This window comes from Streptomyces sp. NPDC036764 (genome assembly GCF_055609385.1).
The window spans coordinates 677,003-733,535 of sequence record NZ_JBVJPT010000002.1 but is presented as its reverse complement, the minus strand read 5'-3'; the positions used below and the strand labels follow the sequence as shown (position 1 = coordinate 733,535).

Here is a 56,533-nt window from a genome sequence, read left to right as displayed (position 1 = left end):
CCATCTGGATCGGGCCGGGGGAGGCGACGGCCATCGCCTTCGCCCAGCAGGGCATGGCCCCCGCGCGACCGCTGACCCACGACCTGTTCAAGGACGTGCTGGAGGCCGTCGGCCAGGAGCTCACCGAAGTACGCATCACGGACCTGCGTGAGGGCGTCTTCTACGCCGAGCTGGTCTTCGCCAGCGGCGTCGAGGTGAGCGCCCGTCCGTCCGATGCCATAGCGCTGGCCCTGCGCACCGGAACGCCGATCTACGGCAGCGACGGGGTGCTCGACGACGCCGGCATCGCGATCCCGGACGAGCAGGAGGACGAGGTGGAGAAGTTCCGCGAGTTCCTCGACCAGATCTCGCCGGAGGACTTCGGCACCAGCAGTCAGTGAGGCCGTGTGGGCCGTGCCGGGCGGACTTGCGGTCCGTGACGGTTCGGCCCACAGTCGGTTACAGCTCAAATGCCGGCATTTGCCAGCGGCGAGTGAGAGCGTCCCGAGGCCCGCTCCGAACACATTCGGCTAGCCTTTCCCCGCGGTGGGGTGCGGGAAACCACTCCTAGGGTGATTATCACTCGGCGTGCCGAGTGTGGCGATCGTTGACGCACCCCTGGTGACTGCCTACCGTCGAGAAGGCAGGTCAAGGACGGAGGTCGGCGTGAGAAGCAGCGGCGACGGTACGGCTGGGGGTGCCCCCGGGCGCAGTCTCGGGGCGAGCGGTCCGTACCCGCTTCACAGCAGCGCTGTTCAGAACGGTGCTGCCGATCACGCTCCGCAGCGGCCGACGGCCTTGCCGAGCACCGGCGGAGGGGCGGCGTCCATGGGGTCGGAGCAGATCGGCTACCGCGGTCCGACGGCATGTGCGGCCGCCGGCATCACGTACCGCCAACTGGACTACTGGGCGCGCACGGGCCTCGTCGAGCCGAGCGTGCGGCCCGCGTACGGGTCCGGGACGCAGCGGTTGTACAGCTTCCGGGACGTCGTCGTCCTGAAGATCGTCAAGCGGTTCCTCGACACCGGTGTGTCGCTTCAGAACATCCGCACCGCCGTACAGCACCTGCGGGAGCAGGGCTTCAGCGATCTTGAGCGCATGACGCTGATGAGCGACGGCGCGACCGTGTACGAGTGCAGCTCGCCGGACGAGGTGCACGCGCTGCTGCAGGGTGGGCAGGGGATCTTCGGGATCGCCGTGGGTGTGGTGTGGCGGGACGTCGAGAGCGCGTTGTCGCAGCTTCACGGGGAGCGGATCGACACCGGGGAGACGCTCATCGGGCACAACGCGGCGGACGAGCTGGCCCGGCGGCGTAACCGGGCGGTCTGAGCCGGCGCGGACTTCTCCTGACCGCGGCCACCTGGTGATGGTCGGGCGGGGCCACTTTTCGGACGGCTGCCGGCCGCAAACGTGCGGTCCGGCGGGGCATTGTCAGTGGCGTGAGGCAGCATCGGAGATGTGAGAAACGCGCCCACGATTCTGCATCTCGACATGGATGCCTTCTACGCCTCGGTGGAGCAGGCATCCAAGCCGAGCCTGCGCGGGAAAGCCGTGATCGTGGGCGGGCTCGGTCCTCGCGGAGTCGTCGCCACCGCCTCCTATGAGGCCCGGGCGTTCGGGGTGCACTCGGCGATGCCCATGGCCCAGGCGCGGAGGCTGGCGCCGAACGCCGCGTATCTCGTGCCGCGGTTCGGGGTCTACCGCGACGTCAGCGAGCACGTCATGGGGCTGCTGCGGGAGCTGTCGCCGCTGGTGGAGCCGTTGAGCCTGGATGAGGCGTTCGTGGATCTGGAGGCCGCGGGGGCCGCCTGGGACGCCGCGTCGGCGCGGCTGGTGGGGACGAGGCTGCGCGGCGACATACGGGCCGCCACGGGGCTCTCTGGGTCCGTGGGGCTTGCCGCGTCCAAGATGCTCGCGAAGATCGCCTCGGAGCAGGCCAAGCCCGATGGGCTCGTACTGATCGAGCCGGGGACCGAGCGGGCGCTGCTCGAGCCGATGTCGGTGCGGACCCTGCCGGGGGTGGGGCCGGCGACGGGGGACCATCTGCGGCGGGCCGGGATCCATACGGTCGGGGAGATCGCCGAGGCCGGTGAGGACGAGCTCGTGCGGCTGCTGGGCAAGGCCCATGGGCATGGGCTGTACGCGATGGCACTGGCGCATGACGAGCGGCCTGTGGTGGCCGAGCGGGAGACCAAGTCCGTGTCGGTCGAGGACACGTATGACGTGGACATCCACGACCGGGTGCGGGTGGGGCTTGAGGTGCAGCGGCTGGCCGATCGCTGTGTTCGGCGGTTGCGGGGGGCCGGGTTGTCGGGGCGGACCATCGTGCTGAAGGTGCGGCGGTACGACTTTTCGACCTTGACTCGGTCCGAGACGTTGCGGGGGCCGACGGATGATCCGGGTGTGGTGCGGGAGGCTGCTGCTCGGCTGCTGGATTCCGTGGATACGACGGGTGGGGTGCGGCTGCTGGGGGTCGGGGTCAGCGGGCTGGCCGACTACACGCAGGAGGATCTGTTCGCTCAGGCGGCGGGGGAGCGTGGGGAGCAGGGGAAGCGTGGGGAGCAGCCTGTGGAGGGGGGTGAGGAGAGCGCGGAGACGGTGGCCGTGGCGCGGGGGGAGGAAGGGCCGGGGGAGCGGAGATGGCTCGCGGGCCACGATGTGCGGCATGCCGAGTACGGGCATGGGTGGGTGCAGGGGAGTGGGCTTGGGCGGGTGACTGTGCGGTTCGAGACGCCGGGGTCGGAGCCGGGGCGGGTGCGGACGTTTCGGGTGGACGATCTTGGGTTGGAGGCGGTGGAGCCGTTGCCGTTGGTGGATCGGCCCCGGGGGCGTGGGGGAAGCGGGGGCAATGGGGGGTCTGAGACGGCTGAGAGGGCTGGGGGGTTTGTGGTTGGTGGGGATGGTGCGGCTGCGGTGTCGGGGTAGTCCGGGCGCGGTGAGGGGGTGAGTGGCTGTGCGGTTCGTGTCTGCTTGCTCTGCGTCTGCGGTGCGGTAGGGGTGGGGGGACGCTTGCCCGCGCTGGCGGGGTGCCGCTGCGCCCACCCGTGCCGCCCCAGCGGCACGACTGCCCGCAGCTAGGTGGGGTGGGTGGTCGTGGTGCGGGGAGTCGGCGATCTGTCGCGAGTGCTCGCGGCTGGGTGGGGCGTGGCTGTGCGCAGTGGGTGGCCGTGGTCAGGGGGCGGTCGGCCGTTGGATGCGGGAGCGGGGCAGCGCAGGGTGTTGTTTCGCGAGCTCGGCGGGGTCGGCGGGGCGTGTTCGTGCGCTGGCGGCTGCGGGCTGTTGGGGGGAGTGGGTGGGGGCGGGGCTGGTTAGGGGTGGGGGGTTTGGGGGTCGTTGTTGTTGGGGGGTTCTGTGGAGGCCAGGTTGCCGAAGTCTCGGTCGGGGGGTGGGGGTGAGGCGGCTACGTCGAGGCCGTAGTGGTGGTAGAGCTGGAGTTCCTGTTCGGGGGAGAGGTGGCGGCCCACTCCGAAGTCGGGGGCGTCCTTGATCAGGGCGCGGTCGAAGGGGATGTGGAGGGTGCCCTCCACCAGCTCGCTGGGCTCCAGGGGGACGAAGGCGTCCCGGGAGAACAGGCCGGTGCGTATCGCCGCCCATTCCGGCACTCCGGTCGCGTCGTCGAGATAGACCTCGTCGATGGTGCCGATCTTGGTGCCGTTGCGGTCGAAGGCCTTGCGGCCGATCAGATTGCGCGGATCGATGTCGGTCTGCACGGGCCCTCCACTTGGTCGCAACTCATCCGTAAGCACTACGAAAAGGCAGATTGGTGAGAGCGGCCACTCGAAGGTCCGTGCGTCGACCTCGCTGGTAGGCTTCATAACGGCTGCTGACCCCGTGCGGGAGAGTCCTCCGGACAACATCGGAGGCGCCGAAGGAGCAAATCCTCCCCGGAATCTCTCAGGCTCACGTACCGCACGGACGAGGTCACTCTGGAAAGCAGGGCGGGTGTCTACGGCTTCCGCTCTCACCGACGGTGAAAGCCGACGGCCTTCGGGCGGTCCGGTGAAGCTCTCAGGTTGAGATGACAGAGGGGGAGGCCGTCCGGGTACCCGCGCCGTGGTGCCCCTCGAAGGTCGTGTCAGACCAGGAGGCCTCCGTAATGACCGCCCATCGCACTCCGCTCTCCGAGCTCGAGCAGGGAATCCCTTTCGAGCAGCGTCATATCGGCCCTGATCATGAGGCCCGGGCCAAGATGCTCGCCCAGGTCGGGTACGGCTCCCTCGACGAGCTCACGGCCGCCGCGGTGCCGGATGTGATCAAGAACGCCGACTCGCTGGACCTGCCGGGGGCCCGCACCGAGGCCGAGGTGCTGGCCGAGCTGCGGTCGCTCGCCGACCGCAACCAGGTGCTGGACTCGATGATCGGGCTCGGGTACTACGGGACCTTCACCCCGCCGGTCATCCTGCGGAACGTCATGGAGAACCCCGCCTGGTACACGGCCTACACGCCGTACCAGCCCGAGATCTCGCAGGGGCGTCTCGAGGCCCTGCTGAACTTCCAGACGATGGTCGCCGAGCTCACCGGGCTGCCGACGTCCGGTGCCTCCCTGCTCGACGAGGGGACCGCCGCCGCCGAGGCCATGGCCCTGTCCCGGCGCATGGGCAAGAACAAGAAGGGGCTGTTCCTGGTCGACGCGGATGTGCTTCCGCAGACCATCGCCGTGATCGAGACCCGTGCCGAGCCGACCGGCGTGGAGGTTGTCGTCGCCGACCTCAGCGACGGGATTCCGGCCGAGATCGCCTCGCGTGAGATCACCGGCGTGCTGCTGCAGTACCCCGGCGCCTCCGGCGTCGTACGGGACATCAAGCCGGTCATCGACCAGGCGCACGGGCTCGGTGCCCTCGTCACCGTCGCCGCCGACCTGCTCGCGCTCACGCTGCTGAAGTCGCCGGGTGAGCTCGGGGCGGACATCGCGATCGGCACGACGCAGCGGTTCGGTGTGCCGATGGGCTTCGGCGGGCCGCACGCCGGCTACATGGCCGTGCACGAGAAGTTCGCGCGCAGCCTGCCGGGGCGGCTCGTGGGTGTGTCCGTGGACGCCGACGGGAACAAGGCCTACCGGCTGGCGCTCCAGACGCGTGAGCAGCACATCCGCCGGGAGAAGGCGACCAGCAACATCTGTACGGCTCAGGTGCTGCTCGCCGTGATGGCCGGGATGTACGCCGTGTACCACGGGCCCGAGGGGCTCAGGAGCATCGCGCGGCGGACCCACCGGTACGCCTCGATCCTCGCCGCGGGGCTCGCGGCCGGCGGTATCGAGGTCGTGCACGGTTCCTACTTCGACACGCTGACCGTGCGGGTGCCCGCGAAGGCCGCCGAGGTCGTCGCCGCCGCCCGGCAGAACGGCGTCAACCTGCGTCTCGTCGACGCCGACCACGTCTCCGTCGCCTGCGACGAGACCACCCTGCGGGCCCAACTGGGCGCCGTATGGACGGCGTTCGGGGTCGAGGGCGACATCGAGGCCCTGGACACGAGCGCCGCGGACGCGCTCACGGACGGGCTGCTGCGCACCGACGACTTCCTCACGCACCCGGTCTTCCACCAGTACCGCTCCGAGACGGCGATGCTGCGCTACCTGCGCCGGCTGGCCGACCGGGACTACGCGCTCGACCGCGGCATGATTCCGCTGGGCTCCTGCACGATGAAGCTCAACGCGACCACCGAGATGGAGCCGGTCACCTGGCCGGAGTTCGGGCAACTGCACCCCTTCGCGCCCGCCGAGCAGGCGCAGGGCTATCTGACGCTCATCCGTGAGCTGGAGGAACGTCTCGCCGAGGTCACCGGCTACGACAAGGTGTCCCTCCAGCCCAACGCCGGCTCGCAGGGTGAGCTGGCCGGACTGCTCGCCGTGCGCGGGTACCACCGGGCCAACGGCGACGAGCAGCGGACCGTCTGCCTCATCCCGTCCTCGGCGCACGGCACGAACGCCGCCAGCGCCGTGATGGCCGGCATGAAGGTCGTCGTCGTGAAGACCGCCGAGGACGGCGAGATCGACGTCGAGGACCTGCGGGCCAAGATCGAGAAGCACCGGGACGAGCTGTCCGTGCTGATGATCACGTACCCGTCGACGCACGGTGTGTTCGAGGAGCACGTCGCCGACATCTGCGCGCAGGTGCACGAGGCCGGCGGGCAGGTGTACGTCGACGGCGCGAACCTCAACGCGCTGGTGGGGCTGGCCAAGCCGGGCCACTTCGGCGGCGACGTCTCGCACCTGAACCTGCACAAGACCTTCTGCATCCCGCACGGCGGCGGCGGTCCCGGCGTCGGGCCGGTCGGCGTGCGCTCGCACCTGGCGCCGTACCTGCCGAACCACCCGCTCCAGCCGGCCGCCGGTCCGGAGACGGGCGTCGGCCCGATCTCGGCCGCGCCGTGGGGTTCCGCGGGGATCCTGCCCATCTCCTGGGCGTACGTCCGCCTCATGGGCGGTGAGGGGCTGAAGCGGGCCACACAGGTGGCCGTACTGTCCGCGAACTACGTCGCCAAGCGGCTGGAGCCGCACTACCCGGTGCTGTACACCGGGCCGGGCGGGCTCGTCGCGCACGAGTGCATCATCGATCTGCGGCCGCTGACCAAGGCGACCGGAGTGAGCGTCGACGATGTCGCCAAGCGGCTCATCGACTACGGCTTCCACGCGCCGACGATGTCGTTCCCGGTGGCCGGGACGCTGATGATCGAGCCGACCGAGTCCGAGGACCTGGCCGAGCTCGACCGGTTCTGCGAGGCGATGATCGCCATCCGCGCGGAGATCGAGAAGGTCGGGTCGGAGCAGTGGCCCGCCGAGGACAACCCGCTGCGCAACGCCCCGCACACCGCCGGCGCGCTGGGCGGCACGTGGGAGCACGCGTACAGCCGTGAGGAGGCCGTGTTCCCGGCCGGGGTGTCGGCCGCCGACAAGTACTGGCCGCCGGTGCGCCGCATCGACCAGGCCTTCGGCGACCGGAACCTCGTCTGCTCCTGCCCGCCGCTGGACGCCTACGAGGACTGAGCCGCGCTCGGGCGGCGTCCACGCGGACGACGCACGGACGTATGAAGGGAAGGGCTCCCCTCCGGCTGCGCACGGCCGGAGGGGAGCCCTTTCGCGTGCCGCCGTCATGTGGTCGTCAGGGCGACCTCCGTGGCCTCGACCAGCGCGACGACGGGGACGCCGGGGGACAGGTCGAGGTCCCTGGCGGCATCCCTGGTGACGGCGGCGGTCACCGCGCCGCCCTCGACCGCGATCTTCACCGACGTCATCGCGCCGCCCGTGGCGATGCCGGTGATCGTGCCCGGGAGGCGGTTGTGCAGGTGCGGGTCGTCCTCGATGGGAGAGGTGGCCAGGGAGATGCGGTTCGCACCCTAAAGGGTGTTGCACAAGGGCCGGGAAGATCGGGCAGCAGCTCGCAAGCAAGATCAATGTGCGCTGCCAGTCGGCAGGAAACCGGACAAAGCGAAGAGTCTGGCAGGCCGGATCATGGCGGGAATCTAGCGGTCACGCCGTTGTGCAACACCCTTTAGCCGCCGCCCCGCTCCGTCTTCAGGAGATCCCGGACGCCCTGAGCACCGCGCGTGCCTCCGCGTCGTCGATCTGGTGCCGCAGCCGCTCCAGTACGTCGATGCCCTCCAGCAGGGTTCCGCTCGCGCGTGAGCGGCGTACCCCGGTGTCCAGCTCGTGCCACAGCAGCGGGTTGGCGAGGAGGACGCGTGGGTCCAGTTCGAGGCGTCGGCCGTCCGCGTCGCGCAGGGTGAGATGGGTGGAGACGTCGCCGTGCTGTCGTACGGTCACCAGCTCGTCCGTGCGCACCGCCTGACGTCGTACGAGGCCGTGCACCGCGAGCCATCCGGGGCCGGCGGTCACGCGCTCGGGGAGCAGGATCGTGAACAGCAGGGAGGTCATGACCAGCCACAGCAGGGTGCGCGGCGGAGTCAGGGTGTGGGCGTCCCAGTCGACCAGCAGGGTCATGCCGAAGAAGGCCGCGGCGCAGCCCGCGGCGAACCGGGCACTGTTCTGCCAGTGACGGTCACCGGTCGGGGCCGGGCGCGGTCTGCTTCCGTCCACAGTGTTGACGGTAGGGGCCGCCGGCGCAGGAGCGAACGGGGCTGACAGTGCTCTGACGCCTTACGGCTCATCGTTGACGCGATCCTGATGTGGCCGCGGCTGGATCGGCCCGGTGCGCGCGTCAGCCGGTGTGGACGCGCGGCCTGCGTTCCCGGTCCGGCTCGGCCTCGCGCAGCACCTCTCGGGTGACCGGGGCGACCTCGCCCTGGCCGAAGAGGAAGAAGCGCAGGAAGTTGGCGAAGGGGGTGCCCTCGGTCCACTCGAAGTAGATGTGCGGGATGCAGCCGGTGGTGTCGCGCACGTGCAGGAGCAGGGCGGCCAGGGCGTTGGGGATGGAGGAGGACTCCAGGGTCAGGACGCGGTAGCGGTTGTGCATGACCTGGCCGCGCACGATCAGGCCGGCCTCGAACTCGGACGGGTCGGTGACCGTGACCTCGACGAAGACGAAGTCCTCCTGCTCGGGCATGTCGTTGTCTTTGCGGATCTGCTCGATCTTGTCGCGGTACTCGGCCTTGTCCCGGCTGTCGGGCTCGTTGGCGATGAACCGGATCTTGCGGCTGGCGATGTCCCGGATGAATCGTTCGGCCATGTCGTCGAGCGTCACGCTGGTGACACGGAGCTCGAAGGCGCGCATCAGCCGGGACAGCAGGGAGATCAGGATGATGCCGGCGATGAAGCAGGCGCCGATCTTCACGCCGTCGGGGCGCTCGATGACGTTCACGACGGTCGTGTAGAGGAACACCGCCGAGATGACCGCGAAGCCGATGAACCACTTGCGCTGACCGGCCTTGCGGGCGGCGATGGTCACGGCGATGGCGGCGGAGCTGATGAGAACCAGCACGCCGGTGGCGTACGCGCCGCCCTGGGCGTCGACGTCGGCGTCGAAGATCCAGGTCACCAGGAAGGCGACCAGGGTGAAGACGATGACCATCGGGCGCACCGCGCGCGCCCAGTGCGGGGCCATGCCGTACCGGGGCAGATAGCGCGGCATCAGGTTGAGCAGGCCGGCCATGGCGGAGGCGCCGGCGAACCACAGGATGGCGATCGTCGAGACGTCGTAGACCGTGCCGAAGGCGTTGCCGAGGTATTCGTGCGCGAGGTAGGCGAGGGCGCGGCCGTTGGCGTCGCCGCCCGGCTCGAACTCCTTCTCCGGGATCAGCAGGGTGGTGATGAAGCTCGTCGTGATCAGGAAGCAGCTCATGATCACGGCGGCGGTGGTGAGCAGCTTCTTGGTGTCCCGGATCCGCCCCTTGGGGCTCTCCTCGGTCTCGCCCGGGTCGCCCTTGACGTGCGGCATCACCGCGACGCCGGTCTCGAAGCCGGACAGGCCGAGCGCGAGCTTGGGGAAGACGATCAGGGCCACGCCGATCATGACGAAGACGTTGCCGTGCTCGGCGGTGAGGGCGCTGGTCCAGTCGGTGACCACATGTCCCTCGGTGACGACGTGGTACAGGCCGGAGACCACGACGACGGCGTTGAGCGCGAGGTAGATACCCACCAGGACGACCGCGACGCCGATCGCCTCCAGGAAGCCCTTGAGGAACACCGCGCCCAGCAGCGCCACCAGGATCAGGGTGATCACCATCTGCTTGTCGTGCAGGGTGCTTTCCAGGTGCGGGTTCTCGATCAGGTGAGTCGAGGCGTCGGCCGCCGACAGGGTGATGGTGATCAGGAAGTCCGTGGCCGCGAAGCCCAGCAGCGTCAGGACGAACAGCTTGCCCTTCCAGAAGGTCAGCAGCCGCTCCAGCATCGCGATCGAGCCCTGGCCGTGCGGGCTCTCCTCGGCCACCCGACGGTAGACGGGGAGGGCACCCGCCAGCGTGACGATCACGAGCACGATGGTGGCGATGGGGGAGAGCAGACCGGCTGCGAGGGCCGCGATGCCCGGCTGATAGCCGAGGGTGGAGAAGTAGTCGACGCCGGTGAGGCACATGACCCGGTACCAGGGCTGGCCCTCGTCAACGGGTGCCTTCTGCGTCTGCGCACCCTTGGGGGCATGGCCCTTGCCCATGTCGGACAGGCCCTCCAGCATCCAGGCGCGCAGGCGACTGGGAGGAGGGTGTTCGGTCGTGGCCATCGGCCTGCTCCTGACGTGCGGGTCGGCATGCGATTCCGGCCATCACGCGGGACGGCGGCACCAGCGTAAGCAGAGAGTGACGTATGGGCCCACGGATCAAGGGGCTGCGGGCGTCAAGCTTCCGTTAAGACTGGCCTTGTCGGCATCGGCGGCACATCAAGATGTGAGCTCCGGCACCTGTTCGTCCGTTGTTGCGCTGTACGGGGGGCTGCGAACGGGACAAGCGAGGACGGACACTCAGCGTCATCATCGTCCCTCGGTCCTCCCCGGCACGCGGCGTTCACGCGCTGGGCCGCTCCCGGGAGGCGGGGCCGCCGGCCGCGTCATGGACGGCACACCGCCTTCAACCTGTCCGTCCGCCGCCTTGTCAAGACAGTGTCAACGTCCACGTCGGGGGCGCCAGGGATGCGTCAAGATTTCCGCCCAGGGGCTCCGGGCGCGGTTCTCTGAGACCTGATGAACGATGTACCGCGCGGACGGTTGAAGGTCTACCTCGGGGCGGCCCCAGGGGTGGGCAAGACGTACCGCATGCTCGATGAGGGGCGGCGCAGGGCAGGCCGCGGGGCCGATGTGGTGGTGGCGTTCGCCGAGTGCCACGGACGCCCCAGGACCGAGGCGATGCTCGACGGCCTGGAGGCCGTGCCGCGTGTCCAGTGCCACTACCGGGGCGGGCAGTTCGAGGAGATGAACCTCGCCGCGGTGCTCGACCGCCGGCCGCAGGTCGCGATCGTCGACGAGTTCGCCCACAGCAACGTCCCCGGCGGCGGGCGCAACGCCAAGCGCTGGCAGGACATCGAGGAACTGCTCGTGGCGGGCATCGACGTCATCACGGCCGTCAACGTCCAGCACCTGGAGTCCCTCAAGGACGTGGTCGAGAAGATCACCGGGGTGCCGCAGCACGAGACCGTGCCGGACGAGGTCGTACGCCGCGCCCAGCAGGTCGAGCTCGTCGACATCCCGCCCGAGGGGCTGCGCCGCCGCATGGCGCACGGCAACATCCACGCGCCGGAGAAGGTCGACGCGGCCCTCGCCAACTACTTCCGGCCCGGGAACCTGACCGCGCTGCGGCAGCTCGCGCTGCTGTGGACGGCCGACCGGGTCGACGAGGCGCTCAACACCTACCGCGCCGAGCACGCGATCGGCCGGGTCTGGGAGACCCGGGAACGGGTCGTCGTCGCGCTGACCGGGGGGCCGGAGGGCGACACGATCATCCGCCGCGCCGCCCGGATCGCCGCCCGGTCGGCCGGCGGGGACCTGCTCGCAGTGCACGTGACCCGCAGCGACGGCCTGGCCTCCGGCGCCTCGCACGCCTCGCTCGCCCGCCAGCGCCGGCTCGTGGAGGACCTCGGCGGCAGCTACCACCAGGTGGTCGGCGACGACGTCGCGAGCGCGCTCGTGGAGTTCGCCCGCGCCGAGAACGCCACCCAGCTCGTCCTCGGAGCCGGCAGGCGCGGACGCCTGGAAAGGTTCGTGACGGGGCTCGGGACGGGGGAGACGGTCGTCGCGCTCTCGGGCGACATCGACGTCCACCGGGTCACCCACGAACGGGCCGGCCGCGGCACCCTGCTGCCGTCCCGCCGCCGTACGCTCTCGACGTCCCGCATGATCGCGGGACCGGTTGCCGGGCTCGTGCTGCCGGTGCTGCTCACCCTCGTCCTCGCGCAACTCCGCGGCACCCTGAACCTGACCAGCGAGGCCCTGCTGTTCCTGCTCGCGGTGGTGGGCGTGGCCTGCATAGGCGGTGTCACGTCCGCGGTGATCGCCTCCGTCACCGCGTCACTGCTGCTCAACTACTGGTTCATCCCGCCCATCGGCGCCTTCACGCTCGACGATCCGAACGCCCTGCTGGCACTCGCGGTCTTCGCGCTGGTGGCCGCCACGGTGGCGGCCGTCGTCGACCGCTCCCTGCGCCTGTCCCGAAGAGCCGCCCGTGCCACTGCCGAGGCGGAGACCATGTCCTCCCTCGCGGGCAGCATCGTGCGCGGCGGCCAGACGATCCCGGCCCTGCTGGAACGCACCCGGGAGACCTTCGGCATGGAGTCCGCCGAACTGGTCGACGAGCCGCCCGACACCGCGGGCGTCACCGTCGTACCTGCGGGCCCCGGCGCCTGCCTGGCGCTGATCGGCCGCGACCTGTCCCCGTCCGAGCGGCGGGTGCTGGCCGCGTTCGCCGCGCATGTGGGGTCCGCGGTGGAGCGGGCCCGGCTCGCCGAGGCCGCCGCCGAGATCGAGCCGGTGAAGGCCGCCGACCGGATGCGTACGGCGCTGCTGCGGGCCGTCGGCCACGATCTGCGCACTCCGCTCGCCGCGGGCTGGGCCGCCGTAACGTCCCTGCGCAGCCGGGACGTCGACTTCTCCGCCGAGGACCGCGACGAACTCCTCGCCACCGCCGACGAGTCCATGGCCAAGCTGAACCGCCTGGTGGAGAACCTGCTCGACCTCAGCCGCCTGGAGGCGGGCGTGCTGAAGCTGAACCTGCGGCCCACCGCCCTGGAGGAGGTGCTGCCGGCGGCGCTGGCCGACATACCCGGCGTCGAGGTCGGGGACGTGGAGGAGTTGCCGTCGGTGCTTGTCGATCCGCCGCTGCTGGAAAGGGTGATCGCCAACCTGGCCGCCAACGCGGCGCGGCACAGTCCGCCGGGGACCAAGGTGTTGGTCACCGCCAGTGCGTTGGCGGGGCGGGCCGAACTCCGGGTCGTCGACCGGGGGCCGGGGCTTCCGGCGACGGGGCGGGAGCGGCTCTTCGAGCCGTTTCAGCGGCTGGGGGACACCGACAACACGACCGGGCTGGGGTTGGGGCTCGCCCTGGCTCGGGGGCTGACCGAGGCGATGAACGGCACGGTGCTTCCGGAGGACACGCCGGGGGGTGGGCTGACGATGGTGGTTTCGTTGCCGCTGGTGGGGGATGCGGTGGGCGCGGCGGCGTCGTGAGGGTGAGTGGCGGGTGGCCGGTGCCGGTTCAGTGCGGCTGGTCGCGCGTGTCACATACCCGTCAAGGTGGCGTCAAGGACGACCGGTTCAGCGCGAAGAAAGCGCAAGGAGCGGTCGGGAACGACGTGATGCGGACAGAACCTTGGTCGGTCACGAGCGCCCCTCGCGCGTGACGGCTCGTCCGTACGAAGGAGCACGTATCCCATGTCCGTCCTGACCACCGCGCCGGGCGCGACCCCCGCCGACGAGGAACCGCCGGATACCGGCGAGCGGCACCGGCTCACCGCCGTCACGGGCCTGGCCGCCCTGTCCCTCGACGCCATGGCGTCCGTGGCCTACGGGCCCGAGGCGATCGTGCTGGTGCTGACCGCGGCCGGCGCCCACGGCCTCGGCTTCACGCTCCCGGTCACCCTCGCCATCGCCGCGCTGCTGGCGGTGCTGGTCGCCTCGTACCGGCAGGTCATCGCGGCCTTCCCGGACGGCGGCGGATCCTATGCCGTGGCCAGGACGCACCTGGGCAGGCGGACGAGCCTGGTCGCGGCGGCCTCGCTGGTCCTGGACTATGTCCTGAACGTCGCGGTCGCCGTCACGGCCGGCGTGGCCGCCCTGACCTCCGCCTTCCCCGCCCTCTACGACGACCGGCTGTGGCTGTGCCTGGCCGTGCTCGCGCTGATCACGGCAGTGAATCTGCGCGGGATCGTGGAGTCGGCGAAGGCGTTCATCGTGCCGACGGTCGTGTTCGTCGGCTCGATCCTCGTGCTCATCGTCGTCGGGTTGTTCCGCTCCGAGCCGGTCAGTACGGCGACGGCCGCCGGGCATGCCTCGGTGCTCTCCGACAACGCCACCACCGTGGGCGCCCTGCTCCTGCTGAAAGCCTTCGCCTCCGGGTGCTCGGCCCTGACCGGCGTCGAGGCCATCGCCAACGCCGTCCCCTCCTTCCGCGTCCCGCGCGTGGGGCGCGCCCAGCGCGCGGAGATCGCCCTCGGCGCCGTGCTCGGCGTGATGCTGATCGGCCTGTCGGTGCTGATCTCCCGCTTCCATCTCCAGCCGGTCGAGGGCGTCACCGTCCTCGCCCAGCTCGCGGACGCCTCGCTCGGCCACAACTGGGCGTTCTACGTCATCCAGTTCGCCACGATGATCCTGCTGGCGCTGTCCGCGAACACCTCCTTCGGCGGCCTGCCGGTGCTGCTGAAGCTGCTCGCCCGCGACAACTACCTGCCGCACGTGTTCGCACTGAAGGCCGACCGGCAGGTGCACCGGCACGGCGTGCTGGCGCTGGCGGCCGTCTCCACCGCGCTGATCGTGTTCTCCGGCGGCGACACCAACACCCTCGTGCCGCTCTTCGCCATCGGCGTCTTCGTCGGCTTCACCATCGCGCAGATCGGCATGGTCCGGCACTGGCTCATCGAGCGCGGGCCGGGCCGGCGCGGCAAGGCGCTGCTGAACGGCTTCGGCGGACTGCTGACCGGGGTCTCTGCCGTCGTCGTCACCGCGAGCAAGTTCGAGGAGGGCGCCTGGCTGATCGTGATCGCCCTGCCCGTGCTGGTCATGGCCTTCGAGACCGTCCACCGCGCCTACAGCCGCATCGGCGAGCGCCTCGGCCTCGGCCGCATCCCCGAGCACCCGCACCGCGACCGCTCGGTCGTGATCGTGCCCGTCTCCTCGCTCTCCCGGCTCACCTGTGAGGCCCTCACCGCGGCCGCCTCGCTGGGCGACGAGGTCCGCGCGGTCACCGTCTGCCACCCCGACCCCGAGGACAGGGCCGCGCTGTACGCCCTGGAGCTCTCGTGGACCGAGTGGGACCCCGGTGTCCCCCTGGTCCGGCTCAACAGCGAGCGGCGCTCCCTGGGCCGCCCCATCGCCGCGTACGTCCGTGACGTCATGGCATCGGAGCCGGCCACCCGGGTGACCGTCCTGATCCCGGAGACGGAGCCGGAGCGGCTGTGGCAGCGGCTCCTTCAGAACCAGCGGGGCGCGGTCGTCGCGCACGCCGTGCGCAAGGAGACCGACGCGGTGATCTGCCGGTTGCGGTTCCGCTTGTTCTGACCTCGGCGCCCCTGCGACCTGCGGTGATCGTGTCGCCGTAAGAGAACCGTCAAAGGCGTGCAGCGGGCCGTATGGGAGCCGTCAACGGCGCTCGAATCCGGCCACGAAGGCTGTTTCCTCGAATCGTCCCTGTCCGATCGAACCTCACTCCAGGAGTTCACGATGGCCGATCTGGCCTTCGTCGTCACCACGATCGCGTGCTTCGCACTGGTGGCTCTCGTAGCCAAGGGGGTGACGAAGCTGTGACCGCCGAGAACATCGTCGGCCTCGTCGTGGCCGTCGCCCTGCTGGGCTATCTCGTCCTCGCCCTGATCTTCCCGGAGAGGTTCTGAGACAAGAGATGGGTCCCGTTCTTGCCGGCGTACTCCAGTTGCTCGCCCTGATCGCAGCACTGGCGCTCGCCTACATCCCCCTTGGCAACTACATGGCCAAGGTCTACTCCTCCGACAAGCACTGGCGTGTCGAGAAGTGGATCTACAAGGGCATCGGTGCCAACCCCGACACCGAGATGCGCTGGACCGCGTACCTGCGCGGCGTCCTCGCCTTCTCCGCCGTCGGCGTCCTGTTCCTCTATCTGCTCCAGCGGATCCAGGGCGTGCTGCCCGGTTCGCTCGGCTTCTCCGCGATCGACCCGGACCAGGCGTTCAACACCGCCGTGTCGTTCGTGACCAACACCAACTGGCAGTCGTACTACGGCGAGCAGGCCATGGGCCACGTCGTGCAGACCGCCGGTCTGGCCGTGCAGAACTTCGTCTCCGCGGCCGTCGGCATCGCCGTCGCCGTGGCGCTGGTACGCGGATTCTCGCGCTCGCGCACCGGTGAGCTGGGCAACTTCTGGGCCGACCTGGTGCGCGGCACCATCCGCATCCTGGTCCCGATCGCGGCCGTCGCCGCGGTCGTCCTGGTCGCGTGCGGCGCCATCCAGAACTTCTCCGGCATCCACGAGGTCGGCCAGTTCATGGGCGGGCAGCAGCAGTGGAACGGCGGCGCGGTCGCCTCGCAGGAGGCCATCAAGGAGCTGGGCACCAACGGTGGCGGTTACTTCAACGCCAACAGCGCCCACCCCTTCGAGAACCCCACCCCGTTCTCGAACCTCTTCGAGATCTTCCTGATCCTCGTCATCCCGTTCGCGCTGACCCGCACCTTCGGCCTCATGGTCGGCTCGGTCAAGCAGGGCTACGCGATCCTCGCGACGATGGCCACCATCTGGCTCGGCTTCACCGCCCTGATGATGTGGACCGAGTTCGCCCACCACGGCCCGGCGTTCGACATCGCGGGCGGGGCGTACGAGGGCAAGGAGGTCCGCTTCGGCGTCGGCGCCTCGTCGATCTTCGCGACGGCGACCACGCTCACCTCGACCGGTGCGGTGGACTCCTTCCACTCGTCCTTCACCGGCCTCGGCGGCGGCATCACCATGCTCGGCATGATGCTGGGCGAGATCGCGCCCGGTGGTACCGGTTCCGGTCTCTACGGCATGCTGATCATGGCGATCATCGCGGTGTTCATCGCCGGTCTGATGGTCGGCCGCACACCCGAGTACCTGGGCAAGAAGATCGGCTCCCGCGAGATCAAGCTGGCGGCCTGCTACATCCTGGTCACCCCGGCACTGGTGCTCGTCTTCACCGCCTTCGCGATGGCCCTGCCCACCCCGGGCAACTCGATGACCAACAGCGGGGCGCACGGATTCTCCGAGATCCTGTACGCCTACACGTCCGCCTCCAACAACAACGGCTCGGCCTTCGCCGGTCTGAACGCGGACACGCAGTGGTTCAACACCACGCTCGGCCTGTGCATGCTGCTCGGCCGCTTCGTGCCGATGATCTTCGTGCTGGCCCTGGCCGGCTCGCTCGCCGAGCAGAAGCCGGTCCCGGAGACCGCCGGCACCCTGCGGACCGACAAGCCCCTGTACACGGGTCTGCTCGTCGGCACGATCATCATCATCACCGGTCTGACGTACTTCCCGGCCCTGGCGCTCGGGCCGCTGGCCGAGGGGCTCGCGTGATGAACACCCGCACAGAGAAGCAAGAGGACTCCATGTCCACAGCCACCCCGACCCGGGCGCCGCACAGCGACGTACCCACCGGGCACAAGTCCCCCGAAGGCCGTGTCGGCGCGGGGCTCTTCGATCCCAAGCAGCTTCTCAAGTCGCTGCCGGAGGCGTTCCGCAAGCTCGACCCGCGGGTGATGGTCAAGTCCCCCGTGATGTTCGTGGTGTGGATCGGCTCCATCCTGACCACCGCCTTCTCCTTCAAGGACCCGGGCGACTGGTTCGGCTGGACGATCAGCGCCTGGCTGTGGCTCACGGTGCTCTTCGCCAACCTGGCGGAGGCCGTGGCCGAGGGCCGCGGCAAGGCGCAGGCCGACACTCTGCGCAAGGCCAAGACCGACACCGTCGCCCGCAGGCTCGACGGTTCGGCCGAGGAGCGTGTGCCGGGCACCGAGCTGAGGATCGGCGACCTGGTGGTCTGCGAGGCCGGCGACATCATCCCCGGTGACGGCGACGTCATCGAGGGCGTGGCCTCCGTCGACGAGTCGGCCATCACCGGTGAGTCGGCCCCGGTCATCCGTGAGTCCGGCGGCGACCGTTCCGCGGTCACCGGCGGCACGAAGGTCCTCTCCGACCGCATCGTCATCAAGATCACGACGAAGCCCGGCGAGACCTTCATCGACCGGATGATCAACCTGGTCGAGGGCGCGGCCCGGCAGAAGACGCCGAACGAGATCGCGCTGAACATCCTGCTGGCCTCGCTGACGATCGTCTTCCTGCTGGCCTGCGCCACGCTGCCGCCGCTGGCGGACTACGCGGGCACGCACCTGACGATGGTCGTGCTGGTCGCCCTGCTGGTCTGTCTGATCCCGACCACGATCGGCGCCCTGCTCTCCGCGATCGGCATCGCGGGCATGGACCGTCTGGTCCAGCGCAACGTCCTGGCGATGTCCGGCCGTGCGGTCGAGGCCGCCGGTGACGTCTCCACGCTGCTGCTCGACAAGACCGGCACCATCACGCTCGGCAACCGCCAGGCCGCCGAGTTCGCCCCGGTCGCGGGCGCCACCGAGGCCGAGGTCGCGGACGCCGCCCAGCTTTCGTCGCTGGCCGACGAGACGCCCGAGGGCCGCTCCATCGTCGTACTGGCGAAGGAGAAGTACGGGCTGCGCGAGCGCCACCAGGGCGAGCTGGTCGGCGCCGAGTGGATCGCCTTCACCGCCCAGACCCGGATGTCGGGTGTGGACGTCGACGGCCGCAAGATCCGTAAGGGCGCCGCCGGTTCGGTCATCGCCTGGGTGCGGGAGCAGGGCGGCACCATCGCCGAGGACGCCGACACGATCGCCAACCGGATCTCCGAGGCGGGCGGTACTCCACTGCTGGTCGCGGTCGAGGACGCCGACGGGGCACGGGTGCTGGGCGTCATCCACCTCAAGGACGTCGTCAAGGACGGCATGCGGGAGCGGTTCGAGGAACTGCGCCGCATGGGCATCAAGACCGTCATGATCACGGGTGACAACCCGCTGACCGCCAAGGCCATCGCCCAGGAGGCGGGCGTCGACGACTTCCTCGCGGAGGCGACTCCCGAGGACAAGATGGCGCTCATCAAACGGGAGCAGGCCGGCGGCCAACTGGTCGCGATGACGGGTGACGGCACCAACGACGCGCCCGCGCTCGCGCAGGCCGACGTCGGCGTGGCCATGAACACCGGTACGTCGGCCGCCAAGGAGGCCGGCAACATGGTCGACCTCGACTCCAACCCGACCAAGCTGATCGAGATCGTCGAGATCGGCAAGCAGTTGCTGATCACCCGCGGCGCACTGACCACGTTCTCCATCGCCAACGACGTCGCGAAGTACTTCGCGATCATCCCGGCGCTGTTCGCGGCCGTCTACCCGGGCCTGGACAAGCTCAACGTCATGGGCCTGTCCTCGCCCGACTCCGCGATCCTGTCCGCGGTCATCTTCAACGCCCTGATCATCATCGCGCTGGTGCCGCTGTCCCTGAAGGGCGTGCGGTACCGGCCGGTCAGCGCCGACAGGATGCTGCGCCGCAACCTGACCGTCTACGGTCTGGGCGGCCTGGTCGCGCCCTTCGTCGGCATCAAGATCATCGACCTGCTCATCTCCCTCATCCCCGGGATCGGCTGACCGCCATGAACAACTCCGTATCGAACACGGCCCGGTTGCTCGGGGCGGGCCTGCGTGCCCTCCTCGTGCTGACCCTGGTGACCGGTGTCATCTACCCGCTGGTCGTCACCGGCATCGCGCAGGGGCTGTTCAACAACAGGGCGAACGGCTCCGAGATCAAGGCGGACGGCAAGGTCGTCGGGTCCTCCCTGATCGGGCAGGCCTACAACCTGCCGCTGAAGAAGGGCGAGGAGACTCCGGCGCCCGACCTGAAGTGGTTCCAGGGCCGCCCGCAGAACGGCCTCGGTACCAACAGCGTCAACACCCGGTACAAGCTCATCCTGTCCGGCGCGACCAACCGGTCCGGCGACAACGAAGAGCTCATCCAGTGGGTGAAGGACGCCAAAGCCGCCGTCGTCAAGGACAACTCGACGCCGGACTACAAGGTCAAGCCGGCCGAGGTGCCCGCCGACGCGGTGACGTCCTCCGGCTCCGGCCTGGACCCGGCCATCTCCCCGCAGTACGCGGACATCCAGGTGCACCGCGTCGCCGAGAAGAACGGCCTGTCCGTCGCCCGGGTGCAGAAGCTGGTCGACGAGCACACCGAGGGCCGCACGCTCGGCTTCATGGGGGAGCCCCGAGTGAACGTCCTCGAACTCAACATCGCGCTCAAGGACCTCGTGGCCAAGAGCTGATGGCGTTGCGCGATCGTGCGGGAGTCGGCGGCCGGGGGCATCCGGTTGCGCCGACTCCCGTCGCCGTAAGGCCCGTTGCCTACGCGCAGGACAGGAAGGCGTACACCCATGACCAGGGTGTTGGTGGTGGAGGACGACCCGCAGTTGGTGCGGGCGCTGGTGATCAACATGCAGGCACGCCGCTTCGGAGTGGACCCGGCGTCCGACGGGGCGACCGCCCTCAGACTGGCCGCCGCCCGCCGGCCGGACGTGGTCCTGCTGGACCTCGGACTGCCCGACATGGACGGTGTCGACGTCATCAAGGCGCTGCGCGGCTGGACCCGGGTGCCGATCCTGGTGCTGTCGGCCCGGCAGGCGTCCGGGGAGAAGGTCGCCGCGCTGGACGCGGGCGCGGACGACTACGTCACCAAGCCCTTCAGCATGGACGAGCTGATGGCCAGGCTGCGGGCCGCGGTCCGCCGTACCGAGGACTCCCCGCTCGCCCCGGAGACGACGGTCGTGGAGACGGACGAGTTCGTCATCGACCTGCGCGCCAAGAAGGCCGCCCGAGGCAGCCACGACGTGCGCCTCACTCCCACGGAGTGGCATCTGCTGGAACTCCTGGTCACCAACCCGGGCCGGCTCGTCACACAGAAGTACCTGCTCCAGGAGGTCTGGGGGGTGTCCCAGAGCAGCAAGACCAACTACCTGCGGGTCTACATGGCCCAGTTGCGCCGGAAACTGGAAGCCGACCCCTCGCACCCCCGTTATCTCATCACCGAACCCGGTATGGGTTACCGCTTCGAAGGGTGAACATGGCACGCGGCAAACTTCGGATCTACCTCGGTGCGGCACCCGGCGTCGGCAAGACGTACGCGATGCTCTCCGAGGCGCACCGGCGGGTGGAACGCGGCACCGACTGCGTGGTCGCGTTCGTGGAGCACCACGACCGGCCGCGCACCGAGGTGATGCTGCACGGCCTGACCCAGATCCAGCGCAAGGACCTGGAGTACCGGGGCACCACCTTCACGGAGATGGACATCGACGCCGTCCTGGCCCGTCGTCCCAAGGTGGCGCTGGTGGACGAGCTGGCCCACACCAACATCCCCGGCTCCCGCAACGCCAAGCGCTGGCAGGACGTCGAGGAACTCCTGGCGGCGGGCATCGACGTCATATCGACCGTCAACATCCAGCACCTGGAGTCGCTGGGCGATGTCGTGGAGTCCATCACCGGGGTACGGCAGCAGGAGACCGTCCCCGACGAGGTCGTACGCCGCGCCGACCAGGTGGAACTTGTCGACATGTCGCCGCAGGCGCTGCGGCGGCGGATGGCGCACGGCAACATCTACAAGTCGGACAAGGTCGACGCGGCCCTGTCCAACTACTTCCGGCCCGGCAACCTGACCGCCCTGCGGGAGCTGGCGCTGCTGTGGGTGGCCGACCGGGTCGACGAGTACCTCAACGCCTACCGCAGCGAGCACGAGGTCTCCGCCATCTGGGGTTCGCGCGAGCGGATCGTCGTCGGGCTGACCGGCGGGCCGGAGGGACGGACGCTGATCCGCCGGGCCGCGCGGCTGGCGGAGAAGGGCGCCGGCGGTGAGGTGCTCGCCGTCTACATCGCCCGCAGCGACGGGTTGACGTCCGCCTCGCCGAAGGAACTGGCCGTGCAGCGCGGGCTGGTGGAGGACCTCGGCGGCACCTTCCACCACGTCGTGGGCGACGACATCCCGGCGGCGCTGCTGGACTTCGCACGTGGAGTGAACGCCACCCAGATCGTGCTCGGCGTCTCACGCCGCAAGAGCTGGCAGTACGTCTTCGGGCCCGGCGTCGGCGCCACGGTGGCCCGGGACTCGGGTCCCGACCTCGACGTCCACCTGATCACGCACGACGAGGCGGGCAAGGGGCGCGGACTTCCGGTGCCCCGCAGCGCGCGCCTCGGCCGGTCGCGGATCATCTGGGGCTGGCTGGTCTGTGTGCTCGGCCCGGCCGTCCTCACCGTGCTGCTGACGCACGTGGCCCCCGAAGTCGGCCTCGCCAACGACATGTTGCTGTACCTGTCGCTGACGGTCGCCTCGGCACTCCTCGGCGGACTGCTGCCGGCGCTGGCCTCCGCGGTGGTGGGCTCGCTCCTGCTGAACTGGTTCTTCACCCCGCCCGTGCACACGCTGACCATCGCCGACCCGAAGAACATCGTCGCCATCGCGATCTTCGTCGGCGTGGCGGTGTCCGTGGCCTCCGTGGTCGACCTCGCGGCCCGCCGCACCCACCAGGCCAACCGCCTGCGGGCCGAGTCGGAGATCCTGTCCTTCCTCGCCGGGAACGTGCTGCGCGGGGAGACCAGCCTGGAGGCTCTGCTGGAACGCGTCCGCGAGACCTTCGCCATGGAGTCCGTGGCGCTGCTGGAGCGGGCGAGCGACGTCGACCCGTGGACCTGCGCGGGCAGCGTGGGCTCCCGGCCCTGCCAGGACCCCGACGACGCCGACGTCGACGTACCGGTAGGCGACCACATGGCGCTCGCGCTGACCGGCCGGGTGCTGCCCGCCGAGGACCGCCGGGTCCTGGCCGCGTTCGCCGCGCAGTCCGCGGTCGTCCTGGACCGCCAGCGGCTGCGGCGCGATGCGGACCAGGCCAAGGAACTCGCCGAGGCCAACCGCATCCGTACGGCACTGCTGGCCGCCGTCAGCCACGACCTTCGTACCCCGCTCGCCGGTATCAAGGCATCCGTCTCCTCGCTGCGGTCCGACGACGTGGCCTGGTCCGAGGAGGACGAGGCCGAACTCCTCCAGGCGATCGAGGAGGGCGCCGACCGGCTCGGCCTCCTCGTCGGCAACCTGCTCGACATGTCGCGCCTTCAGACCGGCACGGTCGCGCCGCTGATCCGGGAGGTCGACTTGGACGAGGTGGTGCCGATGGCGCTCGGCGGGGTGCCGGAGGGCAGCGTGGAGCTGGACATCCCGGAGACACTGCCCATGGTCAGCGTGGACAAGGGCCTGCTGGAGCGGGTCGTCGCCAACGTCGTCGAGAACGCCGTCAAGTACAGCCCCGGGGACGGGCCCGTACTGGTCTCCGCGAGCGCCATCAGCGACCGCGTCGAGGTTCGCGTGGTCGACCGCGGGCGGGGCGTCCCCGACGAGGCCAAGGAACGCATCTTCGCCCCCTTCCAGCGCTACGGCGACGCCCCGCGCGGTGCCGGGGTCGGGCTCGGCCTAGCCGTCGCACGCGGCTTCGCCGAGGCCATGGGTGGCACGATCACGGCCGAGGACACGCCAGGGGGCGGCCTGACCATGGTGCTGAGCCTGCGGATGGCACCGGGGCGCAGGCCGGGGGAGCCGGAGGTGCCGGCGGGGGTCGTTTTCTAGCGGTGCGGCCGAAGTCGTCGGCGGCGGTGGTTTCGTGGCGGTGCGGCCGAAGTCGTCGGCGGCGGTGGTTTCTTGGCGGTGCGGCCGAAGTCGTCGTCGGCGGTGTTCTTGGCGGTACGGCCGAAGTCGTCGTCGGCAGTCGATTCCCGGCGATTCGGTCCGCGCGAGGGATGCCGACGGGCCGGGTCAGAGGCTGTACCCGCCAGCCACGGGGGAGGTGTGGGCCGGGGCCAAGTCACCCCGCGCGTGGGCGCTGCTCCCCGGGCACCGGCCGCTCCTCCGCCAGATCCCCGGCGTCCAGGCGCAGTCGCCAGGCGTTGCGGCGATGTACGGACGCCAGCTCCGACTCCAGCGGGGAGGGCGGTACGGCGAGGACCGGGCAGGAGGCGTGGGCGAGGCAGGAGCGGGTGACCGAGCGGCGGCAGGCACGGTGCCAGGGGCTGCGGCGGCCGCGCCGACGACCAGGATTTTCCGTCTCGTGCGGGAAAACCTGACCTGTCCTCCCATGACACTCCTGTCACAGCCCCACAGCCAGCCCGAACGGCGCCTCTTGGCGCACCTCTGACGGCGCTCGTGCCCGACCGCCGGGCCCGGTGTCAGCATCCCGTCAGCGTCCGACCGAATCACGTCAGCATCGCGTCATGAGCGGTCCGAAACCCGGGTTTGCCGGGCATAGCGTCACTGGCAAGCCCCGGTCCGCCTCCCCGCGTCCGGGGCGTCAGGCAACCCGACCGACCCACGTCGGTTCCACCCGGAGGCACCTCATGGCAGACATCCTGTACGACGAAGACCCGGAGCCTTCTGATCGGTTCCCGGCCGGCCCTCTGTACGTTCCGGTCCGGCCGGGACAGGCCGCCTTCGCGGCCCGCCTCTTCCGTACACCCATCGGTGACCGCACGGCCGTTGGGTTCACCTCGCAGCGGAAACTGGCCGCGACCCTCGGTCCCGACCAGCCGTGGATCCGGCTCGCCGAGCCCGCCCTGCGCTCCCTGACGGCTCCGCTCGGCGTCACCACCGTCACCGTCGATCCCCAGTTCTGCGCCCCGGCCCCGACCGCGGCCGCGTCGTCGGCCCAGGAGCACGCCCGGGAGCACGCCCGGCACTCAGGTCCCCGGTTCCGTGAAAGCGCCTGGGATCCCCAGGCGGTCGGAGCGCTGCGCGTGACCGGCGCCGCCGCGCTCATCTCCGCGTTGACCATGTGGATCGGCTGAGGGGGAGGCACGATGACCACCATTCACGAACCCGCCGTCACCACCGCGGGTCCGGCCGACGCCCTCTCGGTGTGGCCGGCCTCGGCCGTCGAGCCGCGCGAGGGCGAGATCACCGTCGGCGGTGTCCCGCTCGCCGAGGTCGCCGACCGTTTCGGCACGCCCGTCTACGTCATCGACGAGGACGAGGTCCGCGAGCGCTGCCGCACCTACCGGCACGCCTTCCCCGAGGCCGAAGTCCTGTACGCGGCCAAGGCGTTCCTGTGCCGGGCGATGATCCACTGGGTGGACGAGGAGGGCCTCGGCCTGGACGTCTGCTCGGCCGGCGAGCTGGAGCTCGCGGTCACCACCGGCTTCCCGCCGGACCGGATCGTGCTGCACGGCAACGCCAAGTCCCCGCGCGACCTCGACAGCGCGCTGCGCCTCGGGGTCGGCCGTATCGTCATCGACAGCCCCTCGGAGATCGCCCGGCTCGCCGCCGCGGTCGGCCCCGACGGACATCAGAAGGTGATGGTCCGCGTCGTGCCCGGCATCAGCGCCGGAGGCCACGAGAAGATCCGCACGGGCACCGAGGACCAGAAGTTCGGCCTGTCCATCTCCGACGGCTACGCCCAGCACGCCATCGCCCGGATACTGGACCAGCCGCAGCTCGAACTGACCGGCCTGCACTGCCACCTGGGCTCGCAGATCACCAGCGTCAAGCCCTACCTCTGCGCCGTACGCCGCATGGTCGGCCTCATGGCCCGGCTGAACGAGCAGCACGGCCTGGTGCTGCGCGAACTCGACCTGGGCGGCGGGCACGGCATCGCCTACCGGCCCGGCGAACCCGCCCTCGACCTCACGACGCTCGCCCGCAAGGTACGTGCCGAGCTGGTCGAGGCCTGCGCGGCGGCCGGGCTCACCGTGCCCCGCCTCATCATCGAGCCGGGTCGGGCCATCGCGGGCCCCGCCGGAGTCGCGCTCTACCACGTCCTCTCCGTCAAGCGGACCGGCGCGCACACCTACGTCGCCGTGGACGGCGGCATGAGCGACAACCCGCGGCCCGCGCTGTACGGGGTGCGCTACGCGCCGCGCCTGGTGGGCCGGCACAGCACCGCCGCGCCGGCCCCGGTGACCGTGGTGGGCCGGCACTGCGAGGCGGGCGACATCCTCGCCACCGACGTCGAACTCCCCGACGACATCCGTCCCGGAGACCTCCTCGCCATCCCGGCGGCCGGCGCCTACCACGTGTCCATGGCCTCCGGCTACAACATGGTCGGCCGCCCGCCCGTGGTCGCCGTGGACGACGGCCACGCCCGGCTCCTGGTCCGCCGCGAGTCCCTGGACGACATCCGCAGCCGAGACGTGGGCCTGTAACCGGCCCCGTATCCCCGTTCCCTCCCCGATCCACCTCCGGGCGAGCCACCCGGCCCGGCCCTCGCCCGGAGGTGTCCAAGTCATGTCCCCGTACCGCTGGTACGCACCCGCCTCGAACGTCAACAGCAACGGCAGCGTGATGGCGGGCTTCAGTGGCGCCGCCCACGTCCGCAACCGCGCTCACGCCGGCCGACCTGCCCGGGGCATCCTCCACCAGTCCACTTCGTAATGTTCGCCTCCTGAGCCGAATGTTTCGACCTTCGCTCCCTCCCTTCCCGGTGAGCGGCGAGCGGTCGATCGGAGTCCGCGTCGGAGGCGGGTGATTGGCCGGGCGCGGGTTCCCGACCCTTCAAGAGGCGCCCCCGCCGCGACGATTGGCGGCAGATTCACTGCGTACAAGGGGTTGCCACCGTTTGGAAGCTGTCTCTAGGGTGCGGCAACAACGAAGCTTTCTGGATTGGTTCCGAAACTTTCGATCCAGCGGACGGTCATGGACGGACCGTCCCGTACCCAAGGAGCGCATCATGGGCGACCCGGGACTGTCCCGCCGCGGCTTCCTCGCGGCCTCCGCCGCGGCCGGTGTGGGCATGACGGCACTGAGCGGTTGCGGCGGCGACTCGGACGGAGGGTCGTCGGACGGCACGACCACCATCGAGTGGTGGAACATCTCCACCACCGAGCCGACCAAGAGCGTCTGGGCGGCGCTGGCCAAGAAGTTCGAGGCTCAGAACCCCAAGGTCAAGGTGAAGATCGTCCAGCTCGAGAACGACGCCTACAAGTCGAAGATGACGGCACTGACCGCCTCCGGGAAGCTCCCCGACATCTTCCACACCTGGGGCGGCGGCGTCCTGAAGCAGCAGGTCGACGCCGGTCTCGTCGAGGACCTCACCGACCGCACCAAGGACTTCGCCGAGGGCCTGCTGCCGGTCGCGAGGGAGCCGTACCTCATCGACGAGAAGTCGTACGGCATACCGTTCGACATCGGCATGATCGGCTTCTGGTACAACAAGGCGCTCTTCAAGGACGCGGGCATCACCGAGCCGCCGACCACCTGGAGCGGCTTCCTCGACGCCGTACGGAAGCTGAAGGCCAAGAACATCACCCCGCTCGCCCTCGCGGGCAAGGAGAAGTGGCCCGGCATGTACTACTGGGCCTACCTCTCGATGCGCACCGCCGGCGCCTCCGCCCTCCAGAAGGCGTACGACGACAAGGACTTCACCGGCGACCCGTTCGTCCAGGCCGGACAGCACCTCCAGGAGCTCGTCGATCTCCAGCCGTTCCAGAAGGGCTACCTCGGCGCCGCCTACTCCAGCCCCACCGGCCAGGCCGCGGCCGTCGGCAACGGCAAGGCGGCGATGGAGCTCATGGGCCAGTGGGCCCCGGTCGTCCAGGCCGACGCCGGCAAGGGCCTCGGCAAGGACCTCGGCTTCTTCCCGTTCCCCGCGGTCGAGGGCGGCAAGGGCGTGATCACCGAGGTGTTCGGCGGAGGCGGCGGACACGCCCTGCGCAGCGGAGCCCCGCAGGCCGCCGTCGACTTCCTGAAGTTCTTCGCCTCCGAGGCGACGGACGTGGAGCTGGTCAAGAAGACCAGCGCCATCCCGGTCGTCCCGGCCGCCGAGAGCGCCATGACCGACCCCAACATCAAGGCCGTACAGGCACAGTTGAAGGCCGCCACCGGCTTCCAGCTCTATCTCGACCAGGCGTACGCCCCCGCCGTCGGCCAGGAGGTCAACGACAGCGTCGGCGCGCTCATCGCCGGGTCCAAGTCCCCGCAGCAGGTCGCCGAGTCGATCACGAAGACCTCGAAGGAAGAGCAGTAGCCGGCGATGACCTCCACGTTCCTGCCGGACAAGCGCACCGGCCCCGGCGTCGAACCCCCGCCCCCGTCCACCGGCGCGGCCCGGGGGCGGGCCCGGCGGCGCATGACGCAGTGGTTCACCGCGGTCGGCTTCCAGGTGCCCGCCCTCGTGCTGTTCCTCGTCCTGGTGCTGCTGCCGATGCTGTTCGCGCTGTACGCGGCGTTCTTCCGCTGGGGCGGCTTCGGGATGCCGTCCGAGTACATCGGCGGCGACAACTTCACCCGCCTCTTCGAGGACCCCGTCTTCCTCGGGGACCTGTGGCGCTGTCTGGTCCTCGTCCTGCTGTCGCTCGCGATCCAGTTGCCGTTCGCGCTCGCCATGGCCGTCCTGCTCAACCAGAGGCTGCGCGGGCGGGCCTTCTACCGGATGCTCTTCTTCGGGCCGTACGTCCTGTCCGAGGCCATCACCGGTGTCCTGTTCGGCATGATCTTCGCCCCCGACGACGGCCTCGCCGACCAGATCCTCGGCGGCATCGGCCTCGACGGGCTCGGCGGCGAGTGGTTCGCCGACCCGTCGAACGTCATGGCCACCCTCTTCCTGGTCATGATCTGGAAGTACTTCGGCTTCCACATGATGCTGTACCTGGCCGGACTCCAGTCCATCCCCCGGGAGTTGACCGAGGCCGCGCTGATCGACGGTGCGAACGCCTGGCAGCGCTTCCGCAGTGTCACCCTGCCGCTGCTCGCGCCCACCCTCAGGATCAGCGTGTTCCTGTCCGTGATCGGGGCGATCCAGCTCTTCGACCTGGTCTGGGTGACCACCGCGGGTGGCCCCGACCACCACTCCGAGACGATGGCCGTGACCATGTTCCAGTACGGCTTCAAGCGCTACCAGGTCGGCTATGCCAGCGCGATCAGCGTGGCCATGTTCGGCATCAGCCTCGTCTTCGCCCTCGCCTACCAGCGGTTCGTGCTCCGCCGCGATCTCCAAGGAGCCACCACGACGATGCGGGGAGGCGCCAAGTGACGGCCAGGTCCGGCAGCGCGAAGGGCAAGAGCCTGCCGCTGCACGTCATCCTCCTGGTGGTAGGCGCGGTGATGGTGGTGCCGCTGCTGTACGCCGTGCTGTCAGGCTTCAAGTCCACCGACGAGCTCTCCCGCAACCCGGTCGGACTGCCGGAGTCCTGGGTGACCGGCAACTACACGGAGATCCTCGGCTCCTGGGACTTCTGGCGGCTGATCGGAAACAGCACCCTGATCGCCATCGGTACGACCGTCCTGGTCGTGGCCGTCTCCGCGCTGTCGGCGTTCTCCTTCGCGCGCTTCGCCTTCCGCGGGCGGGAGGCGCTGTTCACCGTGTTCACCATGGGGCTGATGTTCCCCTTCGCGGTGGCCGCCCTGCCCCTGTTCCTGCTGCTGCGCTCCCTGGGCCTGCTGGACAACCCGCTCGGTGTGATCCTCCCGCAGGCCGCGTTCGGGCTGCCGATGACCATCATCATCCTGCGCGGCTTCTTCCGGGAGATCCCCGGCGAGCTGGAAGAGGCGGCCACGCTCGACGGATGCAGTTCCTTCGGGTTCTTCTGGCGGGTGCTGCTGCCCATGGCACGGCCGGCGCTGGGCACTGTCTCGGTCCTCGCCGTGGTCACGAGCTGGAACAACTTCTTCCTGCCGCTGCTGGTGTTCACCGACTCCACGTGGTGGACCATCCCCATCGGCGTCCAGCAGTACCAGGGCCAGTACTCCGCGGACTACGCCCGCGTCTTCGCCTACCTGGTGCTGGCCATGGTCCCCGCCCTCGCCTTCTACTCGGTCGCCGAACGCCAGCTCGTCGGCGGCCTCACCGCCGGCGCGACCAAGGGGTGACGCGCCCGGACGGACGTACGGCTACCCACACATCCGCAACGTGAGGAGTCGCACCATGCGCAAGAACCGTCTCAGACTCGTCGGCGCCCTCGCCGCCGTCCTGGTCGCAGCGACCGTCCCGGCCGCACAGGCCCACGACACGCGGCCGCCCACCCTCGCCGACCTCGCCGAGCGCCACGGCCGCTACTTCGGCAGCGCGACCGACAACCCCGAACTCGTCGACGAGCCGTACACGGCACTCCTCGGCAGCGAGTTCGACCAGATCACGCCCGGCAACGGCATGAAGTGGTACGCCACCGAACCCCAGCAGGGCGTCTTCGACTTCACCGCGGGCGACGAGATCGTGGCCCTCGCCCGCGCCAACCACCAGAAGGTGCGCGGCCACACGCTCGTCTGGCACAGCCAGTTGCCGGACTGGCTGACCGGCCGTGAATGGACGGCACCCGAGCTGCGGGCCGTGCTGAAGAAGCACATCCAGACCGAGGTGCGGCACTACCGCGGCAAGATCTACGCCTGGGACGTCGTCAACGAGGCGTTCAACGAGGACGGCACGTACCGGGAGACGATCTTCTACAAGACGCTCGGCCCCGGCTACATCGCCGACGCCCTGCGCTGGGCCCACCAGGCCGACCCCAGGGCCAAGCTGTACCTCAACGACTACAACGTCGAGGCCACCGGCCCGAAGAGCGACGCCTACCACAATCTGGCCAAGGAGCTGAAGGCGCAGGGCGTCCCGCTGCACGGCTTCGGCCTCCAGACCCATCTGGCGCTGCAGTACGGCTATCCGGCCACGTTGGAGGACAACCTCCGCCGCTTCGCCCGGCTCGGCCTGGACACGGCGCTCACCGAGGTCGACGTACGGATGCAGTTGCCCGCCACCGAGGAGAAGCTGGCCCAGCAGGCCGACTGGTACCGCGACATGACCGAGGCGTGCCTGGCGGTGCGCCGATGTGTGGGGATCACGGTCTGGGACTACACGGACAAGTACTCCTGGATCCCGGCGTTCTTCCCGGGCGAGGGCGCGGCCCTGCCCTGGGACGAGGAACTGCGGCCGAAGCCCGCCTACTTCGCGCTGCGTCAGGCGCTGAGGTAGCCACCGCTGCCGTCGTGTCCCGGGCGTCCGTACGAGGGTCGCCCGGGACACACGGCGCACTACCGTGCGTGATCGCCCCCGGACACACATCGGGGCCGGCTCGCAGTCAGGGTCTGCGACCGGCCCCTGGGAGTACGCCGGGCGTCCGTCGTGCCGCCCGGTGGTGCGGGTCCTCACCGGCGTGGCCCGCCGGCGGGGGTGCTACGCGGCGGTCATCACCTTGCCGGTGCCCACTGGACGGTGCGGGGCGATGATCTGGCCGTCGGGCAGGAGCTCACCGGTGTCCTCGAAGAGCAGAACGCCGTTGCACAGCAGGCTCCATCCCTGCTCCGGGTGGTGCGCCACGAGACGGGCGGATTCCCGGTCGGCGGAGTCGGCTGAGGGGCACGGTGGCTGGTGCTGGCACATGGATGGGATCTCTCGGTCTGTTGTGATCTGTGAGATGGACGTTTTGTCTGTCTCGCGGCGTGAAGCTTCGTTCATGGCCGCTCCCCCGTTGTGATAAGTCGGTCGGAACCCAGTGTTGCCCCACGAGCGTCAATCCGCAGGGATTTCGCAGCACCGCTTTCTCACAGGTTGATGACGCTTCACCCGCGCGGATGGTTCATCCCAACTGCACTGTCACTTCGGGTGGTTCGCAGTGGTCGGATGGGGCTAGTCCGTACGGGCCGGAGCGCCCGAGGGGCTCATTCGAGCGCTTTCTTGCTCGTACGAGTTATTCATGGCTCATACGCGCGTGATTCGTGATTCCTGTTGTCCGATACGAGCCTAATCCCACCTCAGGAAAGACGTGTACCCCGCCACCCGGAATGGGCGGCGGGGTACACGGGCGCTCGCGCGGGGGTGCCGTCAGGCGGGGGAGCCGAGCAGTGGTGGCAGTGGTGGCAGCGGGGCCGGGGTCGCGCGAAGGGTGAGCACCGGGAGCAGTTCGGCGACCCGGTGCGGCACATGGGCCGCGATGCCGGGCGGCGCCGGGGCCAGCGGCACGAGGATGTCCGTGGCGTGCGGATGGCCCGTGGCGCCGTCCGCCGCGCAGTCGCCGTGCAGCCAGAGGGCGAGCATGTAGAGGCTCGGGATCGACAGCAGGCGCGGCTGGCAGGGCTGCGCGATCGTCTCCGCCTGGCGCAGTGCCCGCTCGGTCGAGGCGATGTAGGGGCCCTCGAAGAAGTGCGAGAAGGTCCAGCCGTCGGGGGTCAGCCGCGTCTCGGCCGCCGCCACCGCGCGCTCCCCGCACCGGATCAGGAAGCGCCAGCCGGCCAGCCGTGTCGCGGACACGCCCGCCGGGGTGATCTCGTCCAGGACATGGACGGGCAACGGCAGTTCGGGAGTGGCGGGCCCCTGGGCGGCGCGCAGCGAGGGTGTTCGGGCCTCGCTGACGGCGGTGGGTGAGCCGAGTGCGGTGAGGACGGAGCGAAGTGCGGGCGCGGGAGCCGGGGGGACATGCAGCGGCATGGTGGGTCGCCTCTCATTCGACAGGCACGGTGGCGCGAGGGCGTGGCGGGGCGGACGGCGCTGTCAGCTCACGAGGTCAGAGAGGCGGGGGCCGGGGTCTGGGAGCCAAGGGGGATGGGTGAGGCCTGCCGCACGTCACCTGGACGGCAGGACCGGGACCGCGGGCGCCAACCCTCTGCCTTGATTGCGGAGTTTATACGAAGAGTGTTCAGACGGTGTTTCGTCTAACCGGTTTCGGTGCACCCGGCAAGGAGTCAATCAGCCGCTGATATGCGGGAATCATCCCGATTCCCGACCGCTGTCCGGGCGGTGACCTCGAAAAATGCCATACGTGCGGACGGCCAATTCTCGTCGGCGTTTTTCACGAGTTCGTGAGCCGCCGGAAACTGCACAGTGCACCATGCCCGCTGAATGTGCCACCGGTCACATCCGACAGAGTAGCGGGCACAGGGTTCGCGCGGGACGTTATCGATCGCTTCGGCTGGGCATCATCCCACCTGACCCGGGAGACCGGCGGCCGGATCTGCGGCCCGCCCATCCGAGGAGGGAAGCTTCGATGGGGGAGAAGGTCGTGGCAGGTCGGTTCGATCTGTCCGATCGCCAGCGCTACCGCGAGAAGCTGCGGCAGTGTCTGACGGGCCTGGAGCGGCTGCTGGCGGAGAAGCGGTTCGACCGCCCCAAGAACCTCATGGGGCTGGAGATCGAATTGAACCTCGCTGGCGCCGACGGCATGCCGCGAATGTTGAATGCGCAGGTACTGGAGAGGATCGCGAGCCGCGATTTCCAAACAGAACTCGCCATGTTCAATCTGGAAGTGAACATAGCTCCACACCGATTGCAGGGGCGGGTATTCGATCAGCTCGCCGAGGAACTCCGCACGTCGCTGGCATATGCCGATCGAAAAGCGGGCGAGGTCGACGCGGGAATCGTGATGATCGGCATTCTGCCGACGCTCGACCGGGACGACCTGGTCTCCTCGAACCTCTCCGACGTGGATCGCTACGCCCTGCTCAACGATCAGATCGTGGCGGCCCGCGGCGAGGACTTCATGCTCGACATCGACGGCGTGGAGCGTCTGACGTGCACGTCGAAGTCCATCGCCCCGGAGGCCGCCTGCACCTCCGTGCAACTGCATCTCCAGGTCACGCCGGGCCGCTTCGCCGACGTCTGGAACGCGGCCCAGGCGGTCGCCGCCGTGCAGGTCGCCATCGGCGCCAACTCGCCCTTCCTGTTCGGGCGTGAGCTGTGGCGCGAGTCGCGCCCGCCGCTGTTCCAGCAGTCCACCGACACCCGCCCGCCCGAGCTCCAGGCCCAGGGCGTGCGGCCGCGCACCTGGTTCGGGGAACGGTGGGTCAGCTCGGCGTACGACCTCTTCGAGGAGAACCTGCGCTACTTCCCGGCCCTGCTGCCGATCTGCGACGACGAGGACCCGCTCGACGTCCTCGACTCCGGCGGTGTCCCGAAACTCGCCGAACTCGTCCTGCACAACGGCACCGTGTACCGCTGGAACCGGCCGGTCTACGGCATCGCCGACGGCGTCCCGCACCTGCGCGTGGAGAACCGCGTGCTGCCCGCCGGGCCGACCGTCACCGACGTCATCGCCAACGCGGCCTTCTACTACGGCGTCGTCCGCGCCCTCGCCGAGGAGTCGCGGCCGGTGTGGACCCGGATGCCCTTCGAGGCGGCGGCCGCCAACTTCGACGCGGCGTGCGAGCATGGCATCGATGCCCGGCTGAACTGGCCCCGGCGCGGACGGTACGGCGGGACGGCCGAGGTCGACGCGGTGAGCCTGGTACGCGACGAACTCCTGCCGCTCGCCGAGGCCGGCCTCGACGCGTGGGGGGTCGAGCGGGCCGACCGGGACCTCTATCTCGGCGTCATCGAGGAGCGCTGCCGCAGGCGCATGAACGGCGCGTCCTGGCAGGCGGCCACCTTCCACCGCGCACTGGAGTCGGGCATGACCCGGGACGCGGCGCTGGCCGCCACGACACGCCGCTACCGCGAGCTGATGCACCGCGGCGATCCGGTGCACACCTGGCCGGTGGGGCTGCTGGAGCCGGTGCCGCTGGGGTGAGGGCCGCGTGGAGCGGTGCGGGAGGTCCCCGCGCCGCGTGGAGCGGTGCGGGAGCTCCCCGTCGTGGAGGTGCGAGGCGTGCCCGTCAGCCCCGCCGGTCCGGTGACGCCGCGTCCACGATCGCCTTGAGGATCACCGTGTGGATCTGTGCCGGGTCCGTCACCTCGTGGCCCGACCCGCCCGTGGCCTCGGCGATGCGGTTGGCCTCGCCGCGGTCGGCGTCGGGGCCGACGGCGATCATGATGAGGGGCACATGGCGCTCGGGGTCGGCCAGGCGCTCCAGCTTGGCGATGAGTTCGGCGCGCGAGACGCTGCCCGGGTCCTCGTTCACCCCGTCGGTGAGGATGACCAGGGCGTTGAACTTGCCCTCGGCGTAGGAGTCCGTCGCGGCACGGTACGCGGCGAGCGTGGTGTCGTACAGGCCGGTCGCGCCGTCCGGCACCGGCGCCAGGTCGCCGAACGCCGCCGACAGCCGGTCGCGCTGGCTTCCCGCGCCCTCGCGGTCGCCGAGCCGCCGGGTCGGCACGCGGACGCGGTAGTCCTTCTCGCCGTCCAGCTCGGTGGCGAAGTCCCACAGCCCGACCTCGTCCTCGGCCGTGAAGGTGGTCAGAGCCTGGAGCAGCGACGCCTTGGTCACGTCCATCCGTGACCGCCCGGTGCCCGGGACCGTCTCGGACATGGAGGCGGAGGCGTCCACGACCGTGGTGATCCGCGCGCTCTGCACGGTGATCGTCCACACCCCGAGAGTCTGCTGGAGCGCCACCGCCGAGGCCGGCCGGGCCGCGGGCTTCGCGTACGGTTGCGGGCTGCTGCCGCCGGCCCGGGTCACCAGCGCGTCCGGCACCGCCTCGTCGGACGTCCGGAAGCCGTGCCGCTCCAGCAGCCGCAGTTGCCGTGCGTCACGCAGATAGCTCATGAACCGGATCGCGGCCCGGCTCTCGTCGGTCGTCAGCCCGGTCTGGGTGAGCAGCGTGTACGGGTAGTCCAGCCGGGGCGAACCGTCCTTCGGGTAGAAGAAGTCCAGGCCGCCGCCCGCGCCGTCCACCGCGGAGTTGTACATGTGAGCCGTCTGCTCGCTGACGACGAGCGCCTGATTGCGCTTCGGGTTGCCCTGCTCGGCGCCGGAGGAGTCCCGCGGCAGTGTGTCCAGGACCTGGCCGTCACCGTCGGAGACGCGCTGCGAGAGCGCCTTCATCATCGCCGCGGTCTGCGTGTCCCCGCCCTCGATCCCGGCGGAGGCCGCGCTCAGCCGGGTGAGCGCGAGCAGCCCGGTCGCGCTGCGCGCGGGATCGGCCGCGCCGAGCCGCAGCGAGTCGTCGCGCAGGGCGGCACCGGCCAGCTCCAGCCAGCCGTACGACTTCTTCGGCCACCCCAGCGACTTCGCGGCCGTCGGCACCATCGCCACGCCCACCGGACTGGAGGCGACGTGGCCGACCGTGGAGACGTCGGCCGTGTCGCCGTCCGTGCTGAGCCGCTCCAGCCACACCTCCGAGTCCGGCACCCACACCTCGGCGCCGGGGTCCTCGCCCGCGAGGAGGGCGTCGGCGACCTTGTACGACTCGCGTGCGCTGACCGTGACGGCGACGCACCGCCCGTCGGAGGTGAGGTCGTCGTCGCGCGCCTGTTCGGCGGCGGTCTCCAGGGCGGGGGCCAGGTCGGGGGAGGCGGCCACGGTCAGCCGCACCGGGTCGTCCTGGCAGGAGGAGCCGAAGGAGAGCAGTCCGCCTTTGACGGCGGCGGCCGTACCGCCGGCGACGGCGAGGACGAGGGCCGTGGCGATGGCCACCGTGCGGCGTCTTGCGCGTCGACGGGGGTCGCTGCCGCCCGCCCCATACTGATCGGGCAAGCTGTGACGTCCCATGTGGGTCGTGCCCCTCCCTGTTGCCCTGCTGAACCACGCGCCGGAGTCCGGCCGTATGGCAGGCAGAGGGGGCGGTACGCCCCGTACGGCGCCCGTCCCCCCAACGGCCTGTCGCGCACGGTCTTCGTAACTGCTTTCGAGACCCTAGCGGGGCGGCGATGAGGATGAGGCGGGATTACACAACTGGAGGCAGGAGTGCAGGGCGAGGCAGGCCCCGTGGCCGATTCTTTTCCTCATGAGCGGCTCTCGCGACGGATTTTCCGGGACGAGACGCTGCTCGTTCTGGGGCTTTCGCTCGGTGCGAGCGGTGTGTCCGCCCTGATCAGTTTTGTCGGCTCCGTCACCAAACCGGGCGGCCTCAAGGACCAGGCCGCCACCCTCAACGCCTCGGCCGCGCCCGGGCGTCCCTGGCTGGATCTCGCCTGGCAGCTCTTCGGGATCACCACCGCGCTGGTGCCCGTCGCCCTGGTCGCCCACTTCCTCATGCGCGAGGGTCAGAGCCTGCGCACCCTCGGCTTCGACCGCACCCGCCCCTGGCCCGACCTCGGTCGCGGGGCGGCCATCGCCGCGGTGATCGGCAGCACCGGAATCGCCTTCTACCTGGCTGCCCGCGGGCTCGGCTTCAACCTCACCGTCGTCCCCGAGGCGCTTCCCGACGTGTGGTGGAAGTACCCCGTACTGATCCTCTCCGCGCTGCAGAACGCGATCCTGGAAGAGGTCATCGTCGTCGGCTATCTGCTGCGCCGCCTGGGCCAGTTGGGCTGGACCCCCGGCACCGCGCTGGTGGCCAGTTCCGTACTGCGCGGCTCGTACCACCTCTACCAGGGCATCGGCGGCTTCCTCGGCAACATGGCGATGGGCGTGGTGTTCGTCTATCTGTACCGGCGGTGGGGCCGGGTGGGGCCGCTGGTCGTGGCGCATTCCCTGCTGGACATAGGGGCGTTCGTCGGTTATGCGCTGCTGGCCGGGAAGGTGGACTGGCTGCCGACGGCGTGACCGACCCCGAAGGGGCCTGCGGGGCGGCCGAAGGGGGCGTACGAGACAGTCGTACGCCCCCTTCGCCGTGCTGAGCCGCGGTACTACGCGATCAGCTCCCCCTCGATCACGGTCACGGCCCGTCCGGTCAGCAGTGTGCGGTCGCCGCGCACGTCGGTGCGCACGCGGCCGGGGCGGCGGGACGCCTGGAGGCCGGTGAGCCCGGTCCGGCCGAGGCGCTCGGACCAGTAGGGGGCGAGGGCTGTGTGAGCGCTGCCGGTGACCGGGTCCTCGTCGATGCCGACGTTCGGGAAGAAGCAACGGGAGACGAAGTCGTAGCCGCGGGCGGGGTCCTCGGCGCGGGCGGTGGCGATGATGCCGCGCGACGAGTAGGCGCCGAGTGCCCTGTGGTCCGGCCTCAGCGCGAGGACCGTCTTCTCGTCGGCGAGTTCCAGGAGCAGGTCGCCGATGTTCGGGCCGGTGTCGAAGGTGGCGAGCGGCTCGGCGCCGAGCGCCTCGGCGACACCCTCCGGGGCCTCGACCGCGGTGAGCAGGGCGGTCGGGAAGTCCAGCGTGATCGACCCGTCGTCCCCGGGCGTGGCGACGAGCACGCCACTGAGGGTGTCGAACCGCACGGGCCCCTCGTGGACGCCGGTGCTGTGCAGCACGTGGGCCGTGGCGAGCGTGGCGTGCCCGCACATCGTCACCTCGGTGAGCGGCGTGAACCACCGCAACGCCCAGTCGGCCTCCCCGCCCTCGGGCAACGGGTGCGCGAACGCCGTCTCGGCGTGATTGACCTCCATGGCCACGTTCTGGAGCCAGTCGTCCTCCGGGAACGAGTCGAGAAGCAGGACCCCGGCCGGGTTGCCGGCGAAGGGACGGTCGGAGAAGGCGTCGACGATTCGAATCCGCATGACGCCGACCGTAGGGGGTGCACGCAGGCCACGGCCAAGGCCAATTCGGGGGTGCTGGACCGATCCGGCACGCCCCGTACTCGATCAGTGGTGGGTCTGTTGTCATCCGAACAGTTCCGATATATCGTTGACGCATCGCGACAGATCAACGATGGAATGGAGTGATTGCGATGCGTTCCCATGGATTCGAGCGTGGGCATGGTGGACACGGTCATCACGGCCGAGGTGGCTTCGAGCAGCTTCGCGGCGCCTTCGGGCCCTTCGGCCCCGGCGGCGGCCCCGGTTTCGGCGGACCCGGATTCGGGCCCGGCCCCTGGGGGCCGAGGGGGCGAGGAGGGCCTCGAGGGAGGGCGCGGCGCGGTGACGTACGGGCATCGATCCTCGCCCTGCTGAAGGACCGCCCCATGCACGGATACGAGATGATCCAGGAGATCGCCGAGCGCAGCGGCGGGGCGTGGAAGCCCAGCCCCGGCTCGGTGTACCCCACCCTCCAACTGCTGGAGGACGAGGGCCTGATCACCAGCGAGAGCGAGGGCGGCAAGAAGCTGTTCTCGCTCACCGAGGCGGGCGCTGAGGCGGCCGAGGCCGGTCCCGAGGCGCCCTGGGAGGAAGCCTCCCGCGGTGTCGACTGGGAGGCCCTCGGTGAGATCCGGCAGGCCGGATTCGGTCTGATGGAGGCCTTCGGGCAGGTCTGGAAGACGGGCAGCAAGGATCAGCGCGACAAGGCGCTGGCCGTCATCAACGACGCCCGCAAGAAGCTGTACCTGATCCTCGCCGACGAGGACTGAGAAGCGCCGGCGGCCTCCCCGCCATGAGTGAAGGCGCCCCGCGGAGCGATCCGCGGGGCGCCTTCGTCCGTACGGCGAAGGCCACTCAGGTCACCAGTCCCGCCAGCTTGCGCAGCGACTCGTTCAGCGCCGCCGTCGCCGAGTCCTTCAGCTTGCCTGCCATCAGCGACACCGCCGCGCCCGTGAACTCCCCGTCGATGCGCACCGCCGTCGCGGTGTCGCCGTCCGGGGTGAGGGTGTACCGCGTGGCCACGGTCACGGCCATCGGGCCCTTGCCGCGGATCGCGAGCACCCGTGCCGGCTGCAGCTCCTCGATGGTCCACTCGACCTCGGCCGGGAAGCCCATCAGCTTCATGTTCTCCTGGAAGGTCCCGCCCACTTCGAGCACGGCGGGGCCGCCGCTCGGGAAGCTGGTGTGGGTCGCGTTCCACTGGCCGTACGCCGACCAGTCCGTCAGCTCTGCCCAGACCTTCTCGGCCGGTGCCTCGATGCGTGCCTCCGCGCTGACTTCGGCCATGCGACCACCCCTTCGTCTCGGGCTACGGTGTCGCGGAACGTAGCCGTAGGGGCCGGAACATTCAATACTGATGAACCGTCAGGAATTGTGGAGGCGCGGCCTGCTCCTGGGATCCGCTCCGCGGGCTCAGTCCACGAGCCGTATCACCGCCGCGTCGAACAGGTCCCACGCCCGCGGTAACGCGCTCTCGTCGTGGCAGTGCCACGCCTCCCAGAACAGGTCGGCGAGCAGGGCGTCCTCCGGTGCGTACACCCGGTAGACGTACTGCCTGCCGTCGACGGCGGGCAGCGCCACCAGCCAGCACCTCTCCATGCCCCTGTGGGACGTGCTGTGCGGCGCCCTCGGTTGCGTACGGGGCGCACTGCAAGGCGGCACGCGCCCCTGCTGGGCTTTCGGCGTGATCTCATCCGTAAGGAGGAGATTTCGGCCTGCGGACTCCACTCTGTGTGGGACGCGAAAATGCTTCCCCGCGCCGATGACTCGGCTCGCTGTGGCTGATGGGGTGGGGGATGTGCAACCCCGTATCCCCCGGCAGTCGGCCCAGGAACAGGACTGTCGGCGCCCGGACACCCCGGCGGACGGTGCCAGGCTCAGTGACGAACTGGCAGCGGTGGTCTCCGGTGCCCGTCGCCGGGCGCTCAGGGACGGGGACCGGCAGATCGACACGGCCCATCTGCTGCACTCACTCCTGGAGCACGACCGGGATGTGTACGCCGTCTTCGGCGAGGGGCCCCAGATCGCCCGTCTGCTCGGCTATCTCGTGCAGCGCAGCATCGGCTACGGCCTGCGCTGGCAGGGTGCCGTCGAGGACTCCGGCGCCGTCCCCGTGGTGATGCACGGCGAGGGGTTCTCCCCGCTGGCCGCGGGCGCGATGGAGGACGCCTGCCGACGCGCCACCCTGCGCGGTGACACCCAGGCCCGCGGCATCGACCTGCTCGCCGCGATCGTCGTCGACCCCCAGGCCCGCGCCGTCGAGGTGCTCGACCGCGCCGGCATCGACGCGACCGCCGTACGCGACCGCATCGACGGACACCGCGACGAGTACGTCGGCGGCGGCGAGACCGCCCACTAGCGCGACCCCTGCCCCCAGGTTCCGGAACCGGGGTGAGCCGTGCCCTTCTCCACTCCGTTCCGCCCCGTCGACCGTCCACAGCGCGAGACAGGTGTCAATGGGGGTGACGCTGCTGTCATCGCCTGTCATCATGTGCCGGTGCGTAAGTCTGAGAGCGGTCGGGTGGGCCGCGGCAAGGGTGTCGGGCTCGGTCTGGCGGTCGGATCCGCGATCGCCTTCGGAGGTTCCGGGGTCGCGGCCAAGCCGCTGATCGAGGCGGGGCTCGACCCGCTCCACGTGGTGTGGCTGCGCGTGGCCGGCGCCGCGCTGGTGATGCTGCCGCTCGCCGTGCGCCACCGCGCGCTGCTGCGTGACCGTCCCGCCCTGCTCGCCGGGTTCGGCCTGTTCGGTGTGGCCGGTGTGCAGGCGTTCTACTTCGCCTCGATCTCCCGCATCCCGGTCGGCGTCGCCCTGCTCGTCGAGTACCTGGCACCCGCCCTGGTCCTCGGCTGGGTGCGGTTCGTGCAGCGGCGGCCGGTGACACGTGCGGCCGCCGTCGGCGTGGTCCTCGCGGTCGGCGGTCTCGCCTGCGTCGTCGAGGTCTGGGCCGGCCTGAGCTTCGACGCCCTCGGCCTGCTCCTCGCGCTCGGTGCCGCCTGCTGCCAGGTCGGCTACTTCGTCCTCGCCGACCGGGGCAGCGACTCCGGCGAGCGGGCTCCCGACCCGCTCGGCGTCATCGCGTACGGCCTGCTGGTCGGCGCCGCCGTCCTGACTGTCGTGGCCCGCCCCTGGACCATGGACTGGACGGTTCTCACCGGCACCGCCCGCATGAACGGCACCCCGGTCGCGGCGGCCCTGCTGCTGGCCTGGATCGTGCTCATCGCCACGGTCGTCGCGTACGTCACCGGCGTGGTCTCGGTACGGCGGCTGTCGCCGCAGGTCGCCGGTGTCGTGGCATGCCTCGAAGCGGTGATAGCGACCGTGCTGGCCTGGTTCCTGCTCGGCGAGCACCTGTCGGCGCCGCAGATCGTCGGCGGCGCGGTCGTCCTCGCCGGGGCGTTCATCGCGCAGTCGTCCGCGCCCGCCAAGACGTCCGCCGAACCGGTGGCCGGCGGAGGACCCGAACGTGAGTTGTCCGCCCGCGGAAACGTCGCCTAGGCTGCGTGATCATGCCTTCGACACTCGTTCTCCCGCCTCCGGCCGCCTGAGGCGGGCCTCCGGAAGCCGAGCCTCGGTGCCTGACGGGAACTGAACCCCGCGCACCGCACGGCCCAACGGTGCTGCCCGCAGACGAAGTCCATGGACCCCGCTGAACCGGGCTCCTCCCAGCACTTCTGCATGTCTGCGGAGAACCACTCGTGTCGAACACACCTGTCTTTGGCCTGCCCATCGGGCGAGGCCTCATCTACCTGATCATCGCCGGTGCCGCATGGGGCACCGCGGGCGCCGCCGCCTCCCTGGTCTACCGGACCAGTGACATGGGGCCGATCGCCCTCTCCTTCTGGCGCTGCGCGGTCGGCTTCGTGCTGCTGCTCGCCGTGCGCCTGCTGCGTCCCCGTCCTCGGCGCACCGTGTCCGAGCCCCTCGCCCGCAAGGCGCTGCGGGCCGGGGCCACGGGCATCGGGCTCGCCGTGTTCCAGACGGCCTACTTCGCGGCCGTGGAGGCCACCGGACTCGCCGTGGGCACGGTCGTCACCCTCGGCGCAGGGCCCGTGTTCATCGCGCTCGGCGCCCGGCTGACGCTGGGGGAGCGGCTCGGCCGCGGCGGCGTCGCGGCGGTGGCCGGCGCGCTCACCGGCCTCGCGGTGCTCGCGCTCGGCGGCGAGGGCGCGACCGTACGGCCGTGGGGCGTGCTGCTCGCGCTGGTGTCCGCCGCCGGGTACTGCGTGATGACGCTGCTGACCCGCAAGTGGGGCCGCGACGGCGGGGCCGACGCCGCCGACACGTCCGTGTGGGCCTTCGCGGTCACCAGCCTGTGCCTGCTGCCGCTCGCCCTCGTCGAGGGGCTCCTGCCGCACACCGCCGATCCGCTCCGGCTCGGCTGGCTGCTGGTGTACATCGCGGCCGTCCCCACGGCGCTGGCGTACGCCCTCTACTTCGCCGGCGCCGCCGCCGTACGGTCGGCCACCGTCTCCGTGATCATGCTGCTGGAGCCGGTCAGCGCGGCGGTGCTGGCCGTCGTCCTGCTCGGTGAGCACCTGACCGCCCCGACCCTCGTCGGCACCCTGCTGATGCTCGGGTCCGTCGCGGGCCTCGCGGTGACGGAGACCCGTGGGGCGCGGCGGGAGCGGGACCGGGAGCGCGAACCGATGCCGGCGTGACACCGAGGGGTCCCGCACCGCACTGGCGCGGGACCCCCGATCCCCCGACCCCCCCATTCCTCGGCTCCGGCCGCTCCGCTCAGGCGGGGCGGCGCCGGAGCATGTGCTCGCGGGCCGCCGCGTCACGCGGACCGCCGCGGCCGGCCAGGTTGCCCGCGATCCGGTCCTGGACCTCCGCCGTCCGCCGGCCCCCGAACTTGAACTTCGCGCGCACACCGGTCACCTCCAGCCGCAGCCCGCGGATGCCCGACAGCAGCCTGCCGTACGGCGCCTGGCCGACCGCCACCTCCGCCGAACCGCCTTCCGGCTGGAAGTGGCCGACCTGGCGGTTGAGCAGCTCGGCCTTCTCGGCCGGGTCGTCCACGACACGCGTCCGGCACCGGAGCTGGACCGCCGCGTAGAAGCTGGTCGGTTCGCCGTGCTCGGCCGGCTGCTCCGGTCCCGCCTGCCAGGGGCCCGGTACGTACACGTAGTCGTCGACCACGCTCAGCACGACCTCGGGGTTGGCAAGGAGTGCCGGCCACATCGGGTTGGGCCGGGCCAGATGCGTGACGACCTCGCCGCGGTCGGCGTCGTACGCGAAGTGCAGAGGCTGGACGTGCGGTGGCTCGCCGTCCAGGCCGTTGACCACGAGCTGGCCGAAGTCGTGGACGTCCAGCCACCGCTGCCACTCGGTGTCGTCGTGGGGTGCGTCCCAGGGGTGGATCAGCATCACAGGGCCGTGAGGTAGTCGGGAAGCTCGGTGCCGGGGGCCAGGTCGGGGTCGCCGACCGGGGCGTCGTAGCCCTTGCGCAGCGGGACGACGCCTGCCCAGTGGGGGAGGGCGAGGTCCTCCGGCTCGTCGTTGACGCCGCCGGTGCGCAGCTTGGCGGAGACCTCGTTCAGGTCGAGGCGGATCACGGCGGTGGCGGCGAGCTCCTTCTTGTTGGCGGGCCGGGAGTCACGGGACCGGCCCGCCACCACGTGGTCGACGAGCGCGTCGAGGGCGATCCGCTTCTCCTGCGGGTCCGTCACGTCGTACGCGGTGCCGTGCACCACCACGGAGCGGTAGTTGATCGAGTGGTGGAAGGCGGAGCGGGCCAGGATCAGCGCGTCGACATGCGTCACCGTCAGGCACACCGGCAGCCCGGGGTCCGCCTGGCCGGTCATGCGCAGCGGGCGCGAGCCCGTGGAGCCGTGGACGTAGAGCGTCTCGCCGACGCGGCCGAACAACGTGGGCAGCACCACCGGCGCGCCGTCCCGGACGAAGCCGAGGTGGCAGACGTAGGCCTGGTCGAGTATCGCGTGCACCAGTTCCTTGTCGTACGCCGCACGCTCCGCGGAGCGGGTGGGGACGGTGCGGTCGGTCGGCGTGTAGGCGGCGGCTTGCGACGTCGGTTCCTCGGTTCCCTGCATTGCCCTCTCCATTGCACTAGTGCATAATGTTGTTTGTGCTAGAAGGATATCGGATCGAAGGGCGTCGCGCAGCCGAGATCGCGGCGAGCGTCGAGGGCGCGGTCGGCTCGGGTGAGCTGGAGCCGGGCCAACTGCTGCCGTCCATGCGGGAGTTGGCGACGGATCTGGGCGTGAACCCCAATACGGTCGCCGCCGCCTATCGCGTCCTGCGCGAGCGTGGAGTGATCGAGACCGCGGGCCGCCGGGGGAGCCGGGTGCGGCCGAAGCCCGCCACGACCGGGCGCGAGTTCGTCCGGGTGGACGTGCCCGAAGGCGTCCGCGATGCGGCGAGCGGCAACCCGGACCCCGTGCTGCTGCCGTCGCTGGCGAAGGCTTTCGCGGCCGCGGCCGAGCTGGCCGACCGGGAACCGGTGCTGTACGGCGACGACCCCGTGGAACCGGAGCTGGCGCGCATCGCACGGGCCCGCCTGGACGCCGACGGGGTGCCGGAAGGGCCGCTGGCCGTCGCCTCGGGCTCGCTCGACGCCATCGAGCGCGTCCTCACGGCCCAGCTCAAGCCCGGGGACACCGTCGCCGTCGAGGACCCCGGCTGGGGCAGCCTGCTGGACCTGATCCCGGCACTCGGCCTGCGCACGGTCCCCGTCGGGGTCGACGACGAGGGGCCGCTGCCCGACGACGTCCGCCGGGCCCTCGACTCCGGGGCGCGCGCCCTGATCGTGACCGACCGCGTACAGAACCCCACCGGAGCCGTGGTGAGCGCCCCGCGCGCGCGTGCTCTGCGCTCGGTGCTGCGCGAGCACCCGGAGGTCCTGCTGATCGAGGACGACCACGGCTACGGCATCGTCGACATCCCCGTGCACCCCCTGGCCGGCATCACCCGCCACTGGGCCTTCGTCCGCTCGGTCGCCAAGGCGTACGGCCCCGACCTGCGGCTCGCCGTACTGACCGGGGACGAGGTCACGGTGGACCGCGTGCGCGGGCGCCAGCGGCTCGGCGCAGGCTGGGTCAGCCGGCTGGTGCAGCGGGCCGTGGTGCGGTTGTGGAGCGACGGAGCCGTGGACCCGGTGGCGGTGGCGGCGACCTACGCCGAACGCCGGGAACTGCTGATCGGGGCGCTGGCCGAGCGCGGGGTCGAGGCGCACGGCCGCAGCGGCCTCAACGTCTGGATCCCGGTCCCCGACGAGACGGGCGCCGTGGCCCGCCTGCTGCACGCCGGCTGGGCGGTCGCCCCCGGAGCCCGCTTCCGCACCGGCTCACCGCCCGGAATCCGCGTCACCACGTCGACGCTCACCGAGCAGGAGGTCGGCCCGCTGGCGAACGCGGTGGCAGCGGCGGTGGGCCCGGGCCCGGCAAGGAGCTACGTCTGAACGCCGGGGACGACAGCCAGCCCCCAAGGGGCGCGGGGAACTGCGCGACAAGCCACTCACGACCCGCAGTCGCGCACGGTCCCGGCGCCCCTCCCGTCAGGCGCTCCGCCTCACTTGGGTGAGCGCCGCACCCGCCAGCACGACCACGGCCCCCACAGGTGTCGACCAGGTCAGGGACTCGCCGAGCACGGCAACGCCCGCGGCCGTGGCGATGACCGGAATGAAGTAGGTGACCATCTGAGCCGTGGTCGGCCCCACTTCGGCGACCAACCCGTACTGAAGCAGTACGGCGAGCCCCGTCCCGAGGGCACCCAGTGCCACGATCGCCAGCAACGGCACAAGTGAGAACGTCGTCGGCAGCGAGGTGAACAGAGGGGTTATGACGGCCAGTTGAACCGTAGCCAGCAACAACTGCGCCCCGGTCAGCGACAGATGCGATTCCCCGGACCCGGCCAGCGTCCGGCGGACGTAGATCCAGCCGATCGGATAACTCAAGGAGGCCAGCAGCGCCATCGCCGTACCCGTGGCGTCCAGCCCGTGAAAGCCCTGCCATGCCCCGAGCACCGTCAGCACGCCGAGGAACCCGATGCCGAGCCCGGCCACCCGCACCCGCGTCGGCCGGTCCTCCGACAGGGCCACCATCGACAGGGCCATGCCCCACAGCGGCGAGGTCGCGTTGCAGATGCCCGCCAGCGTGGACGGGATCGTCAGCTCGGAGTACGCGAACAAGGAGAACGGCAGCGCGTTCAGCAGGAACGCGGCCACCGTCAGATGCCCCCACGTGCGCACCCCGCGGGGCAGCTTCTCCCGCTTCACCGCCATCGCGGCCGCCAGCACCGCCGTACCGAACACCAGCCGGCCCAGCGTGACCTGGAAGGGGGCGTAGCCGTCTGTGCCGACCTTGATGAGCAGGAAACTGAAACCCCAGATCAGAGAGAGGACGGCGAACCGCAGACGCCAGTCGAGGCGGCCGCGGGGGCGAGGTCGGACGGAGGACGCGGATGCGGCCCCGGCCGCGTCGCGTGAGGCGGTGACGGTGCTCATGGCAGCAACCATGCCGCCCTCCACCTCGTAGCACAATCGAGAATTCGCGCCCGGTATCTCGTAGCATTGCTTACATGTTGAACCTGGAGCGCCTGCGCACCCTCGACGCCCTCGCCCGGCACGGCTCGGTCAGCGCCGCCGCCGAGGGGCTGCACATCACGACGTCGGCCGTCTCGCAGCAGATGTCCAAGCTGGAGCGGGAGGTCGGCCAACAGCTCCTGGCCAAGAACGGCCGGGGCGTACGGCTCACCGATGCCGGCCGGCTGCTCGCCGATCACGCGGCCCGCATCCTGTCGCAGGTCGAGCTCGCCCAGGCCGATCTGGAGGCGCAGCGCGGGCAGGTGGTCGGCGAGCTGCGGCTGGTCGCGTTCCCCACCGCCCTGCGGGGACTGTTCCCCGCCGCGCTCAGGGCGCTGCGCCTCGACCACCCGGCGTTGCGCCTGACGTCGCGCGAGCTGGAACCCGAGGACGGGGTCGCCGCCGTGCTGCGGGGCGACGCCGACCTGGCCGTCGTCCTCGACTGGTACAACAAGCCGCTGCCCATGCCGGAGGGGCTCGCCAAGGCGCCGATCCTCGACGACCGCGTGGAGATCGCCATGCCCGAGGGGCACCCGCTCGCCGACCGGAGCGAGGTCGACCTGGCGGACTTCGCGAGCGACGAGTGGGTCGCCTGGCCCGAGGGCGAGTTCTGCCACGAGTGGCTGCTCTACACCCTGCGGACCAAGGGGATCGAGCCTCGTATCGCCCATCGCGCCGAGGAGCACCACACCCAACTGGCGTTGGTCGCGGCAGGGTTGGGCGTATGTGTGGCACCCCGGCTGGGCCGTGACCCGATGCCGATGGGTGTGCGGGCCGTGCCCGTGCGCAACCGTGTCCACCGCTACATCTACGCGGTGTGGCGCGCGGACGCCGACCGCCGCCCGTCGATCCGGGCGGCGGTTCAGGCACTGCGCACGGCGGCCGAGAAGGTCGGCTGAATCCGACCCTTCCCCCCGCTGAGCCGAGCCCGACCGCGCCGGATCGTGCCGGGCCGAAGCCCCACCCCGCCGAGCCCGACCCCGCTACGGCGACCTCCAGCCCCCGGTCACACCGACCCCAGCTTCCGGAAGTCCCAGGACACGATCTTCTCGGGAGTCAGCCGCATCCAAGCGTGCCGCCCGTCGTGCGGCATCTCGTCGAGGCCGAAGTTCTTGCGGGCGAACAGCGTCTCGGGCACGTCGAGTTCGGCGCGCAGCTCGCCGACGCGCGGGCTCTCGCCCACGAACTCGACGGTGCCGGACAGCTCGACGCCGCGAAGCTGCTCGTACTCCTCACCCGTGTCGATCACTATCGCGACCCGCGGATCGCGCCGCAGATCGGTCCACCGCTTGCTGCGGACGACCGAGTACAGCCACAGCGAGTTGCCGTCCCAGGCGAACCACAGGGCGCTGACATGCGGAAAGCCGTCGGCTGACACCGTGGCGACCCGGCAGGTGCGCTGCTCGGTGAGGAACTCGTCCAGCTCACCGGGCGTCATCATGATCTTCCGGCCCCGGCGCTGAGTGACGGTCATACATCCCCCTCTTCTCTCACGTCGTGCCAGAGGAGAGATCCTCTGACATCACGTCAGAAAAGGATGAGTCGTCTTCCGCCCACACGCAATGGTGGCTACTGTCACCGGCCCACGCCGCCGTCGGTCACAGGGGGACCCATGCCGTCGTCCGCACGACTCAGCGAGCTACTCGATCCCGCGACCACCGCCCTGCTCACCGTCGAATGCCAGCAGGGCGTCGTCGGCCCGGACAGCGCGCTGCCCGAACTCGCCAAGGAGGCACGGGATTCCGGCGCCCTCACCAACATCGCCCGGCTGGTGGCCGCGGCCCGCGAGAGCGGCGTCCAGGTGATCCACGCGATCGCCGAACGCCGCCCCGACGGCCGCGGCGCCAACCACAACGCCCGCCTCTTCCGCGCCGCCGAGCGGCTCCCGGTCCGACAGCTCTCCGGGACCGACGCGGTCCGCGTGGCGGCACCGATCGAGGTCGCCGATGAGGACCTTGTCGTACGGCGGCTGCACGGACTGTCGCCGATCCAGGGCACCGATGTCGACGCGCTGCTGCGCAACCTGGGCTGCCGCACACTCGTGATCACCGGAGTCTCGGCCAACGTGGCCATCCCCAACGCCGTGTTCGACGCCGTCAACCGCGGCTACACGGCGGTCGTGCCCACGGACGCGATAGCGGGAGTGCCCTCCGACTACACTCCCGCGATGATCAGCCACACCCTCGCATTGGTCGCCACGGTCGCGACCACGGACGAGGTGCTGGGCTGTTTCAAGCGTCCCCGCGACGCGGGTCGGGCCTGAGCCTGCCCGACGCCGACGGTCAGGCGAGCTTGATCGAGTCGCCCGACACGCTGATCTGCTTGGCGGCCAGCGGCTGGGTCGCGGGCCCCTTCTTCACGCTGCCGTCGAGGACGGAGAACTGACTGCCGTGACACGCGCAGGACAGGGTGTCCTCCTTGAGGTCCGTCATCGGGCAGTTCTGGTGGGTGCAGATCGTCGAGAAGGCCTTGAAGTCGCCCGCCGCGGGCTGCGACACGACCACCTTCTCGTCGCTGAAGACCTTGCCCGAGCCCTCCGGGATGTCGGCGGTCTTCGCGAGCGCCGCGCCACCCGCGCCGGCGTCGGCCGACGAGCCGCCGCCCGGCTCGGTGGTCGCGCCACCGCCGGCGGCACCCTGTTCGGTGGACGAGCCGGACGCCTCGTCGCCCGATCCGCACGCGGTCAGCGCAACGGCGAGCCCCGCCGCGCCGACCGCCGCCACAACGGTACGGCGGCTCGGGCCCGACACCGGCTGAACTGATTCGCTGCTCATGCTGACGTTCCTTCCCGTCATTCGTGATCTGCCGTGAGGTACGGCCCCTGGGGACCGGCTGTTCAGGAGATGCCGAAATCCTGGCCCGTCGGCCCGACGGGGTGGGTAAAGCGGAGCTGTCGGTCCCCTGTCGACGGCTGTCGATCTGCTGTCGACCCGTCAGTCGTGGCCTGCTCCAGCGCCCATCCGCACGTCCGTGAACCGGGGCGACGCTCAATAGGGCGTGTGGGAGGCGCCGCTCGCGACGAAGGGGCGCCCCTACCGGCGGTTGTGCCATGGGGTCGGTATCGTCCGCACCGATGCCCCTCGGCCGCGGTTGAGCGGCCGGTACGGAGGAGGAGCACCATGGCCGATCGCCTGCCGGGAACCGCGTCGGACGACGGATCCGCTTCGCAGACGCCGCAGGACCGTCGGGGGAGCGCGCACGACTCAGTGCGCCTCGCGGTGATCATCGGCGCTCTCGGAGTGGTCTTCGGCGACATCGGGACCAGCCCGATCTACACCCTCCAGACGGTGTTCAACCCCGATGACCCGCACCCCGTCCCGGTCAGCACGGACAACGTGTACGGGGTGGTGTCACTGGTGTTCTGGTCGGTCATGATCATCGTGACCGTCACCTATATCCTGCTCGCGATGCGCGCCGACAACGACGGCGAGGGCGGCATCATGGCGCTCATCACCCTGCTGCGACGGTGGAACGCACAGCGCGGCCGCAGGGCCGCCGTCGTCCTGGCCGCACTCGGCATCTTCGGCGCGTCGCTCTTCTTCGGCGACAGCATGATCACCCCGGCGATCTCGGTGCTGTCCGCGGTCGAGGGGCTCAAGGTCGTCGAGCCGTCCTTCGAGGACGCGGTCGTCCCCATCACCGCGGTGATCATCGTGCTGCTGTTCCTGGTGCAGCGCCGGGGAACCGCGGCCGTGGGAAAGGTCTTCGGCCCCGTCATGATCGCCTGGTTCGTGGCCATCGGCGCGTGCGGCATCGTCGGCATCACCGACCACCCGGACATCCTCAAGGCGCTGTCGCCGACGTACGCGTTGGGCTTCCTGTTCGGCCATTGGGGTACCGCCTTCTTCGCCCTGGCCGCGATCGTCCTCGCGGTCACCGGCGCCGAAGCGCTGTACGCGGACATGGGACACTTCGGCCGCCGGGCGATCACCCGGGGCTGGCTGTTCCTCGTCCTGCCCGCCTGCGTCCTGAGCTACATGGGGCAGGGCGCGCTGATCCTCGACGATCCGGACAACATCAGCAGCCCGTTCTTCCTGCTCGTGCCGGACTGGGGGCGCTGGCCGATGGTGCTGCTGGCGACGGCGGCGACCGTGATCGCCTCCCAGGCGGTGATCACCGGCGCGTACTCGGTCGCCTCCCAGGCGGCCCAGCTCGGCTACCTGCCGCGGCTGCGCATCGCTCACACCTCCGAGTCGACCATCGGACAGATCTACGTCCCCTGGATCAACTGGCTGCTGATGGTCTCGGTCCTCACCCTGGTCTTCGCCTTCCGCTCCTCCGCGGAGCTGGCCTACGCGTTCGGCATGGCGGTCACCGGCACCATCACCATCACCACGCTGCTGTTCCTCTACATCGCCCGCGCCAAGTGGGGAACGCCCAAGTGGCTGCTCGCCATCGGCGGGGGCCTGCTCCTCTTCGTGGACCTGCTGTTCGTGGCGGCCAACATGACCAAGCTCGTGCACGGCGCCTGGCTGCCGCTGCTGATCGGCCTCACCGCGTTCACGGTCATGACGACCTGGCAGCGCGGCCGACTGCTCGTCACCGCGGAACGAGTACGCCAGGAAGGCCCGCTGCCCGAATTCGTCGACCACCTGCGCAGCGGGGAGGTGCCGACGGTCCGGGCGCCCGGTACGGCGGTCTTCCTGAACCGCGGCAGGGAGACCGCGCCCCTGGCCATGCGGGCCAACGTCGAACACAACCACGTACGGCACGACCAGGTCGTGATCATGTCCATCGGGACCGAACCCGTGCCCCGTGTCCCGGCCGACCGCCGGATCGTCGTCGACGGCCTCGGGTACGCCGACGACGGGATCATCCACGTCACCGCCCGCTTCGGCTACATGGAGACACCGGACGTGCCCGGCGCACTGGCGATGCTCGACCCGGCCGAAACCGAAGGGCCGCTGCGCCTCGACGAGGCGTCCTACTTCCTGTCGAAGATCGAGCTCCGGCGCGGGAAGGCACGGACGATGGCGCCCTGGCGCAAGCGCCTGTTCATCGCCACCTCCTACATCACCGCCGACGCGGCCGAATACTTCGGCCTTCCCCGCCACCGCACGGTCATCATGGGCTCGCAGATCGAGGTGTAGCCGCACTGCGGGAAGGGCGAGGGGCGGGGCTCGCCTCGCGCGCGATCACCCTCGGTAACTATGCTCAGCTCATCCCCAGATTGCATGGTTGAAGAGACGGATGGCCCAGGTAAATGCTGAAAGAGGTCATCGCGACCCGCTACATCGCGCCCCTGCGTGAGGGCGGTTCGCTGCCGGGACTCGTCGAGGCCGACGACTTCGGGACGTACGTCCTGAAGTTCACCGGCGCCGGACAGGGCCGCAAGACGCTCGTCGCCGAGGTCGTCTGCGGGGAACTCGCCCGCAGGCTGGGGTTCAGGGTGCCCCGCCTGGTGACCGTCGAGCTCGACCCGGTGCTCGGGCTCGGCGAGCCCGACCAGCAGGTGCAGGAGCTGCTCAGGTCCAGCGGCGGCACCAACCTCGGGATGGACTTCCTCTCCGGCGCGCTCGGCTTCGACCCGCTGGCCTTCGAGGTGAGCGCCGAGGAAGCCGGCCGGATCGTCTGGTTCGACGCGCTGGTGAACAACGTCGACCGGTCCTGGCGCAACCCCAACCTGCTGCGGTGGCACGGCGATCTGTGGCTCATCGACCACGGGGCGACCATGATCTGGCACCACAACTGGCCCGGGGCACAGGCCTCGGCGGAGCGCGCGTACGACGCCTCCGACCACGCCCTGGCCTCCTTCGCGCCCGATGTGCGCGGCGCCGCCGCCGAGTTGGCGCCGCTCGTCACCGAGGAACTGCTCACCGAGGTGACCGCCGAGATCCCGGACGCCTGGCTGGCCGACGAGCCCGGCTTCGACACCCCGGACGACCTCCGGCGTGCCTACGCGAGACCGCTGCTGGCCCGGGCTGCCGGCATCCACCAGCGCGTGACCGGAATCGAGGAGAGCAAGTGAGCGAGCGCCACATTCACATGGCCGGCCATGTGGTCGAACGCCACATCATCCGGGGCAGCGAGTCGAACGACCGGGACGTCTTCGAGTACGTCCTCCTGCGCGTCGTACCCCGCGTCGAACGCGGCGAGTGCATCAACGCGGGCGTGCTGGTGTACTGCCGGCCCCAGGGCTACGTCGGTGCGCGCACCCACCTCGACGAGGCGCGGCTGCTCGCCCTCGACCCGGACGCGGACGTGGCCGGCATCCGGGCCGCCCTCGGGGCGGTCGAGCGCGTCTGCGGCGGCAGCGAGGCGGCGGGGCAGGCGGCCGGCGACGACGCCGGGCGGCGCTTTCGCTGGCTGATCGCGCCCCGCTCGACGGTCGTCCAGCCCGGGCCCGTGCACACCGGGCTCACCTCCGATCCGGCGGCCGAGGCCGAGCGGCTGCTGGAGCTGTTGGTGAGGTGACGGAGCAGGTAATGGATCACATGCGCGCGGCCACCGTTGACACCGCGTGCCAGGACTTCTAGCGTCACGTCCATCGAAGGTACTAAGCGGTCGCTCATCCGAGGAGAGTCACTCATGTCCACCACTGAGCAGCGGGTCGCCGTGGTCACCGGCGCAGCGCGCGGCATCGGCGCCGCCACCGCCGTACGACTGGCCGCCGAGGGCCGCGCGGTCGCCGTGATCGACCTCGACGAGGCCGCCTGCAAGGACACCGTGGAGAAGATCACCGCGGCCGGCGGCAAGGCCATCGCGGTCGGCTGCGACGTCTCCGACGAGGCGCAGGTCGAGGCCGCCGTCGCGCGGATCGCCGAGGAGCTCGGTGCTCCGACGATCCTGGTCAACAACGCGGGCGTGCTGCGGGACAACCTGCTGTTCAAGATGAGCGTCTCCGACTGGGACACGGTCATGAACGTCCACCTGCGCGGCGCCTTCCTGATGTCCAAGGCCTGTCAGAAGCACATGGTGGACGCGGGCTTCGGCCGGATCGTCAACCTGTCCTCGTCCTCCGCGCTCGGCAACCGCGGCCAGGTCAACTACTCCGCCGCCAAGGCCGGTCTCCAGGGCTTCACCAAGACCCTCGCCAAGGAGCTCGGCAAGTTCGGCGTCACCGCCAACTCCGTCGCCCCCGGCTTCATCGCCACCGAGATGACCAAGGCCACCGCCGACCGCGTCGGCATGGGCTTCGAGGACTTCAAGGCCGCCGCCGCCACCCAGATCCCGGTGGCTCGCGTCGGTGAGCCCGACGACATCGCCAACGCCATCGCCTTCTTCACGGGCGAGGCGGCCGGGTTTGTATCCGGCCAGGTGCTGTACGTCGCCGGCGGACCGCTCGACTAGGGCCACAGGAGACATCGACATGACTGAACTGCCCGCACTTTCCGGCAAGGTCGCCCTCGTCACGGGCGCCAGCCGCGGCATCGGCTACGGCATCGCCGAGGCGCTCGTCGCGCGCGGCGACCGCGTCGTCATCACCGGCCGCACCGAGGACTCGCTCAAGGAGGCCGTCGAGCAGCTCGGCGCCGAGCGCGCCGTCTACGTGGCCGGCAAGGCGCACGACGAGGCCCACCAGGCCGTCGCCGTCGAACGCGCCATGGAGGCCTTCGGCCGGGTCGACTACCTGGTCAACAACGCCGGGACCAACCCGGTGTTCGGGCCCCTCGCCGATCTCGACCTCGGCGTCGCCCGCAAGGTGTTCGAGACCAACGTGATCTCGGCGCTCGGCTTCGCGCAGAAGACCTGGCGCGCCTGGCAGAAGGACAACGGCGGCGCGATCGTCAACATCGCCTCCGTCGCGGGCATCGCGCCCTCGCCGTTCATCGCCGCCTACGGTGTCAGCAAGGCCGCGATGATCAACCTCACCCAGCAGATGGCGCACGAGTTCGCGCCCAAGGTGCGGGTCAACGCCATCGCCCCGGCCGTGGTGAAGACCAAGTTCGCGCAGGCCCTGTACGAGGGCCGGGAGGAGGAGGCCGCCGCGGCCTATCCGCTGGCCCGGCTCGGGGTGCCCTCGGACATCGGCGGCGCCGCCGCGTTCCTCACCTCGGAGCAGTCCGACTGGGTCACCGGGCAGACGCTCGTCGTCGACGGAGGCATCTTCCTCAACGCGGGCGTCGGCTGACCCACGGGGCACGACACCGACACCACTCGACGCGGGCGCCGCTGGACATCAGCGGCGCCCGCGTCGACGTTTCGGAAGATCACTAAACATTGACAACGTAGTCACCGGAAGAACGGACAAGTGCTCTACGAGACAGGAGGTCCCACGGCCGGAACACTGCGGTATCGTCTGCCGACCCTTGGTATGGCAGATCGAGGAGCGTGCGCGTGTTCAACCGGATCCGACGCCTGCGGCAGGTGGCGGCCATCGCGTCCATATCGTCCCTGGTGGCAGGGTGTGGCGTCCTCTCGTCCGATTCGACGGAGGAGCAGGGACCGATCATGGTGGGGACGACGGCCGCCCCCAGCACCCTTGATCCCGCCGCGTCGTGGGACAGCTCCTGGGAACTGTTCCGCAACATTTATCAGACACTGCTGAGCTATCCCTCGGGCGCCAGCGCTCCCGAGCCGGATGCCGCCGAGAGCTGCCGGTTCACCGACACCTCGAACATGAAGTACCAGTGCGAGCTGCGCGAGGGCCTGACCTTCTCCGACGGTCACACGCTGGACGCCAAGGCGGTCAAGTACTCGATCGACCGGATCCGGAAGATCAACGTCAACGGCGGTCCCGCCGGTCTGCTGGGCAGCCTCGAACGGGTCCAGGTGCTGAACGACCGCGAGGTCGTCTTCCACCTCAACAAGGCCGACGCGACCTTCCCGTTCGTGCTGGCCACCCCCGCGATGTCGATCGTCGACCCCGAGGACTACCCCGCGGACAAGCTCCGCGAGGACGGCACGATCGTCGGCTCCGGGCCGTACACCCTGTCCTCGTACGACGACGGCAAGACGGCCGAGCTCGTCAAGAACGACAGCTACAACGGCCTCGCCGAGCGCAAGAACAGCGCCGTGACGATCCGCTACTACCAGGACTCGCCCACCATGGTGGGCGCGCTGCGCGACAAGAAGCTCGACGTCGCCTTCCGTGGTCTCGCCGCCGACGACATCGTCGACATCCAGGCCGACGACGATGACGAGCTCCAGATGATCGAGGGCTCCGGCACCGAGATCAACTACCTGGTGTTCAACCCGAAGGACCCCATGGCCGGCAAGGCCGCGGTCCGCAAGGCCATCGCCCAGGTCGTCGACCGCCCGGCCATCGCCCACAAGGTCTACAAGGACACCGTCGAGCCGCTGTACTCGATGGTCCCCAAGGGCCTGACGGGACACACCACGGGCTTCTTCGACGACTACGGCGACCCGAGCACTTCCAAGGCCCGCAAGATCCTCACCGAGGCGGGCATCTCCGCCCCCGTCAAGCTCAACCTCTGGTACACCAGCGACCGCTACGGCTCCGCCACCAAGGCGGAGTTCGAGGAGCTGAAGAGCCAGCTCGAGGGGTCCGGCCTGTTCGAGATCACCCTCAAGAGCCGCCCCTGGAAGGACTACGTCCAGGGCTACCAGAACGGCGAGTACCCGGTGTTCGGGCGTGGCTGGTTCCCTGACTTCCCGGACGCGGACAACTTCATCGCGCCGTTCGTCGGCGAGCAGAACGCGCTCGGCACGCCCTATGTGACGCCCAGGATCACCGAGGACCTGCTGCCCAACTCCCGCGCCCAGAGCGACCGGGCCAACGTCGTGAAGGACTTCGAGGACGCCCAGCGCATCCTCGTCGACGACGCGCGGCTGCTGCCGCTGTGGCAGGGCCGGCAGTACGTGGCCGCGAGCGCCGAGGTCTCCGGCGCGGAGCGGGCGCTGGACCCGTCGACGATCATGATGATGGGCGAGCTCTACCGCAAGACGAGCTGGTAGGGCAGCCCCTTCCGGCGAGTGGCAGACCGGGATGTGCGGTCCACGGGGCGATTGTCAGTGGCCGCCTGTAGGTTCTGATGCCTGGACGCGACCACTGGTCGTGGACCGCACATCGTCTGCCGTACATCGTGAGGAAGTTGACGTGACCGACATCTCCATGCTGCCCGAGTCCTGGCGCGGGATTCTGGGCGACGAGCTTCAGCAGCCCTACTTCAAGGAGCTGACGGAGTTCGTCGAGGAGGAGCGGGCGCAGGGTCCTGTCTACCCGCCGCGCGAGGAGGTCTTCGCCGCGCTGGAGGCGACACCGTA

Annotated in this window: 51 protein-coding genes and 1 riboswitch (2 of these 52 cut by a window edge); of the genes, 36 read left to right on the top strand and 15 right to left on the bottom strand. The window is 70.3% G+C overall.

Annotation, left to right across the window (positions count from 1 at the left end; translation table 11 throughout):
- The 3 genes from ACZ69Q_RS14825 to ACZ69Q_RS14815 all read left to right on the top strand — a co-directional run.
- Positions 1 to 380, top strand: partial view of a bifunctional nuclease family protein gene (locus ACZ69Q_RS14825; RefSeq protein WP_004002801.1) — the 3' portion only. Its footprint begins 94 nt before the window's first position; only the last 380 of its 474 coding nucleotides appear in the window; its start codon lies off the left edge, out of view; its stop codon occupies positions 378 to 380.
- A gap of 265 nt (positions 381 to 645) precedes the next feature.
- On the top strand, positions 646 to 1,308 hold the full coding sequence (locus tag ACZ69Q_RS14820; RefSeq protein WP_471041512.1) for a MerR family transcriptional regulator: 663 nt from the start codon (positions 646 to 648) through the stop codon (positions 1,306 to 1,308).
- 129 nt (positions 1,309 to 1,437) lie between these two features.
- Entirely contained in the window at positions 1,438 to 2,904 is a 1,467-nt protein-coding gene (locus tag ACZ69Q_RS14815) for a DNA polymerase IV (protein WP_471041510.1), read from the top strand.
- Between the two features lie 383 nt (positions 2,905 to 3,287).
- On the opposite strand, the gene ACZ69Q_RS14810 is transcribed toward ACZ69Q_RS14815, so the two are convergent.
- Positions 3,288 to 3,689, bottom strand: coding sequence for a PRC-barrel domain-containing protein (locus ACZ69Q_RS14810; protein WP_471041508.1), 402 nt, complete (start codon positions 3,687 to 3,689; stop codon positions 3,288 to 3,290).
- Positions 3,690 to 3,803: 114 nt separating this feature from the next.
- Positions 3,804 to 3,899: riboswitch (glycine riboswitch) on the top strand.
- A gap of 176 nt (positions 3,900 to 4,075) precedes the next feature.
- Here ACZ69Q_RS14810 and gcvP point away from each other — a divergent pair.
- Entirely contained in the window at positions 4,076 to 6,961 is a 2,886-nt protein-coding gene (gene gcvP, locus ACZ69Q_RS14805) for an aminomethyl-transferring glycine dehydrogenase (RefSeq protein ID WP_471041506.1), read from the top strand.
- A 104-nt stretch (positions 6,962 to 7,065) separates the two neighbouring features.
- Here the strand turns inward: gcvP and ACZ69Q_RS14800 are convergent, their stop codons facing one another.
- The 3 genes from ACZ69Q_RS14800 to ACZ69Q_RS14790 all read right to left on the bottom strand — a co-directional run bounded on the left by ACZ69Q_RS14800 (position 7,066) and on the right by ACZ69Q_RS14790 (position 10,088).
- On the bottom strand, positions 7,066 to 7,293 hold the full coding sequence (locus tag ACZ69Q_RS14800) for a TOBE domain-containing protein (protein WP_471041558.1): 228 nt from the start codon (positions 7,291 to 7,293) through the stop codon (positions 7,066 to 7,068).
- A gap of 196 nt (positions 7,294 to 7,489) precedes the next feature.
- The gene (locus tag ACZ69Q_RS14795) at positions 7,490 to 8,011 is read right to left on the bottom strand and encodes a hypothetical protein (protein ID WP_471041504.1); all 522 of its coding nucleotides are present in this window, start codon (positions 8,009 to 8,011) and stop codon (positions 7,490 to 7,492) included.
- A 121-nt stretch (positions 8,012 to 8,132) separates the two neighbouring features.
- Entirely contained in the window at positions 8,133 to 10,088 is a 1,956-nt protein-coding gene (locus tag ACZ69Q_RS14790; protein ID WP_471041502.1) for an APC family permease, read from the bottom strand.
- A 456-nt stretch (positions 10,089 to 10,544) separates the two neighbouring features.
- Between ACZ69Q_RS14790 and ACZ69Q_RS14785 the strand changes: the two genes are divergently transcribed.
- From ACZ69Q_RS14785 to ACZ69Q_RS14710, 16 genes are all read left to right on the top strand, one after another.
- A complete protein-coding gene (locus ACZ69Q_RS14785) occupies positions 10,545 to 13,019 on the top strand; it encodes a sensor histidine kinase (protein WP_471041500.1) in 2,475 nt (824 codons plus the stop codon).
- Between the two features lie 204 nt (positions 13,020 to 13,223).
- A complete protein-coding gene (locus ACZ69Q_RS14780) occupies positions 13,224 to 15,065 on the top strand; it encodes an APC family permease (protein ID WP_471041498.1) in 1,842 nt (613 codons plus the stop codon).
- Positions 15,066 to 15,122: 57 nt separating this feature from the next.
- On the top strand, positions 15,123 to 15,311 hold the full coding sequence (locus ACZ69Q_RS14775) for a hypothetical protein (protein ID WP_471041497.1): 189 nt from the start codon (positions 15,123 to 15,125) through the stop codon (positions 15,309 to 15,311).
- On the top strand, positions 15,308 to 15,397 hold the full coding sequence (gene kdpF / locus ACZ69Q_RS14770) for a K(+)-transporting ATPase subunit F (RefSeq protein WP_016434100.1): 90 nt from the start codon (positions 15,308 to 15,310) through the stop codon (positions 15,395 to 15,397). Before ACZ69Q_RS14775 ends, kdpF begins: the two co-directional genes overlap by 4 nt.
- Positions 15,398 to 15,405: 8 nt before the next feature.
- Positions 15,406 to 17,067 (top strand): potassium-transporting ATPase subunit KdpA, encoded by a 1,662-nt coding sequence (gene kdpA, locus ACZ69Q_RS14765; RefSeq protein WP_471041495.1) that lies wholly within the window; start codon positions 15,406 to 15,408, stop codon positions 17,065 to 17,067.
- Positions 17,068 to 17,099: 32 nt separating this feature from the next.
- Positions 17,100 to 19,199 (top strand): potassium-transporting ATPase subunit KdpB, encoded by a 2,100-nt coding sequence (gene kdpB, locus ACZ69Q_RS14760; protein WP_471041493.1) that lies wholly within the window; start codon positions 17,100 to 17,102, stop codon positions 19,197 to 19,199.
- A 5-nt stretch (positions 19,200 to 19,204) separates the two neighbouring features.
- Positions 19,205 to 19,873, top strand: a complete 669-nt coding sequence (locus ACZ69Q_RS14755) for a potassium-transporting ATPase subunit C (protein WP_471041491.1) — start codon at positions 19,205 to 19,207, stop codon at positions 19,871 to 19,873.
- Between the two features lie 108 nt (positions 19,874 to 19,981).
- Entirely contained in the window at positions 19,982 to 20,665 is a 684-nt protein-coding gene (locus tag ACZ69Q_RS14750) for a response regulator (RefSeq protein ID WP_471041489.1), read from the top strand.
- Positions 20,666 to 20,667: 2 nt separating this feature from the next.
- Complete coding sequence (locus ACZ69Q_RS14745) at positions 20,668 to 23,211, top strand: sensor histidine kinase (protein ID WP_471041487.1); 2,544 nt, start codon at positions 20,668 to 20,670, stop codon at positions 23,209 to 23,211.
- Between the two features lie 764 nt (positions 23,212 to 23,975).
- On the top strand, positions 23,976 to 24,422 hold the full coding sequence (locus tag ACZ69Q_RS14740; RefSeq protein ID WP_471041485.1) for an SAV_915 family protein: 447 nt from the start codon (positions 23,976 to 23,978) through the stop codon (positions 24,420 to 24,422).
- 12 nt (positions 24,423 to 24,434) lie between these two features.
- Positions 24,435 to 25,775: a diaminopimelate decarboxylase gene (gene lysA / locus ACZ69Q_RS14735; protein WP_471041483.1), complete on the top strand. Its 1,341-nt coding sequence runs from the start codon at positions 24,435 to 24,437 to the stop codon at positions 25,773 to 25,775.
- 82 nt (positions 25,776 to 25,857) lie between these two features.
- Positions 25,858 to 26,004, top strand: a complete 147-nt coding sequence (locus ACZ69Q_RS14730) for a hypothetical protein (RefSeq protein ID WP_471041481.1) — start codon at positions 25,858 to 25,860, stop codon at positions 26,002 to 26,004.
- 295 nt (positions 26,005 to 26,299) lie between these two features.
- Entirely contained in the window at positions 26,300 to 27,595 is a 1,296-nt protein-coding gene (locus tag ACZ69Q_RS14725; RefSeq protein ID WP_471041479.1) for an extracellular solute-binding protein, read from the top strand.
- A 6-nt stretch (positions 27,596 to 27,601) separates the two neighbouring features.
- Positions 27,602 to 28,600 carry a carbohydrate ABC transporter permease gene (locus ACZ69Q_RS14720; protein ID WP_471041478.1) on the top strand — a complete coding sequence of 333 codons (999 nt, stop codon included), beginning with the start codon at positions 27,602 to 27,604 and terminating at the stop codon, positions 28,598 to 28,600.
- 71 nt (positions 28,601 to 28,671) lie between these two features.
- A complete protein-coding gene (locus ACZ69Q_RS14715) occupies positions 28,672 to 29,436 on the top strand; it encodes a carbohydrate ABC transporter permease (RefSeq protein WP_471041556.1) in 765 nt (254 codons plus the stop codon).
- A 55-nt stretch (positions 29,437 to 29,491) separates the two neighbouring features.
- On the top strand, positions 29,492 to 30,529 hold the full coding sequence (locus ACZ69Q_RS14710; RefSeq protein WP_471041476.1) for an endo-1,4-beta-xylanase: 1,038 nt from the start codon (positions 29,492 to 29,494) through the stop codon (positions 30,527 to 30,529).
- Positions 30,530 to 30,730: 201 nt separating this feature from the next.
- Here ACZ69Q_RS14710 and ACZ69Q_RS14705 read toward each other — a convergent pair whose 3' ends face one another.
- Together ACZ69Q_RS14705 and ACZ69Q_RS14700 are read right to left on the bottom strand one after the other, a co-directional pair.
- Positions 30,731 to 30,937: a DUF5999 family protein gene (locus tag ACZ69Q_RS14705; RefSeq protein ID WP_330353131.1), complete on the bottom strand. Its 207-nt coding sequence runs from the start codon at positions 30,935 to 30,937 to the stop codon at positions 30,731 to 30,733.
- Positions 30,938 to 31,378: 441 nt separating this feature from the next.
- On the bottom strand, positions 31,379 to 31,981 hold the full coding sequence (locus ACZ69Q_RS14700; protein WP_471041474.1) for a hypothetical protein: 603 nt from the start codon (positions 31,979 to 31,981) through the stop codon (positions 31,379 to 31,381).
- A gap of 556 nt (positions 31,982 to 32,537) precedes the next feature.
- On the opposite strand from ACZ69Q_RS14700, the gene ACZ69Q_RS14695 reads away from it, so the two are divergent.
- Positions 32,538 to 34,055 carry a glutamate-cysteine ligase family protein gene (locus tag ACZ69Q_RS14695; RefSeq protein WP_471041472.1) on the top strand — a complete coding sequence of 506 codons (1,518 nt, stop codon included), beginning with the start codon at positions 32,538 to 32,540 and terminating at the stop codon, positions 34,053 to 34,055.
- 85 nt (positions 34,056 to 34,140) lie between these two features.
- Here ACZ69Q_RS14695 and ACZ69Q_RS14690 read toward each other — a convergent pair whose 3' ends face one another.
- Complete coding sequence (locus ACZ69Q_RS14690) at positions 34,141 to 35,916, bottom strand: substrate-binding and VWA domain-containing protein (protein WP_471041471.1); 1,776 nt, start codon at positions 35,914 to 35,916, stop codon at positions 34,141 to 34,143.
- 195 nt (positions 35,917 to 36,111) lie between these two features.
- Here ACZ69Q_RS14690 and ACZ69Q_RS14685 point away from each other — a divergent pair, with 195 nt between their 5' ends.
- On the top strand, positions 36,112 to 36,912 hold the full coding sequence (locus ACZ69Q_RS14685) for a CPBP family intramembrane glutamic endopeptidase (RefSeq protein ID WP_471041469.1): 801 nt from the start codon (positions 36,112 to 36,114) through the stop codon (positions 36,910 to 36,912).
- Positions 36,913 to 36,995: 83 nt separating this feature from the next.
- On the opposite strand, the gene ACZ69Q_RS14680 is transcribed toward ACZ69Q_RS14685, so the two are convergent.
- Entirely contained in the window at positions 36,996 to 37,805 is an 810-nt protein-coding gene (locus ACZ69Q_RS14680; RefSeq protein ID WP_471041468.1) for a PhzF family phenazine biosynthesis protein, read from the bottom strand.
- Between the two features lie 170 nt (positions 37,806 to 37,975).
- Between ACZ69Q_RS14680 and ACZ69Q_RS14675 the strand changes: the two genes are divergently transcribed.
- The gene (locus ACZ69Q_RS14675) at positions 37,976 to 38,593 is read left to right on the top strand and encodes a PadR family transcriptional regulator (protein ID WP_471041467.1); all 618 of its coding nucleotides are present in this window, start codon (positions 37,976 to 37,978) and stop codon (positions 38,591 to 38,593) included.
- Positions 38,594 to 38,678: 85 nt separating this feature from the next.
- On the opposite strand, the gene ACZ69Q_RS14670 is transcribed toward ACZ69Q_RS14675, so the two are convergent.
- Both ACZ69Q_RS14670 and ACZ69Q_RS14665 read right to left on the bottom strand, forming a co-directional pair.
- Complete coding sequence (locus tag ACZ69Q_RS14670; RefSeq protein ID WP_471041465.1) at positions 38,679 to 39,110, bottom strand: type II toxin-antitoxin system Rv0910 family toxin; 432 nt, start codon at positions 39,108 to 39,110, stop codon at positions 38,679 to 38,681.
- Between the two features lie 126 nt (positions 39,111 to 39,236).
- Positions 39,237 to 39,404 (bottom strand): hypothetical protein, encoded by a 168-nt coding sequence (locus tag ACZ69Q_RS14665; protein ID WP_471041463.1) that lies wholly within the window; start codon positions 39,402 to 39,404, stop codon positions 39,237 to 39,239.
- Between the two features lie 217 nt (positions 39,405 to 39,621).
- Between ACZ69Q_RS14665 and ACZ69Q_RS14660 the strand changes: the two genes are divergently transcribed.
- The 3 genes from ACZ69Q_RS14660 (at position 39,622) to ACZ69Q_RS14650 (ending at position 42,482) form a co-directional block, all read left to right on the top strand.
- Positions 39,622 to 40,182: a peptidase gene (locus ACZ69Q_RS14660; RefSeq protein WP_471041461.1), complete on the top strand. Its 561-nt coding sequence runs from the start codon at positions 39,622 to 39,624 to the stop codon at positions 40,180 to 40,182.
- A 132-nt stretch (positions 40,183 to 40,314) separates the two neighbouring features.
- The gene (locus tag ACZ69Q_RS14655) at positions 40,315 to 41,319 is read left to right on the top strand and encodes an EamA family transporter (protein ID WP_471041459.1); all 1,005 of its coding nucleotides are present in this window, start codon (positions 40,315 to 40,317) and stop codon (positions 41,317 to 41,319) included.
- A 200-nt stretch (positions 41,320 to 41,519) separates the two neighbouring features.
- The gene (locus ACZ69Q_RS14650) at positions 41,520 to 42,482 is read left to right on the top strand and encodes a DMT family transporter (protein WP_471041457.1); all 963 of its coding nucleotides are present in this window, start codon (positions 41,520 to 41,522) and stop codon (positions 42,480 to 42,482) included.
- Positions 42,483 to 42,561: 79 nt separating this feature from the next.
- Here ACZ69Q_RS14650 and ACZ69Q_RS14645 read toward each other — a convergent pair whose 3' ends face one another.
- Both ACZ69Q_RS14645 and ACZ69Q_RS14640 read right to left on the bottom strand, forming a co-directional pair.
- Positions 42,562 to 43,194, bottom strand: coding sequence for an FMN-binding negative transcriptional regulator (locus tag ACZ69Q_RS14645; RefSeq protein WP_471041455.1), 633 nt, complete (start codon positions 43,192 to 43,194; stop codon positions 42,562 to 42,564).
- Positions 43,194 to 43,877 (bottom strand): pyridoxamine 5'-phosphate oxidase family protein, encoded by a 684-nt coding sequence (locus tag ACZ69Q_RS14640; RefSeq protein WP_471041453.1) that lies wholly within the window; start codon positions 43,875 to 43,877, stop codon positions 43,194 to 43,196. The genes ACZ69Q_RS14645 and ACZ69Q_RS14640 overlap by 1 nt, the downstream gene beginning before the upstream one ends.
- 35 nt (positions 43,878 to 43,912) lie before the next feature.
- Between ACZ69Q_RS14640 and ACZ69Q_RS14635 the strand changes: the two genes are divergently transcribed.
- The gene (locus tag ACZ69Q_RS14635; protein ID WP_471041451.1) at positions 43,913 to 45,244 is read left to right on the top strand and encodes an aminotransferase class I/II-fold pyridoxal phosphate-dependent enzyme; all 1,332 of its coding nucleotides are present in this window, start codon (positions 43,913 to 43,915) and stop codon (positions 45,242 to 45,244) included.
- Positions 45,245 to 45,340: 96 nt separating this feature from the next.
- Here ACZ69Q_RS14635 and ACZ69Q_RS14630 read toward each other — a convergent pair whose 3' ends face one another.
- Positions 45,341 to 46,288 (bottom strand): DMT family transporter, encoded by a 948-nt coding sequence (locus ACZ69Q_RS14630; protein ID WP_471041449.1) that lies wholly within the window; start codon positions 46,286 to 46,288, stop codon positions 45,341 to 45,343.
- Between the two features lie 74 nt (positions 46,289 to 46,362).
- Between ACZ69Q_RS14630 and ACZ69Q_RS14625 the strand changes: the two genes are divergently transcribed.
- On the top strand, positions 46,363 to 47,265 hold the full coding sequence (locus tag ACZ69Q_RS14625; protein ID WP_471041448.1) for a LysR family transcriptional regulator: 903 nt from the start codon (positions 46,363 to 46,365) through the stop codon (positions 47,263 to 47,265).
- A gap of 107 nt (positions 47,266 to 47,372) precedes the next feature.
- On the opposite strand, the gene ACZ69Q_RS14620 is transcribed toward ACZ69Q_RS14625, so the two are convergent.
- Positions 47,373 to 47,840, bottom strand: coding sequence for a pyridoxamine 5'-phosphate oxidase family protein (locus tag ACZ69Q_RS14620; protein WP_471041446.1), 468 nt, complete (start codon positions 47,838 to 47,840; stop codon positions 47,373 to 47,375).
- A gap of 138 nt (positions 47,841 to 47,978) precedes the next feature.
- On the opposite strand from ACZ69Q_RS14620, the gene ACZ69Q_RS14615 reads away from it, so the two are divergent.
- The gene (locus ACZ69Q_RS14615) at positions 47,979 to 48,629 is read left to right on the top strand and encodes a cysteine hydrolase family protein (RefSeq protein ID WP_471041444.1); all 651 of its coding nucleotides are present in this window, start codon (positions 47,979 to 47,981) and stop codon (positions 48,627 to 48,629) included.
- 19 nt (positions 48,630 to 48,648) lie between these two features.
- Here the strand turns inward: ACZ69Q_RS14615 and ACZ69Q_RS14610 are convergent, their stop codons facing one another.
- Positions 48,649 to 49,140 carry a Rieske (2Fe-2S) protein gene (locus ACZ69Q_RS14610; protein WP_471041442.1) on the bottom strand — a complete coding sequence of 164 codons (492 nt, stop codon included), beginning with the start codon at positions 49,138 to 49,140 and terminating at the stop codon, positions 48,649 to 48,651.
- A 345-nt stretch (positions 49,141 to 49,485) separates the two neighbouring features.
- Here ACZ69Q_RS14610 and ACZ69Q_RS14605 point away from each other — a divergent pair, with 345 nt between their 5' ends.
- From ACZ69Q_RS14605 to ung, 7 genes are all read left to right on the top strand, one after another.
- Positions 49,486 to 51,456, top strand: a complete 1,971-nt coding sequence (locus ACZ69Q_RS14605) for a potassium transporter Kup (protein ID WP_471041440.1) — start codon at positions 49,486 to 49,488, stop codon at positions 51,454 to 51,456.
- A gap of 113 nt (positions 51,457 to 51,569) precedes the next feature.
- Positions 51,570 to 52,334, top strand: a complete 765-nt coding sequence (locus ACZ69Q_RS14600) for a HipA family kinase (RefSeq protein WP_471041438.1) — start codon at positions 51,570 to 51,572, stop codon at positions 52,332 to 52,334.
- Entirely contained in the window at positions 52,331 to 52,780 is a 450-nt protein-coding gene (locus tag ACZ69Q_RS14595) for a DUF3037 domain-containing protein (RefSeq protein ID WP_471041437.1), read from the top strand. Before ACZ69Q_RS14600 ends, ACZ69Q_RS14595 begins: the two co-directional genes overlap by 4 nt.
- Positions 52,781 to 52,894: 114 nt before the next feature.
- The gene (gene fabG / locus ACZ69Q_RS14590; RefSeq protein WP_471041435.1) at positions 52,895 to 53,656 is read left to right on the top strand and encodes a 3-oxoacyl-ACP reductase FabG; all 762 of its coding nucleotides are present in this window, start codon (positions 52,895 to 52,897) and stop codon (positions 53,654 to 53,656) included.
- A gap of 19 nt (positions 53,657 to 53,675) precedes the next feature.
- Positions 53,676 to 54,437, top strand: a complete 762-nt coding sequence (locus ACZ69Q_RS14585) for an SDR family oxidoreductase (RefSeq protein WP_471041433.1) — start codon at positions 53,676 to 53,678, stop codon at positions 54,435 to 54,437.
- Between the two features lie 206 nt (positions 54,438 to 54,643).
- Positions 54,644 to 56,224, top strand: coding sequence for an ABC transporter substrate-binding protein (locus ACZ69Q_RS14580; RefSeq protein WP_471041431.1), 1,581 nt, complete (start codon positions 54,644 to 54,646; stop codon positions 56,222 to 56,224).
- A gap of 142 nt (positions 56,225 to 56,366) precedes the next feature.
- Positions 56,367 to 56,533, top strand: partial view of a uracil-DNA glycosylase gene (gene ung / locus ACZ69Q_RS14575; protein WP_471041429.1) — the start only. Its footprint extends 517 nt past the window's final position; 167 of the gene's 684 nt are visible here — the first part of the coding sequence; the start codon lies at positions 56,367 to 56,369; its stop codon lies beyond the right edge, outside the window.

Excerpts from the sequence above, each read along its gene's own strand:
- ACZ69Q_RS14705 (WP_330353131.1), bottom strand. The coding sequence starts at position 30,937 with ATGTGCCAGCACCAGCCACCGTGCCCCTCAGCCGACTCCGCCGACCGG.
- ACZ69Q_RS14730 (WP_471041481.1), top strand. The coding sequence starts at position 25,858 with ATGTCCCCGTACCGCTGGTACGCACCCGCCTCGAACGTCAACAGCAAC.
- lysA (WP_471041483.1), top strand. The coding sequence starts at position 24,435 with ATGACCACCATTCACGAACCCGCCGTCACCACCGCGGGTCCGGCCGAC.
- ACZ69Q_RS14715 (WP_471041556.1), top strand. The coding sequence starts at position 28,672 with ATGGTGGTGCCGCTGCTGTACGCCGTGCTGTCAGGCTTCAAGTCCACC.
- fabG (WP_471041435.1), top strand. The coding sequence starts at position 52,895 with ATGTCCACCACTGAGCAGCGGGTCGCCGTGGTCACCGGCGCAGCGCGC.
- ACZ69Q_RS14755 (WP_471041491.1), top strand. The coding sequence starts at position 19,205 with ATGAACAACTCCGTATCGAACACGGCCCGGTTGCTCGGGGCGGGCCTG.
- ACZ69Q_RS14620 (WP_471041446.1), bottom strand. The coding sequence starts at position 47,840 with ATGACCGTCACTCAGCGCCGGGGCCGGAAGATCATGATGACGCCCGGT.
- kdpA (WP_471041495.1), top strand. The coding sequence starts at position 15,406 with ATGGGTCCCGTTCTTGCCGGCGTACTCCAGTTGCTCGCCCTGATCGCA.
- ACZ69Q_RS14710 (WP_471041476.1), top strand. The coding sequence starts at position 29,492 with ATGCGCAAGAACCGTCTCAGACTCGTCGGCGCCCTCGCCGCCGTCCTG.
- ACZ69Q_RS14785 (WP_471041500.1), top strand. The coding sequence starts at position 10,545 with ATGAACGATGTACCGCGCGGACGGTTGAAGGTCTACCTCGGGGCGGCC.
- ACZ69Q_RS14725 (WP_471041479.1), top strand. The coding sequence starts at position 26,300 with ATGGGCGACCCGGGACTGTCCCGCCGCGGCTTCCTCGCGGCCTCCGCC.
- ACZ69Q_RS14745 (WP_471041487.1), top strand. The coding sequence starts at position 20,668 with ATGGCACGCGGCAAACTTCGGATCTACCTCGGTGCGGCACCCGGCGTC.
- ACZ69Q_RS14605 (WP_471041440.1), top strand. The coding sequence starts at position 49,486 with ATGGCCGATCGCCTGCCGGGAACCGCGTCGGACGACGGATCCGCTTCG.
- ACZ69Q_RS14780 (WP_471041498.1), top strand. The coding sequence starts at position 13,224 with ATGTCCGTCCTGACCACCGCGCCGGGCGCGACCCCCGCCGACGAGGAA.
- ACZ69Q_RS14700 (WP_471041474.1), bottom strand. The coding sequence starts at position 31,981 with ATGCCGCTGCATGTCCCCCCGGCTCCCGCGCCCGCACTTCGCTCCGTC.
- ACZ69Q_RS14790 (WP_471041502.1), bottom strand. The coding sequence starts at position 10,088 with ATGGCCACGACCGAACACCCTCCTCCCAGTCGCCTGCGCGCCTGGATG.
- ACZ69Q_RS14615 (WP_471041444.1), top strand. The coding sequence starts at position 47,979 with ATGCCGTCGTCCGCACGACTCAGCGAGCTACTCGATCCCGCGACCACC.
- ACZ69Q_RS14645 (WP_471041455.1), bottom strand. The coding sequence starts at position 43,194 with ATGCTGATCCACCCCTGGGACGCACCCCACGACGACACCGAGTGGCAG.
- ACZ69Q_RS14600 (WP_471041438.1), top strand. The coding sequence starts at position 51,570 with ATGCTGAAAGAGGTCATCGCGACCCGCTACATCGCGCCCCTGCGTGAG.
- ACZ69Q_RS14740 (WP_471041485.1), top strand. The coding sequence starts at position 23,976 with ATGGCAGACATCCTGTACGACGAAGACCCGGAGCCTTCTGATCGGTTC.
- ACZ69Q_RS14680 (WP_471041468.1), bottom strand. The coding sequence starts at position 37,805 with ATGCGGATTCGAATCGTCGACGCCTTCTCCGACCGTCCCTTCGCCGGC.
- ACZ69Q_RS14630 (WP_471041449.1), bottom strand. The coding sequence starts at position 46,288 with ATGAGCACCGTCACCGCCTCACGCGACGCGGCCGGGGCCGCATCCGCG.
- ACZ69Q_RS14625 (WP_471041448.1), top strand. The coding sequence starts at position 46,363 with ATGTTGAACCTGGAGCGCCTGCGCACCCTCGACGCCCTCGCCCGGCAC.
- ACZ69Q_RS14610 (WP_471041442.1), bottom strand. The coding sequence starts at position 49,140 with ATGAGCAGCGAATCAGTTCAGCCGGTGTCGGGCCCGAGCCGCCGTACC.
- ACZ69Q_RS14720 (WP_471041478.1), top strand. The coding sequence starts at position 27,602 with ATGACCTCCACGTTCCTGCCGGACAAGCGCACCGGCCCCGGCGTCGAA.
- ACZ69Q_RS14640 (WP_471041453.1), bottom strand. The coding sequence starts at position 43,877 with ATGCAGGGAACCGAGGAACCGACGTCGCAAGCCGCCGCCTACACGCCG.
- ACZ69Q_RS14695 (WP_471041472.1), top strand. The coding sequence starts at position 32,538 with ATGGGGGAGAAGGTCGTGGCAGGTCGGTTCGATCTGTCCGATCGCCAG.
- ACZ69Q_RS14750 (WP_471041489.1), top strand. The coding sequence starts at position 19,982 with ATGACCAGGGTGTTGGTGGTGGAGGACGACCCGCAGTTGGTGCGGGCG.
- ACZ69Q_RS14690 (WP_471041471.1), bottom strand. The coding sequence starts at position 35,916 with ATGGGACGTCACAGCTTGCCCGATCAGTATGGGGCGGGCGGCAGCGAC.
- kdpB (WP_471041493.1), top strand. The coding sequence starts at position 17,100 with ATGTCCACAGCCACCCCGACCCGGGCGCCGCACAGCGACGTACCCACC.
- ACZ69Q_RS14585 (WP_471041433.1), top strand. The coding sequence starts at position 53,676 with ATGACTGAACTGCCCGCACTTTCCGGCAAGGTCGCCCTCGTCACGGGC.
- gcvP (WP_471041506.1), top strand. The coding sequence starts at position 4,076 with ATGACCGCCCATCGCACTCCGCTCTCCGAGCTCGAGCAGGGAATCCCT.
- ACZ69Q_RS14675 (WP_471041467.1), top strand. The coding sequence starts at position 37,976 with ATGCGTTCCCATGGATTCGAGCGTGGGCATGGTGGACACGGTCATCAC.
- ACZ69Q_RS14670 (WP_471041465.1), bottom strand. The coding sequence starts at position 39,110 with ATGGCCGAAGTCAGCGCGGAGGCACGCATCGAGGCACCGGCCGAGAAG.